A 57,671-nucleotide genomic window follows, 5' to 3' on the forward strand; every position below is an offset into this window, starting at 1 on the left:
AAAACCCGAGTAGTAGAACACTCACCTCTGCGACTTCAATTCCAGACGATGAATGGCATCATGTTGCTGCCATTTATGATGGATCTACTGTGAAGCTCTATATTGACGGCGTTGAAGATGCTTCAGCAAATTTAACAGCTCCATTAGATACTAATGACTCCTTTTTTATTGCTGCTGCTGGAAAAAATAGCCCATCGCAATACTTTAGAGGAAACATTGATGAAGTGCGTGTTTGGGATACAGAGTTAACGCCTACACAGCTCAGATTTATGATGAATCAAGAAATTGAGGATAACTCTAATTTTATTGCGGGTAAAACATTACCAACAACAATCACAAAAAATGACGTGGCTCTTATTCCATGGTCTCAATTAGCAGGATATTATCCAATGTCTGTGTATACCTATACCAATACTGAAGATGCTTCAGGTCATGGTAATCAAGGTGCGTTAAGAAATCTAAATACTTTAGATAGACAAACGGCTCCATTACCATACGTATCACAAGCCAATGGAAATTGGTCTAACAGTGCTACTTGGTTAAATGGTGCAGTCCAAGCATTACCTAATGAATTATCTATTGTAGATGGATCAACACCCATTGATTGGAACATCATTCGTGTAAGTCATAATATTACAATTGATACTGAAATTGCTTTAGGAAGAGACAGGCAAGTCTTAGGCCTCTATGTCGATGCTGGAGAATTAACAGTTGACGGTAATAACGCAGATGCATCTGCTGGAAACGGTTTAACAGTATCTCACTATTTAAAACTAGATGGTAAAATTGATCTTGAGGGGCAATCTCAACTAGTGCAAGGCCTTGGAAGTGATTTAGACCCGACATCATCAGGCACATTGGAAAAAGATCAACAAGGTACTGCAGATCTTCACACCTATAACTACTGGTCTTCACCCGTTGGCAAAACTAACACCACCACAAATAATAACGCATACTCTGTTACAGATGTTATGTATGATGGTGTAAATCCAATCAATTTTATTAATTCGGGATATGATGGATCTGATGGTTCAACAATCACTATCGCTGATTACTGGATTTGGAAATTCGCCAATCAACTCGATTACGATTATTCTGCGTGGCAACATATGAGAAGAAATGGCACACTACTAGTGGGTGAAGGATTTACCATGAAAGGCCCAGGATCTGGAACTATCGTAGATCAACAAAACTATGTTTTCCTTGGAAAACCTAATAATGGTGATATCAATTTAACCCTTAACGCTGGTAACGATTACCTGGTTGGTAACCCCTATCCTTCTGCAATTAATGCCAATACATTTATTACAGATAACGGACCAACCATTGCAGGCTCTGGTGCAGATCCATTAATTAGTGGAACCCTATATTTCTGGGAACATTGGGGCGGCGACAGTCATAACCTATCTGATTATCAAGGTGGTTATGCAACGTATAACTTCTCTGGTGGTGTTGCGGCTCCTTCGTTAGGAACCAACGACCCAAATGTAGGTACAGGTGGAACACCCACAAAAACTCCTGGTCTTTATATTCCCGTGAGTCAAGGTTTCTTTGTTGTAGGAGAAACTACAGGCAGCATTAATTTCAATAATGGACAACGTGCATACAAAAAGGAAAAATCTACAGGTGCAGATAGCTCTGTATTTATAAGAAGCTCTGATGGTACAGCTAATGCCTATGATGACAATGAAGCCATTGATGAACGTATGAAATTTAGAATTGGATTCAACTCCATAAACACCATTCACAGACAGCTATTATTAACCATTGATGAGGCGACTACAACCGGTTATGATTGGTCTTATGACGCGATGACCTATGATAATCAAATGGATGATTTATATTGGATAATCGGTAACCAGCAGTATACTATTCAAGCAAGTAATGTGGCAGAACCTGACACTGTATATCCAATCGGAATTAAAACAACAGATGATGGATTAAATACAATCACTCTTGATGACCTAGAAAATGTACCAAACAACATGGATGTTTTCATTCATGATCTAGAGAATGACACCTATAATAATCTTAGAGAAAATGATTTCCAATTCTTCTTAGCTGCAGGTGAGTATTCAAACAGGTTTGAATTGACATTTAGTGATGCTACTGAAGATACCCTTGGAGTTGGTGAATTACAACTTAATACATTGGATGTGTTTTATAATATAGAAACAGAAAGCTTAGCTGTATTCAACCCAAATTTTGTTGCTGTAAAGTCTATTCAATTATACAACCTTATGGGCCAACAAATAACAAACATTAAACACATTTCAAAACTGGACTATTCTGAATATGAAGTTAAGAACCTTAATACTGGAACTTATATTCTTAAGATAAATACTTTAAGCGGTTTACTATCTAAGAAAGTTTTAGTAAAGTAAAAATAGATCCCAAATCTACGATAATCTTAACTTAAAAAAAAGCCTCTATCCTTTAAGGAAAGAGGCTTTTTTGTTTTTAGACAAGTCTCAACTTATCCTTATCGTATTCTATATCACTTCGGAAATTTTATATCAACACATCTATCAACTCTTCTAATGTCACTTCTTGCTGATCTCCGGTTCCCATGTTTTTTAATGTGAATGTATTCGAAGCCATTTCAGATTCGCCTACTAAAATCACAAACGGAATATTACGCTTATTCGCATAATTAAATTGTTTGATTGTTTTCTTATTATCTGGGAATAACTCAGCGCTTACACCAACGTCTCTAAGCGATTTGATTGCTTTCATACTCGCCATCGCCTCTGCTTCTCCAAAATTAATGAAGAGTACTTTTACCGTATTGGTAATTGTTTCTGGGAACAAACCTAAATCTTCAAGCACCAATGCAATGCGGTCTAAACCAAAACTAACCCCAACACCACTCATATCTTTGAGTCCGAAGATTCCAGTCAAATCATCATAACGACCTCCTCCACCAATAGATCCCATATGAACTCCTTCTGGAGCAGCAACTTCAAAAATCGCACCTGTGTAATAATTGAGTCCGCGAGCAAGAGTTACATCCAATTGGAGTGTTGCCGTTTTCAAACCTAAAGCGGCAATTCCTGTATTTATAAATTCTAATTCTTCAATTCCCTTTTTTCCTTCTTCAGACGTATTAAGGATTGTCTTTAATTCTGCTATTTGATTACCAAAATCACCTTTTAAAGTAAATAATGGTTGAAGTTTTATTATTCCTTCTTCGGAAATACCCTTGCTTCGCATTTCGTCTTTTACCTTCTCCTCTCCTATTTTATCTAACTTATCTAGAGCTACAGTAAAGTCGATGAGCTTGTCTTGAGCTCCAATAACTTCTGCTATTCCAGACAAAATTTTACGGTTATTAATTTTTATGGTAACGCCTTCTAATTTTAAGGCACTAAAAACAGCATCATACAATTGTACAAATTCTACTTCTTGCCATAAAGAATGACTCCCAACAACATCTGCATCACACTGATAAAACTCTCTAAAACGACCTTTTTGTGGCCTATCTGCTCTCCAAACAGGTTGGATTTGATAACGCTTAAAAGGGAAATCAATCTCGTTTTGGTGTTGTACGACATACCTTGCAAACGGAACCGTTAAATCGTAACGAAGGGCTTTTTCTGAGATACTAGACGTCATTTTATTAGAGTCTTTTGAAGTATATAAATCCTCATTCACTTTACTCAAGTAATCACCAGAATTCAAAATCTTAAAAATCAAGCGATCGCCTTCTTCTCCATATTTACCCATCAAGGTGTCTGAGTTTTCAAAACTAGGTGTTTCAATAGGTTGAAATCCGAAAATTTCAAACTTCGACCGTATTGTATTAAAAATATAGTTTCGCTTTGCGACCTCTTGTGGATTAAAATCTCTAGTTCCTTTTGGGATGCTTGGTTTTTGTGCCATAATATTCTCCACCTAAGTGGAAATCTCTATTGAAGTAATTTTAATTCTTCCGAAGAAAAAAAACACTTAGGGTTAACTTATTACAATTCTCTGTTCTGTCATTTCCAGCGCGGTCGATACATCTCATCTATTTTTAAAATATTTCGACTTATAACGAAAGCTATCTTCAATCAAACTATATTTTGATCTCGATAATTCTCGAATTGACCGTATTGAGTTCTATAGACTATTTTACAATAACTCCAATTTCCGAAGAAAAAAGAATACACCATCAGATAATTGATCTCTAAGTCACAAAAATATTATAATTTTTAGTCGCATAAGGAAGTATTTTGAATTTTATAGTAACTTTATACGTGTTTTGTAGTCTTATTGTAAAACACAACCCACTTAAATAGCCCTATGTTTTCATTAGTTAGAGAAAATATCCGTATTGCTTTTGATTCTATTAGAAGTCAATTACTTCGTACCATACTCACCATTTTAATTATAGCCATTGGAATCACTGCACTCGTAGGGATTTTAAGTGCTGTCTCAGCCCTAGAGAGTACGATTTCTAGTGATTTCTCTTCTATGGGAGCAAATACCTTTAATGTACAGCGTAATGATTTTACATCGCAACGACGCTCTAATGATAACCAAAAGATTAATCCAGTTATCAACTACAGACAAGTAAAAGCGTTTGAGGAAGATTATAAGTTTCCGTTTACCAGCACATCTCTTTCATTTTTAGGGACGCGATCAGCAGAAGTCAAATATGAAAACGAAAAAACAGACCCTGAGGTTCAGGTTTTTGGGGTTAATGAAAATTTTATTCAAAATTCAGGACTAGAAGTCGCTTCTGGCCGCCCATTAAATTACTTTGATGTCCAAAATAGCAATAGCGTTTGTGTAATTGGTAGTGATCTTCAAAAAGCCTTATTAGCTGATGTGAATCCCATAAATAAAACGATTAGTATTAGAGGGTCTAAATTTAAAGTCATTGGCGTACTTAAAGAAAAAGGTGCAACGTTTGGTAACAATCAAGATTTAAGAGTATTAATGCCGCTTCAAAAAGCACGAACTATTTTTACAAACCCAAACATTAATTATAGTTTGAGCATAAAAACAGATAAAAAGGATATGCTCGAAGGCGCTCAAGATGAGGCCATCGTATTATTTAGAAATATTAGAGGTTTAAATCCTATCGAAGAGAGCAATTTTGGAATTGAGCGTAGTGATGACCTCATTAATAGAATTGGCTCCATTACAGGCGTGCTTTCAACCGCTGCCTGGATCATAAGTATTATTACCATTTTTGGTTCTACCATTGCACTATTAAACATGATGCTAGTTTCTGTTTCTGAGCGCACAAGAGAGATTGGTGTGCGCAAAGCCTTAGGTGCTAAAAGTGGAACGATTGCTTTTCAGTTTTTTATTGAAACGATTATTATTGGTCAATTAGGAGGACTATTAGGAATTGTACTTGGTCTTCTTTTGGGTTACGGATTCGCATCTGTTGTTGATTTCAACTTTGTTTTCCCGTGGAGTGCCGTAATTTGGGCAAGTGTGATTACGTTTGTTGTTGCTGTAATTTCTGGGTCTTATCCTGCGAGTAAAGCTGCGAAATTGGATCCTGTGGAATCTTTGAGGTATGAGTAGATTCTCTATTTAATATTTAAAATGCAAAAAACAATATTCGTTTTACTTTTATTTTTTTCAATCTTTAGTTGTCAAAACAAAGTTGATACTAAAATCAGCAAAAATGACTTTAATGGAAAAACGTTTAGTTTCATATTTGAAAAACAGGAAAACGAAGTAATCATCGACTTTAATGACTCCACTTATCAAACACTTATTGGTGATCGATGGAAATTTGATATACCTTGGAGAGTAAAGCATCATGAAAACTTAACTTTTCTAGTTCTTGAAAATCGAGTTTCAACTATTAAAAAAACAGATGCTACAAATTTCAGTCTTTTACATATTGGAGAGAATGACATACCTTTTAAAATGTCTGAACGAAGGTCTAAATGGAACAAAAAAGACATTTACGGTACTTGGATTGAAGAGGTCTACATTGGAAAAGATTCTACCGATTTCCCTCCGCTTCCACCGCCACCTCCAGGAATCTCTAAAATAAAAACTTGGCCTCCAAATTATACCATTTCAGAAGATAAAATTCTTTACAAACATTTTGGGGCAACAGAAACGGAAATTAAAATAACAAATAATGCAGAATTCATATCGGTAGACTTCATAGATTCAAATTTGTACAATTACAAAAAAATGCTATGGAATATAAAATTCTTATCAGATAGTATTATGATAATTGATAGAGATCTAATTGAAAGATATGATGCATCAAGATATACAATAGACGGATTTAGAGAAGGCAAAATAACGTTAATTAAAATAGATTAATTGACTCTCTCCAAACGCAGCCTTTGTTGGTGTTTTCCACCAACAAATTTTATATTTACAAGCTAAAGTTAGTGCAAAACACCAATATTAGCTTCTCTAAGAGTTTTTGACCAAATGACACTTTCCAAAGACCACATCAATAGCATAAATAAAGCTCTTAATCATATAGAGCGGCATTTAGAAAGCGAGTTATCCTTAGAGGATGTTTCAAAAGTCGCACACTACTCACCTTTTCATTTTCATCGTATTTTTAAGGAATTCACAAACGAGACCCTCAATCAATACATCGTTAGAAAGCGTCTAGAAAAAGCATCTGCTGTTTTACTTCGAAAAAAAGACATTACCGTTTCAGAATTATCCATATGATACGGATTTGCAAGTAACTCCTCATTCACAAGAGCTTTTAAGAAATTTTATGGTATGAGTCCGAGTGATTTCAAAAAAAAAAAAAAAAACAAGGAAAAGGAACATATAGCAAGATACGTCAAGCAAAAAGCAAGATTGGGCAACCCTCTGCCCATTTTGAAGCCTATGTTTGTGATAGTAACCAAAACTCAACACACATGCAATCACATATTGAAGTTACATCTATAGACGAAATTCATACCGTTGGGACCTCTTGCATAGGTATCCAAAATTTGTCATCAACGTTGGAAAACGTTCTAGAATGGTCTAGAACAAAAGGATTACTTTGTCAGCCAGATTTCAAGATGGCCACCCTATACTATGACAGTTTTAAAATTACTGCACCAGATAAAATAAGAATGCGAGGGTGTTTATTAGTTAGTGAACCTTTAAAAAGTGATGGAGAAATGTCTACAGTAACTATTAATAAAGGCCAACACATTATTGCACATCACGAGATTCCTATAGACCCGTTTGAACGGGTATGGACAGCGTTATTTATGTATGTGAATAATACTGGTTATAAAATGCGTAACGAGCCGCCTTTTGAAATCTATCATAATAATTTTAACACACATCCTGAAAAAAAGTGCCTCGTAGACTTATATATTCCTGTAGAATAAACTGCACATTCTATTATGAGAAAGTGAAGTTGTCACTCAAAATAAATAGCGACTAAAGAATTCACATATAATGCAAAGGTTCTTCGCAGTGCAAATCAACTCACTCTTTGTGATACTCAGAATGACCTCTTAAATTTGAAGATAATAATTACGACTTACTCACTAAATTTTCAAAATAATTATATAAATCACCTTTTGTAATTGCAGCACCTTCTTGAATCAATTTAAATTTATCGACACCTTTATCCTCTGAATAGTCTTTAGTTGCTGTGAACATTTCAACATCATCAGAAAGGAGATTGTTTTTAAACCAAGCATAACCTTCTTTAGTTGTAATATCTATATCTGAGTTTTTGATCTTAAGCGCTATTAATCGCATGTGCTTTTTAGCACAGTGGAACAAATGCATTTGTTGCGGTGAGATATGCTCTAAATAATTGACTTTAGACAACACACCTTGCCAAATTAAATCACTAAACACATCTAATTCTTGTTCAGCTACTTCAGGTTTATTCGCTTTTATACCTGTCCACTCGTCTACTGTAATCGTTTGGGTAGCTAAAAAATTGATGAATTCCTGTTGTAATTCCTCAAACTGTTCTTTTGTAAGTCTAGAATATTTCATTTTGTACCATTTATCTCCCCATGTTCCGACAATGCTCAGCGCAAACTAAGGAGAAACTATTTTATATTACTTTTCTGATAAAAAAATCAGAACACACTTTTTAAGATAATATATAATTAAAATTTATGAAAAAAGCCTCATTCCGAAAGGATTGAGGCTCTTTAAAAATTTACTTTATAAGATTATGCGTCTGCGATAACTTCAAAAGTTAAATCTACAGTTACAGATCTATGTAATCTAATTGCAGCTTCGTACTGTCCTAGACGTTTGATGTTACCACCAACGATAGAAATAAATTTCTTATCGACGTCATGACCTGCCTTTTTAAGAGCATGTGCTAAATCCATATTGGTAATAGAACCAAATAATTTGTCTCCAGCAGTCGCTCCTGTACCCGCTTTAGATGTTAATTTAATATCTAAACCTTTAATTGCTTCAGAAGTCTTTTCAGCCTCACCAATTATTGTTTTCTCTTTGTAAGCTCTTTGCTTCAATGTTTCTGCTAATACTTTCTTAGCAGATGACGTTGCCATTACTGCTTGACCATGAGGAATTAAAAAGTTTCTACCATAACCGTTCTTAACAGATACAATATCGTCTTTAAATCCTAAATTATCAACGTCTTGTTTTAATATAAGTTCCATAGTTATTGGTGTTTTATTTTAATAAATCAGCTACATAAGGCATCAACGCTAAGTGACGCGCTCTTTTCACAGCTACAGACACTTTTCTTTGATACTTTAAAGATGTTCCTGTTAAACGTCTTGGTAAAATTTTACCTTGCTCGTTTACAAAACCTAATAACCAATCTGCATCTTTATAATCAACATATTTGATACCAGATTTCTTGAAACGACAATATTTCTTCGTTTTGCTCGTGTCAATATTTAACGGAGTAAGATATCTAATCTCTCCATCTTTTTTTCCTTTTGCTTGTTGTTCTATTGAAGACATAATTACGCTTTTTGTTTATCTCTGATTCTTCTTTTCTCTGCCCAAGCAATCGCATACTTGTCTAAAGCTACCGTTAAATAGCGCATGAAACGCTCATCACGTCTAAACTCTACTTCTAATGGATTGATTACCTCTCCATCTACAGTGTACTCAAATAAGTGATAAAAACCACTTTTTTTGTTTTGAATTGGGTAAGCTAATTTTTTTAAGCCCCAATCTTCTTTGGCTACCATCTTCGCTCCTCTAGAAACAAGAAAATCTTCGTATTTCTGTACTGTCTCCTTTACCTGGTCATCAGATAAAACGGGATTTAAGATGAAAACAGTTTCATAATGATTCATAAAAATCTATTTTTTGTGTTAAAAATGAGTGCAAAAATAACGATTATTTCTAATCCCCACAACGTTTTGTCTATAAAGTTTCAAACGAAACACATGTCGTAAAATAATGTTAAAATTAACGCTTTACCGATGTTTTTTGGTTTTTAACCGAATTTTTCGTACTATTGTCGATATCTTAACCTAAAATATAATAATGTTATGACTTTAAACTGTGTAGTAGTTGATGATTCTGCGATTCAACGGTTATCCATTGTAAAGTTAATTGAGAATCACTCCTCACTTAACCTTATAGCAGAATACAGTAGCGCATTAGAGACCAAGAATGGACTCAATACTCATAAAGTAGATTTAATCTTCTTAGATATTGAAATGCCTGTTCTTAACGGTTTCGAACTGCTCGACGTGCTCAACAACAAACCCCAAATTATTTTCGTTACAGGTAAAACTGAATACGCATTTAAAGCTTTTAACTATGATGCAACTGACTATCTTCAAAAACCTATTAATAGGGAACGTTTCAATACGTCTGTAGAGAAAGCTCTTGAGCAACATAAACTAAAGCTAGATTTCAATGAAACTGATGGCGAACATATTTTCGTCAAAAGTAACTTGAAAAAACGAAAAGTGTACATAAAAGATATTAAATGGATTGAAGCTCTTGGTGATTACGTAAAATTAGTGACCGAAGAAAACAGTCTTGTCGTTTTATCTACTATGAAAGCTTTTGAACAAGAGTTACCAGAAGGTAAATTTTTAAGAATTCACAAATCGTATATCGTAAACCTTGATAAGGTCGATAGATTTAACAGTAAAAACGTAGAAGTTGGCGCTTATGAGATACCATTGAGTAGAAATAAGAAAACCCAACTTGTAGATGCGTTAAACAATATTTAAGCATGGAATAAAATTATATTTCAGTCTTATTTGCCCTAATGACTAACTAACATTTGATTTAAAAATCCCACCGCTCAGTGGGATTTTTTTTATTATTATGTCTTCGGAAATGGGATATCTTCGAAAACGGGATGTGTTAGAAAACGGGATGTGTTAGAAAACGGGATGTGTTAGAAAATACGTAAAAAAACAAAAAAGACAAGCTCTAAATTAATTATTGAAAAGCTTTAAATCCAACATCTGTATGGTCTACTCATCTATTTATAAGTCTTTAAGCTTAACAGTTCGTGTTGACCAGTAGAATTAGTTCAACCAACACTATTGACTTCGCTTTCAGATTTTTAACAATGTATTTCATTAATAATTATCCACATTCAAAATAACCCGAATAGGCCTAAAATCCTTAACACTCAAAAAACTAGTATTGATTTTCAAAATAGCATCTTTAGTTTTACCCAAAGACTGTTTCTGCGGAATTTTAACCAAGATATGTTTCAAATACTGATTTCTAATTCGTGCCACAGGCGGAAACTCTGGTCCTAGCACATGTTTACCAAAAACGGTGCGCAATGATTTTGCATACCAATCTGCACCAACATCTACCTTTTGAAAATCCTTATGCTTCAAGGTGATTTTTATCATCCTAAAAACTGGAGGGTATTTAAACGCTTGTCGCTCTCCCAGTTGCTCCTCAAACATTTCAAAATAACTATTTGTAGAGACTTGCTGCAATATTTTATGATACGGATTATACGTCTGTATCAATACTTTTCCGCGCTCTTTAGTACGTCCTGCTCTACCAGAGACTTGTGCCATTAATTGGTAACTACGTTCGTGTGCTCTAAAATCTGGAAAATTGAGCATATTATCTGCATTCATAATACCAACAAGCTTTACATTTCTAAAATCTAAACCTTTAGTTAACATTTGTGTACCTACTAAAATATCAATTTCTCCTTGCTCTAAAGCAGTTATAATTTTCTCGTAGCCATATTTTCCTCGTGTAGTATCTAAATCCATACGTCCCACTTTATGATCTGGAAATAGCAGCTTAGCCTCCTGCTCCACTTGCTCTGTCCCAAAACCTTTACTATCAAGTTCTACACTACCACAAGCGTCACAAGTTTTTGGCATTACAGCGTTATAACCACAATAGTGACATCGCAATTGGTTTCTATATTGATGAAACGTTAAACTCACATCACAGTTAGGACATTGCGGCGCGTGACCACAAGAATTGCATTCTATAATTGGCGAAAAGCCTCTTCTATTTTGAAATAAAATGATTTGAAACCCTTGCGCTAAGGTCTCTTTAATTTCTTCAATCAATCGATCACTAAAGTGACCTTGCATGCGTTTTCGTTTTTGCTTGTCTTTGATATCAATAAGCTCAATATCTGGCATCATCACATTATTGTAACGATGATTGAGTTCTACCAATCCATACTTGCCTTGCTGCGCATTAAAATAACTTTCTAAACTCGGTGTTGCAGACCCTAAAAGTGTTTTACTTTTAAAAATACTCGCCAACACAATAGCGGTATCTCGAGCATGATACCTTGGCGCTGGGTCAAACTGTTTGTATGATGATTCGTGTTCTTCATCAACGATAATTAATCCGAGATTTTTAAAAGGCAATAATACCGAAGATCGCGCTCCTAAAACAATTTGTGCCTTAGGTAAATTATGCAATACATTGTTCCAAACCTCAACACGTTCATGCGACGAATACTTACTGTGAAATACGGCGACTTGTTCTCCAAAATAATTTTGTAAACGTTCCACCAATTGTGTGGTCAAGGCTATTTCTGGAAGCAAATACAACACTTGCTTTTGAGCTTTTAGTTGCTCTTCAATAAGCTTGACATAAATTTCTGTTTTACCAGAGGACGTGACACCATGAAGCAATGTAATATTTTGTTTTTCAAAGGTTTCAGATATTTCACTTAAAGCCTTTTCTTGATATTCATTAAGTTGTTTTGAGTCTTCATTATCATCGCCACCATACTCAACACGATCCATTTGAATGTGATATTCTTCTAGTATTCCTTTATCAATCAAGGTTTTTATAATGGACGAAGAGGCATCACTTTCCTGAGACAAATCAGATACTTTTACAGGCTTTTTTGTTTGAGCAGAAACCGAAAACAAAGTCATGATAACGTCTCTTTGTTTTGGAGCTCTACTTAAGTCTTCCATTAAATTTTGTAGCCCTTGTTGCGAAGAAAACTGCGATGCTATTTTGACATATCTAACTAACTTTGGTTTATACTTTTCGTAGATTTCTTCTTGAACAGAAATTGCATTTTTCTCTAACAATCGTTTGATAACAGGTAAGACATTTTTCTTATCTAAAATAGACATCATATCTTGAATCTTTAAAGACGACTGTTGTTGTAATGCCTCATAAATGATAAATTCATCATCTTTTAAATCTTCATCTTTGATAACCTGATTTTCATTTTTACTAACGACAGTCTCGCTTTCCAATATAAAAGAACTCGGCAAAGCAGCTCGCATTACATCGCCCAGAGTACACAAGTAATACTTAGACATCCAATGCCAATGCTCTAACTGCTGAGTCGTCACAATTGGTGTATCGTCTAAAATTTGATGAATCTCTTTCGCTTCATAAACTAGAGGTGCATTATTATGAATCTCTAACACCAAAGCTGTGTAAATCTTAGACTTTCCGAAGGGAACAGACACACGAATGCCTGGTTGTAGAAAATCTGCCTCTGCCTTTGTTATCGCATAGGTGAAACTTTTCTCTAAAGGAATTGGCAGTATGACGTTTATAAAATAGCTCAGTTTATCAAAATGGTTTAATTACACAATGCAAAGTTGACAAAATGTTTTCAAATTTAGTAATATCTTCTTTGTTAACGAGTCTTAGATACGTTATAAATAAATTATAATTGGGTCGCAATTTATCAAAAAAGGTGTCTGTTCTAGTTTTGTCTCTAAAATAATTGTGCCCATCTATAGAGTTGATTCTTAATCATAATAATAATAATAACGTTGGCGTGAATTTATGAGATGCAAGAGTTTCTAGCGATGTAGATCACCTAAAATCATACTACAAACCTGCTCTTATCCAATATTGTGTGCGGTAGAAAAAGGCTATATAGCCACGTAATTGTAATCTATTTGGGTTGTCGTCGTCGAGTTTTATTCTACAGTCATACACTTTACCATCTTCAGGGTTTGTGACAGTTCCTCGTTTGTAAACATCACCCGACACTTCTAAATCCTTTATAATGACCAATCCTAAAACGGGTTGATCCTTATCCTCCCCAATGCAGAATTTACAGGGTAAGTCTCGTTTAGTTGTATCAAATATTTCAATAATTTTTCCGTGAACTTTTCCATCCTCTTGATAGATTTCAACGATAGATTTCTCTTCACCAGTCTCGTCATCTACAGTTTTCCATTTCCCAAAGACCGTTTGAGAACTTAAACCTTGAGAGATTAAAAGCACTATAAATATTATATATTTATTCATCATCATCATTTCTTTTTAAACGCCTAATTGTTGCATTTAGTTCATAACCTAACAATAATATATTAGCATTTAGCCATAAGTATAATAGTAAAATCAATAAAGCTCCAATAGAACCGTAGAGCTTATTGTACTGTGAGAAGTTTTCGATATAAATTCCGAAGAAATAAGAGGTTAAAATAATTAGCAAAGTGGTAAACAGAGCACCTATAGAAAAGAACTTTGAGGCTTTACCAGATTTTGTTCCGTAGTAATATAGAGTTGCCGTTGTAATATATACCATAAATATAAAAAAGAGGTATTTGGCAAATACGACCCAAAACAAATCATTTTCTTGACCCGTATAATCTAAGGTTTCAAACTGTTCGTACAGAGGCTGAATGACATACAATTGAAAATACCCAAAGAATGCAACAGTGACAATAACCAACATTGCAAGAATCAAAGCCACACCTAACGCATATAAGTATTGTTTAAAAATATTTCTAGTATGTTCTTGATGATATGAGTTTTCAAATCCTGAAAATACGGAGCTCACACCATTAGCCATTAACAAAATAGAGATAACGAAAACCGACGACAACAGGCCTCCGCGCTCTGTATTTTCTATGTTCTCAAAAATATTGGAAAAGAAAAAATCTGAGGTTTGTGGTGGTAAAACCGAAGTCAAAAACTGCTGAAACTCAATTTGAAACCCCTCTATCGGTATGTAAGGCATCAATATGAGCACAAATAGTAAAAAAGGAAATATAGCAGTAAAAAAACTAAAGGCAATAGCACTTGCTCTCGATGTCAATGCACCCTTAAAAATACCAATCGCATATAGTTCTAACAAATCATATAAGGACAACCCTACAAGTCCTGGAAGTCTAATTTTTCGCAGTAAGTCAACGATACGATTAAGTACAGGGATTTTACTCAATATATCTTTTAAGGATTTTGACATTAGACCGCTTTAAGGCTTAAATCCATATTATAAACAGAATGTGTTAATGCGCCAGATGAAATAAAGTCCACGCCACACTCTGCATATTTTCTAATCGTTTTTTCATTGATACCTCCTGACGATTCTGTTAAACATTTATGTCCAATTAATTTAACGGCTTCCCTTGTATCTTCATAATTAAAGTTATCGATTAGGATGCGATACACACCTTCTGTTTCTAAGATTTCTCTAATTTCATCTAGATTTCTGGCCTCTACAATAATCTTTAAATCACGATTGGTAGCTTTTAAATACTGCTTTGTTTTGTTGATGGCTTTTGTGAGTCCGCCAGCAAAATCAATGTGATTATCCTTTAGCATAATCATATCATATAATGCGAATCTATGGTTCTCTCCTCCTCCAATTTTTACAGCCCATTTTTCTAGAGCTCTTATTCCTGGCGTTGTTTTACGTGTATCTAAAATTTTTGTTCCTGTACCTTCTAATAAATCCACAAATTGTTTTGTTTTTGTAGCAATAGCACTCATACGTTGCATAGCGTTTAGAACTAAACGCTCTGCTTTTAAAATGGATTGCGATGCACCTTCAACATAAAAAACAATATCACCATATTTTACAGGACTACCATCTTCAATAAGCGTTTCTACCTTCATGTCCTTATCTACATAAGCAAATACCTGCTTTGCAAACTCTACACCAGCAATAACACCCTCGTCTTTTACGAGAAGCTTTCCTTTCCCTTGAGCAGAGGCTGGAATACATGCTAAAGAACTATGATCACCATCACCTGCGTCTTCTCTAACAGCATTTGATATAATGAGTTCTATTTCTTTATTGAATTGTTCTTGTGAGATCATAAAATTAGCTTTTTGCTAAAATAATAAATTGATTATCGATATTTGTAATTAAGTGTTAATTTCGCCTAAAATCATGTTCTAGGTTTATGAAGTATATTTTTTTAATCTTATTTACTTTCTCCGTAAACAGTCAAGAAGAGTCTAAATTGATAATCCATTTAGATCAAAATAACGAACAAATTTCTAAACAAGAATATTTAAATCTTAGTAAACTAAGAGCTACCCTTGTTTCAACATACAAAATAGATTCATTAACATATAAAATAATTACACTTAGAAATAAATTTGGACAATTGTCTTCTAAAGAATTTGATCAAATAAACCAACTAATTTCAAGTAGAAGCTCACATTCAGTAAACGAAAAACAATATATTATCATTAGTATTATTGATACTTTACATAATTATGAAAGCTATGTAAAAAACTATATTAAATCTCATCCCTATAATTTTCATCCATCAATAAGCAAAAAGAAAGTAATTTCTAAGTACAGCGGTAAAATGGTTACAAACTCAAGAATTTTAATGCTGAAAAAAGTAGATGTTGAGAAAAGCCAATCTAAAGACCTAGCAAAAAGGAGTAAATGTATAGAACGAATTAAAAAAAAATTTAATGCTAAAACTGTACATACAATAAACTCTAACTTTTCTGATTTAACTTTGAATGACGGACTAAACAGAATTGACGATAGCGGAATTCTAAAAAGAAAATTCATGCCATACATAACAGGTAATTGGGTCGTAATAATTAAATCAGATGGTGAATATTTAATAACTAAACATTACAATTCAAAACTTGAAAAAGAATTACTAAAAAATGAAGATTGGTCTTATTTCAAAGAACGTTTGTACCAAATAACAAAGAAAAATCTATTTTTTGAACAGCACGGTATTTTTTATTCACAAAGTTCCAATAATTGCTTTAAATGACAATCAAACTACTAGCCATAGGCAAAACAGATAATAAAGATTTACAAGCACTTATTGAAGACTATCAAAAGCGCTTAGGTTTTTATATCAAATTTGAATTTGAAATTATTCTAGATTTAAAAAAAGTGAAAAATCTTAGTGAAGAGCAACAGAAGCAGAAAGAAGGCGAACTCATTTTAAATAAGCTCAATGCGACTGATGTTTTAATTTTAATGGATGAAAACGGAAAACAATTGGACTCGGTTGGATTTTCAAACTACTTACAAAAACACATGAATTCTGGTATCAAGCGGCTTGTTTTTGTGATTGGTGGACCTTACGGGTTTTCGCCAGAAGTGTATCAAAAAGCAAATGGGAAACTGTCATTATCTAAAATGACATTTTCCCATCAAATGATTCGCTTATTTGTGATTGAGCAATTATATAGAGGTTTTACGATTTTGAGGAATGAACCTTATCATCATCGGTAAAAAAACTCTTTAGTAATCCGACTCCTGTGTCTACTAAAACGTTTTAAAAGTTTGCAGTTTTTAATCTCGGTCGCAGTTCTTAATTGTTTGTTAAAAAAAGTCTTCAGTGATTAATTTTCAATTCTTACTAAAAAGGCAACTATTTGACACGATAAAAATTAGACACTGTGACTCTAAACCAATCAATGTGTTTTATAAACTTCTTTACGTTTTTTAAGTTGTCTTTCTAAATCACTTATTGTTTCTCTTACGGCAACTTCATAATTACTTTCATCTGATGTTGCAAAAATTCGTGGCCCTGGCAAACTCAACTCAATATCACAAATTTCTCCTTTTGTATGACTATTATTATCCCTTTTAAATCTTACAGTTGCGCTAATTAAAAACTCATATCTATTAAAAAGTTTATCCAATTTTTCTTCGGTAAAAGTGCTTAGACTCTCACTTACATCGACATCTACGTATTGAAAATTTACAGTCATATTTATTCTGATATTTAAATTAATTACAATACTTCAATTTACGAAAATTCAAATATATTATTTCTAAAAAACTCATAAAGTATTGGTAATATTTTCTTCGGAATAAGAACTATTTACTTTTTACTAGTGTTAAAATTTCGGCATTGCCAGAGCGGCTCATGGTAAATGATAATGTATCTTTTGATAGCGTGTTGATTTCTACAGCTATTTCTAATTTTCCCTCGGAATTAGAGTATAAAATACCATCCACAATTTTGTAAGTGCCTTTGGTCTCTTGAGCACTAACTTTTGACGTATAGGTGTTATCTTTATTAAAACTGAAATAGGCATTATCTGCACATTTATCATTTAAAGAAGTCATCTCTATCCAACTCACACATTCCCATTCTCCTACAATATCTTCGGCATATTTTACATCTGCACAAGACACCATTAACAAAGTGAATAATATCATTAAGCTTAATTTTTTCATAGTTAATATTTATTAAATCCTATAGCCTCTGGCTCTACTATTCTCTGTTTACTAACACAATTACATATCTAGCAATAACTGTAAAATAATGAAAAGAAGCTGGATGATTAGCGTAAATAGTTGAATTTTAAGTTAAAAAATAACAGATTAAAAAATAAAGATAAACTATTTTTGATCAAAATTATCGCTATGAAACTCGTCTTTGCTACAAACAATCTCAACAAACTCAAAGAATTACAATCACTCATTCCTGAGCATATAGAACTCTTAAGCCTTAAAGATATTGGCTGCTTTGAAGACGTCCCAGAAACCCAACTTACTATTAAAGGTAATGCCATCCAAAAAGCAGAATACATTAAAAAACATTATGGTTTTGATTGCTTTGCAGATGACACAGGCTTAGAAGTTGAAATGCTCAATGGCGAACCAGGAGTTTTTAGCGCACGTTATGCCGGCGCACAACGAGATGCAAACGATAATATGGATTTATTACTCAACAATCTAAAAAACAAACCCAATAGAAATGCTCAATTTAAAACAGTGGTCGCACTTCATTTAAATAGCAAACTAGAAACATTTACTGGCATTTGTAAAGGTGACATCACAGCAACCAAACATGGAGATCAAGGTTTTGGCTATGACCCGATTTTTAAAGCTAAAGGTTATCATAAAACATTTGCTGAAATCTCTTTACAAGAAAAAAACACCATTGGTCATCGAGGCAAAGCAGTACGATTATTAGTTGATTTTTTGAATAATCTGTAACTCACCTTTGTCAAAAAAATAGTAGAACTTCCTCAAGCTATAGATATAGACAATTGAAACATTAGATATCCCAGCACATTACTTGTCATTTGAAAAATGAATAGAACAATCCAAGTCTTTATAATTCTTCTAGTTTTTATTTCTTGTAATGAAGACAATCCTCATTCACTTATTCCAGAGAATGGGAAATTAAAATTTATTTCTGCTGTTGACATTTCAGGGTATCCTGAAATATTGGATTCAAATCCAATTTTCTATGATGTGAATGGAAATCAAAATAATGGTCTAAACATTCTCAAAGAAAACGGAATAAATACCGTCAGATTGAAACTTTGGGTAAAACCGATTAATGAACACTCTGGATTTAATGAAGTAAAACAGTTTTCCCCAACCTTAAAAACTAATGGTTTTAAAACTTAGCTAACTCTTCATTATTCTGACACTTGGGCAGATCCCGCTCATCAAGAAAAGCCAATGCAATGAAAAGGGATTAGTTTTACTCAATTGAAAGACAGCGTGTATAATTACACTGAAAAAATCATGAACGAATTACAATCTGATTATATTCAGATTGGTAATGAAATAAATTCCAGATTTCTTCATCCGCATGGACATATTTCAAATAATTTTCAGCAATTTAAAGAATTACTGGATATGGGAATTACAGCAGTAAGAGCAAATCCAAATGATACCAAAGTAATTTTACACTTTACTGGTATTGAACAATCTAATTGATTTTTTAACCAAGTAAGTGTTTTAGATTATGACATTATTAGCTTATCGTATTATCCAAAATGGTATGGGGAATCTTTAAATAACCTCAAAACTAAAATGACATATTTAAGTGCAATCTATAATAAAAAAATCCTGATTGCCGAAACAGCCTACCCATTTACACTCGAACGGAATGATTGGATAAATAATATTATAGGTTAAGATGAACAGCTTATTTTGCCCTAATATCCAGGATCAATTGAAGGTCAAAGACAATTCGTCAATCAAATTAAAGTACTAACCAAAGAAGTCGAGAATGGAATAGGGTTTTGTTATTGGGGAGCCGAATTAATTGCCTGGAAAGGAAACCAAGCCATAGATGGTTCCCCTTGGGAAAATCAAGCAATATTTGATTTTGATAATAAAGCTTTACCAGTATTGAGGGAATTTATAATTGAATAAAAACTAAAGACAACATCCTTTATCTTTTATTGTTCGTTCCAACCCACTTGCCGAAATACTTACGGTTTTACAATTCGGTTTGTTTTTGCTAAATTAGATATGTAACCAAACATAACACATGGCGCGAACGATAAAAAATTTGTCACTAATCTGGATTTTTATTTATCACTTCGACACTTTAGGTCTAAGCTCATTTCTCTTAATATTCGAGTTTACAATTCTTAAAATAGCCATAAGCCGGATCATTTAAGGCACTTTTTATTAACCAGCTGTTGTATCTTTTCCGTTTAGAGCTCCTTCTTGTGCATTCACGTGGATTCCAAAACCACTGCGAAGAAAGCAAAAACTATCTTTTTTTATAAGATATAAACTAAGTTAAAATTGTGATACATTTCTAAAACACTGAGAACTCTTCACCATTTCTTTAATAAATAAATAAAAGCAGCCCCTGAATAAACCCCTGCAAATTTCCGAAGAAAAAACCAGTATTGATTATCCAAATAAAAGACTATCTTTGCAACTTGAAAAATCCACGTGTTGGATTTTTATAAATTCCTCAGAGTGAGGATGTGTTACTTAGAAGTTTAAGTGTTTAGTATGTCGATTCGCTTCTTTTGTAACACCCAAAGGACATAATCGAATACAAAACAAACAGAATGAGCACATTCCAAGAACTCGGTCTTAATGAAGACCTTTTACATGCTATTACCGATTTAGGATTTGAAACACCTAGTGATGTACAAGCAAAAGCAATTCCAATTTTATTAGAAAAAGATACAGATCTTGTTGCCTTAGCACAAACAGGAACTGGAAAAACAGCAGCATTTGGTTTCCCGATGCTAGAAAAAATCAATGTTGACAGTCGTACAACACAAGGTTTGATTTTATCGCCTACACGTGAGCTCTGTTTACAGATCACCAATGAAATTAAACTGTACGGAAAGTATTGTAAAGGTTTAAATGTTGTAGCTATTTATGGTGGTGCTAGTATCCAAGATCAAGCAAGAGCTGTAAAACGTGGTGCACAAATTATTGTAGCTACTCCTGGTCGTATGAAAGATATGATTAGCAGAAACATGGTTGACATATCTAAAATTGAATATGCCGTTTTAGATGAAGCCGATGAGATGCTAAACATGGGATTCTATGAAGATATTACAGACATCTTATCACATACACCTAAAGACAAAAATACATGGTTATTTTCTGCAACGATGCCAAAAGAGGTTTCTCGAATTGCAAAAGATTTCATGAATGATCCAATAGAAATTACAGTTGGAAATAAAAATGAAAGTACAAGTCAAGTCTCTCACGAATACTATTTAGTTAACGCAAGAGACCGCTACCAAGCTTTAAAACGTTTGTGTGACGCCAATCCAGATATATTTTCTGTGATATTTTGTCGTACAAAACGTGATACTCAAAAAGTTGCCGAAACCTTAATCGAAGATGGTTATAGTGCAGGTGCTTTACATGGAGATTTAAGTCAGAACCAACGTGATTTGGTGATGAAATCGTTTAGAAACAAACAAATACAAATGTTGGTTGCTACAGATGTAGCTGCTCGTGGTATTGATGTAGATGATATTACACACGTCATTAATTACCAGTTACCTGACGAACCAGAAATTTATACACACCGTTCCGGACGTACAGGTCGTGCTGGTAAAACCGGTATCTCTATGGTCATTGTTTCTAAAAGTGAAGTGCGTAAGATTAAAGGTATTGAGCGTATCATAAAGAAAGAATTTGAAAAAAAGGAAATTCCTGACGGAATTGATATCTGCGAAGTACAACTAATGTCTCTCGCAAATAAGATTCATAATACTGAAGTGAATACCGAAATTGACAAATACTTAACGAGTATTAATGAGTTATTTGTAGATACAGATAAAGATGAATTGATTAAAAAATTCTTCTCTGTTGAATTTACGCGTTTCTATAATTATTACCAAAAATCTAAAAAACTCAATGCTCCAAGTTCTTCAAGAGATTCTGAAGGAGGAGATTCTGGTGGACGAGGTTACGGAGGAAGTGCAAATGAATCACGCTACTTCATCAACGTTGGACAAAAAGATGGTTACGATTGGATGAAACTTAAAGACTTCTTAAAAGATGTTTTAGAGTTAGGTCGTGATGATGTCTTTAAAGTAGATGTCAAAGAGAGTTTTTCTTTCTTTAATACTGAAAAAGAAAGTCAAGAGAAAGTGTTAGCCTTTTTCACCGATTATAAGCATGACGGACGCTTTGTAAATGTAGAAGTTAGCGAAGACAAAGGCGGTGGCGGAAGAAGTCGCGGTGGACGTCGTGATAGCGGTGGCGGACGCTCTGGAGGATCTGGTGGTGGAAACAGAAGACGTAACGATGACAAGCGCTCATCTGGAAGACGCAGTGATTCTGGTTCTGGAAACAGAAGCGACAGACGTTCTAGTGAAGGGGGATCTGGCAGAAGCGATAGACGACCTTCTGGAGGCGAGTCGAGACCTTCCAGGCGTACTGAAAGTGCATCAAGTGCTGATAGGCCAAGACGTTCTAGACGTAGAGACTAAAAAACTGTTTTAAAGCAGTAAATTCTCAATAAAAATAAATTCCAAAACCTAAAGTATTTCTGAAGGTTTTGGAATTTTGATTTTAAACTAATAAGAGGAGCATTTACGGTGCTTCGTTTATGGCTTTTAATTGAAAATTAAGAATCGCTTTTAACTTACTTACGAACACCATTGTAGGCTCACTAATTACGATGAATTAAGCAAGATTTACTAAAAACTTCGCGCTCCAGACAGAATACGTTAATATTTAGTCAAATTTACGACGAGTAGCACAGCCGTATGCAATTTGTTTACTATTTTTAACATAATGAAACACATAATCACACTTTTATTATTTATTTCTGTGACTCCTTTTGGTTTTGCTCAAGAGGTTGAAACTGCTGTAAAAGGAACTATCATCGATTTAACTACAGACAAGCCTATTGATCGTGTGAATATTGTTAACCTTAATCAAGTTATTGGAACATCTTCGGATGAGGAAGGTGATTTTGAAATTCAGGCGAAACTTAATGACACCTTACATTTATCTTATTTAGGTTATAAATCTATTAAAGTAAGAGTCACAAATGACTGGCTTAAATTTGGTGAGACCAAAATTGGAATGACTGAGTTGGCCTTAGCTTTAGAAGAGGTTGTTGTGAATCAATTAAAATTGACGGGTTACTTAGAAATAGACGTGATGCAGGTGCCTATCAAATCTAACTACCGTTATAGTATTTCTGGATTGTCTAATAAAGGTTACGAAGCTGGTAATAGACAACCTAACGCAGTAAATAAAGTCTTAGGTGCCATTTTTAATCCTGCAGATTTTTTGCATAATATCTTCGGAAAAAAGCCGAACGAATTACGTAAGCTTAAAAAAATGAAGAAAGATGATGAGATTAGAAACCTTCTTGCCTCTCGTTTTGACAGAGAAATGTTAACGGTTTTATTACAAGTAGATAAATTTGATTTAGATGAAATTGTGAATCAATGTAATTACTCTAAAGACTTCATAAACTCTGCTAATGATCTTCAAATGCTGGATGCTATTAGCGAATGCTATGAAGAGTATAAAATTTTAAACAGAAACAAATCTGGTAGATTTTAAATCTGTTCTCGAGACATACTTATTTTCACAATAAATTATTGTTCTTCATAAAAGCGTTCAATCACTTGGTCATAGCTCTTTATCGTTTTCTTACACCAATCTATTCGTTTTTCAAGTTGCTCTTCTTCAGAAAGTTGCCAAGCTACATCACTCGCTTTTAATTTAGTAGTTACGTCATGAAGAATAATTGCCGCAGATACCGAAATATTTAAACTCTCGGTAAAGCCAACCATTGGTATTTTTAAGAAGCAATCTGCTTCGTCTATAACCTCTTGAGAGAGTCCCTCTGTCTCTCTTCCAAAGAAAAAACATGATTTTTTAGTAACATCAAATTCTGACAAAACACTATCCTTCTCATGTGGTGTCGTAGCTACAATTTGATAGCCATTAGCTTTCAAACCTTTAATCGTGTCGTTTACAGAATTATACCGCTTAAGGTCTACCCATTTTTGAGCTCCCATCGCAATTTCACGATCAATATCTTTAGAATTTTGTTCTTCAATTATATGTAACTCTTGAATTCCAAAAACATCACAACTGCGCATAACAGCACTTGTGTTGTGTAATTGGTAAACGTCTTCTGTAGCAACCGTAAAATGCTTAGTTCGTTGAGACAGTATTTTAACAAACTTTTCTTTGCGACGATCAGTTAAAAAAGTTTCAAGATGTAGTAAAAGTTTAATATCAATCATTAAAAACTAGTATATTTATGAAAAAAAATGCTATGACACCAAGAAATCTATTATTTCTTTTTTTATTCTTTAGCATAAGTCATCTTAAGATGTACGCCCAAGAAGTTGTCAATAAAACGCTGAAAGATACAATATCCTTCACTGAAAAAAACTCTCAAAAAATAATAGAATTCGCAAAATTAATTGAGGCTTCTATTCATAATAGCGATACAAATACCTTTATTTCTAAACTTAATAGAACCGAATTCTTTAATCGTGTTCTCATTGATTATCCCACAATAGATCGTGAAGATGATTTTATTAAAGGATATTTAACCGGAATAAACATCGCATTAAAATCATTTCCAAATGAAATCATAGCGACTGTAGAAAATGGTGCGTACTATGATTTCATCAACTATCGTTACGATGATGAAACGCAAACTTATTATGTCCTTTTCCGATTCTATTCTTCGGAATCTGGAATGAATTATCATGATTATAAGATTCTTAATACCAATGGAAATCTACAATTCTCAGATATATATATTTATTTAACTGGTGAGCATTTCACCAGCACTATGGGTAGACTTATACAATATACGCTTCCTGAAAATTCACTTATAGAAAACAAAAAAACATCAAATAATAGTGAATCTCAAGATCTTTTTAAAGCCATTTTATATAATAAAAATGGTGACTACGAGAAGGCTTATACAATTATAGATGGCTTGAAATCTGAACTTTCAAAAGAAAAATTTATTCTCATATTTAAAGTGTTAATTGCAGGCCAACTGGATGAAGATAAGTACTTAAAATCTCTAGATGACTTGATTTATGCATTTCCAAATGACCAAACAATCGCACTAAATAAGATAGATTATCATCTCTATAAAGAAGAATATTTTGAGGCTATACAAGTTATAAATCAACTTCAAAATGAAACTGAAGATGACTTTTTAAACTTTATGAAAGCTGGAATTGCATTTGAAGATAAAAATTACGATTTAGCACTCAACTTATATACCTATACCATTAATAATTATCCTAACTTCTTTGAAGGTCAGGTTGGTTACCTAAGTACCTTGATTGTAATGAAGAATTACATTGATACTACCCATTATCTTGATACAATGATTGCAGAAGGTTATGATAAACAAGGACTCTCAAATTATATTGAAGAAGAGGATGAAAATGGTGTGAATATTTTAAAAGAATATTCTAAGTCTAAAAACTTTTTAGACTGGAAAAAAAATAAATAAATGAAAAACCTTGTTGTATTAACAGGCGCAGGGATAAGTGCCGAAAGCGGAATTAATACCTTTAGAGATGCTGACGGACTTTGGGAAGGTCATGACGTAATGGAAGTAGCCACTCCTCAAGGTTTTGCTCAAAACCCTGAACTTGTTTTAGATTTTTATAATCAACGTCGGAAACAATTACATGAGGTAAAACCTAATAAGGCCCATTTTGATTTAGCCACACTAGAAGCCGAGTATAAAGTCACAATAATCACACAAAATGTTGATGATTTACATGAACGTGCTGGCAGTAGTACCGTCATACACTTACATGGTGAATTACTTAAAGTAAGGAGCACAAAGAACCATAACGATATTAAATCATGGACTGGTGATCTAAAATTAGGTAATATGTGTAAAAAAGGCCATCAACTAAGACCACATATTGTCTGGTTTGGTGAAGATGTGCCCATGATAGAAAAATCAATGAACATTTGCGAAACCGCAGATATCTTATTGATTATTGGAACCTCAATGCAAGTATATCCTGCAGCTGGATTAATGAATTATATATCGCGAAAGACTCCGGTTTACTTCATAGATCCTAAACCTACCATCAGGAGTACTAACCAAATTACAGTAATCACAAATACCGCTACCAAAGGCATGACATCCTTTATAGAATTATTAAAATAAATTGAATAATTACTTGTGCTAAAAATAGTGTTAAGCTAATCATCACTTGAGAGTTTAAAAAAATTATTTACTGGTTTTCCAAAGACATCAGATAGTTTAAGTGCTAAAACGGTGGACGGCACATATCTATTAGCTTCAATAGAATTTATAGTTTGTCGAGATACTCCAATTTTTTTAGCCAAATCACCTTGCGTTAAACTCAAAATAGCCCGTTCTACTTTAATCGTATTCTCCATTATCGCATACGCTTTAAAGTATGAAAACATAGCAATTGTATCATAAGCATGAACAGTAAGACTTGAAAATCTCCAATATCATGAAATTCTTCACCTCCAGAATCCACCGCATTAGACACTCCATAATCAACAAACGGCATAATTAAAGCATATACAACACCTGCAACAAATGCATAAGTATAAGATTGCATCCTTAATTTTACAACCATCTCATCTTCATCTTTATCTTTTGCTGTAGACATCAACAACATACCAATTAAAAGACCCCTTTGCAATATCACCTTTAAGACTTCTTGATCTCCTTCTAAAGCAAATGCTCTAATAAACATCATGACGATCGCAGCTCCTAAAACAGCGATACCTATTGAATAAAAGTAATGTGGCAATCTAAAATTAATAAGTTTCTCTAACCCTTTTCTTTCGCATTCTATAAAATTTTGTTTTTTCATAATTGACAAATTTACTTTATATTAAGTAAAATAATTTTTACTAAAAGACAAATATACTTTACATTTTTAAATAATACAAATTTTTTTAAAAAAAGTTTTATAAAGACTCGATTACACTATTCGTGTTAAAATATGTCTGATCAGATTTTTTTTTACTTTGCCCCTATGTTGTGATTCAAGAAGTAGTTTATACCAATCGTTTGGAATTCTATCCCAATCATAAAGTTATGAATTGGAAGGTCTATAGACTTTAACTACGTGCACTAACAATAAAGATTTGTCTTTATATAGTTGTCTAAAGATTATTTCAAGCAACAGGAATAATGTCCCCCATTGTCAAAAGGTTGTTAAGAACTATTTCTAGATAAAGTACTAGTTCGGTAAGACTTAATTAAGAATATCTAATAGTGCAGGTTCTAGATGATGATATTCAAAATCAAAGCCGGTCTCTTCGATTTTTGAGGCGCTCACCCTTTGACTCTCAAATAGTAAAATATGCATTTCCCCTAAAACGAGTTTCATTGCAAATTTTGGAATATTTGGCAAAATAAGTGGTTTATGGAGTGTTTTTGCGACTGTTTTAGTAAGTTCTAAGTTAGAAACTGGATTTGGGGCAACACCATTGTATGTGCCTTCCAAATTATTTGTAACTGCAAAAACAAACAATCGGGCTAAATCCTTTATATGAATCCAAGACTGCCACTGCTCTCCACTTCCAAAGGCTGCCCCTAACCCCAAACGAATAGGTTTCGCTATCTCTGGCAAGGCACCTCCTTTAGTTGAAAGCACGAGACCTATTCTAATTTTAGCCAGCTGTATACCTGCAGATGCAAATTGATCAACTATTGCTTCCCATTGCTCTACGACCTGCCCTAAAAAAGAAGCTGAAACGCTTGGCTCATCCTCTTCATAGTAATTAGTCACTGAATTTGGATAAATACCAATCGCACTAGCAGAAACGATTTGTTTAATAGGAAAGTTATTTAATTTAATCGTGTCCAATAATAACTGAGCAGTTTCTGTTCTACTCGTAATTATTTCCTTTTTATAACTATCTGTCCAGCGTTTAGAAATTGAGGCTCCTACGAGATTAATGATAGTGTCGACACCCTCAAAACAGAATATATCTATTTCTTTTGTATCTGGATTCCAGTAGAAACCTTTATAATTATCAGTAGTGGTGAGTTTATTTTTAGACGTTGTGAGATAGTGAACATTCATATTTTGATCATGGCAAATTTTTACAATTTCTTGACCAATTAATCCAGTTGCACCTGTAATTAAAACTGTTTTCATAGTTGTGTAAATTTACGAAATGCTACTATCAAGACTCAAAATTTTAATAAGGGTTTAACGTTTAACAGCTCTTAACATGTGTCGTTTTCCTGGAGGGCCATCAAGGCGTTCTACTTCAAAACCTAAAGCAATAAGAATACGACGAACACTACCAATAGCAGCATAAGTTGTTAATACTCCGTTTTGCTTTAATGCTTTATACATAATCTTAAAAATATCTTCGGTCCAAAGTTCTGGCTGAACACGTGCTCCAAAAGCATCGAAATAAATAACATCAAACATGTTTTCTACGGAAATATCTTTAAAAAACTGTTGTTGCTTTTTGAGTTTAAATACTTCTGAAATTTGATGTTCTTCCTCCCAAGAGCAGCTATGGAGTTGTTTGAGCTTTTCGGAAGGCACCTCTAACTCTGAAGTATAATTGAGCTGTTCTAATTCCTCCGAAGAAATAGGAAAAGCTTCTACGCCGACATAATTGACGGATTGCGATAATTCTTCAGCCTTTAATTGAGTGAGTAAGGCATTTAAACCTGTACCAAAGCCAATTTCTAAAATTGAAATTTCAGATTGTAGTTGTTTCAATTTTTCCGTATAAAAAAAAAGCAAACCATGTTTTATATACACATGATTTGCTTCTTGTATTGCGCCATGAACAGAATGATATTGCTCATTCCACTCTTTTATTTGAATGGTTTTTGAGCCATCTGCTGTGGTAATTATACTGCGCTGCAAATTATTTTACGTTGAGTAAAACACCATCTGCTAAAAATGAATATGTTTTTTTAGTTTCTGTTATTTTGGCGATTTCTTCTGGTGTTGCTCCACCATCTTCTGCATAATGACGTTGTTCATCTACTGGCACTTCGTTTACATAGGCTTTACCGTTAATAATAACCTCTTTTCCAGAAATATCTTTTGGCATGAAAAAACCATAGTCTTTAAATTTAACCATGACTTGTTCTCCATCTGGCAAGTCTAATTTCATCCAGCATCCTTTAGATTGACACACCTCTTCAACTTTAGCAATCATTTTTGCATCTATTGAGTCTCCTAGTGTCATACTAGCATAATGTACTGCCATACGTTTAGCGGTAATTGCATCTGACAATGTGATTTTCTTACCAAAAGATTCGTAGGCAATATCTTGAAATTGCGATACAGTTTCGGTTTCTAATGTCGCTATCTCGTTGCCAACATTCTTGTCTTCTTTACACGAGACTAGTACTACAACTGCTAATGCAATGGTTAAAATATGTTTCATTTTGCTAATTTGTTTTCAATATATGGATATCAAAGTTACGCATTTTTTTGGAAAACATTATGTTTTATAACCCACGTTAAATATGTATTTTTGCAGAACAAAACAATACACCAAAATGTCAAATAATTATACTAGTAACTTACACATAGAGAAAGCTAAAACATCAAAAATTAATACTGTTGACTTTGACAATTTAACCTTTGGAAGAACATTTACAGATCACATGTTTATTTGTGATTTTGTTGATGGGAAATGGCAACAGCCAAAGATTATGCCATATCAGGCTATGACAATGGATCCCTCTGCTCGTGTGTTTCATTATGGGCAAGCGGTCTTTGAAGGTATGAAAGCTTATAAGGATGATAAAGGTGATGTCTTTTTATTTAGACCTGATCAAAACTTCAAGCGTATTAATAAATCATGTGCGAGATTGGCAATGCCAGAGTTTCCTGAGAACTACTTTTTTGATGGATTAACAACTTTAGTTAACCTTGATAGAGATTGGGTTAAGCCAGGAATGGGCAACTCTTTATATTTAAGACCGTTTGCTATTGCTATAGATTCTGCTATTGCAGCAGCACCTTCAGATAGCTACAGGTTTATGATTATTTGTTCTCCTGCAAAAGCATACTATAAAGGAACCGTTAAGGTCCTTATTGCAGAAGAGTTTAGTCGTTCTGCAAACGGCGGTGTGGGTTTTGCTAAAGCTGCGGGTAATTATGCAGCACAGTTTTACCCAACGAGTTTAGCACAAAAAAAGGGATACCAACAAGTCATTTGGACCGATGCAGACACACATACCTTCTTAGAGGAGGCAGGAACTATGAATGTCTTTTTTAGAATAAATGATACGTTAATTACCGCACCAATAAGTGACCGTATATTAGATGGCGTAACTCGTAAGAGTTTAATCCAACTAGCAGAAGACAATAATATTCCAATTGAAGTAAGACAGATTAAAGTTTCCGAAATTGTAGAGGCTTCAAAAAACGGAACATTACAAGAAATATTTGGAGCAGGAACTGCGGCTGTAATTAGCCCAATTGAAGGATTTGAATATAAAGACACCTATTATGAACTTCCTCAAATTGAAGATCACTCCTACTCTAGCATCTTAAAAAATAAGATGATGAGTATCCAACATAACCTCTCTGAGGATAAAAACGGATGGAGATACGAAGTGAAATAAAAAACAAAAAAAGAGCCAAATGGCTCTTTTTTTTATGACTTTAAAATTGCCTCGATATGCGGTTTAAAATAGTTTGGTCCCTTTAAAACTTTACCGTCTTCTCTATAAATGGGTTCACCATCGTCACCGAGCTTACTCATGTTGCTGCGTTGAATTTCGTCAAACACTTCTTCTATTTTATGTTGTAAACCGTGCTCTATAATTGTTCCGCAAAGAATATAAAGCATATCACCTAGCGCATCAGCCACTTCAACGAGATCGTTATCCTTTGCTGCTTCTAGATATTCTTCGTTTTCTTCACGCATTAATTTATAACGCAACATATTTTTATCTGCACCTAAATCTGCTTTAGGAGTTTCGCGATAACCAATTTTAAATGCGGTATGAAATGCTTTTACAGCTTCTATTTTATTCTTCATGAAAATTATTTTTCATTTCCGTAAAAACGGAAATCTTGTTATTGTTATCTGATCTAAAATGGTATAATTGTCCTAAATAATTCATAAACAACAATTTATCTATAATTATAAAAACTTTCACATTCAAAATCAAACTTTGTCCTTAAGGTTTAATTATTTTTACATAAAAATAGCAATATGTTTAGTTCTGGTCAATTGATTTTCGCAATTTTATTTGCATTGGTTTTTGCTGTAGTCATGTTCTTTGCTTACAAAAAAGATCTTAATTTACACAAAAAGTACTACAAAGGTAGTGTTTGGGTATTGATTGCTTTTATTGGTTTCATACTTATGATTGCTGCTATTAAGTTTGTATTTGTTTAACAAAGCAACAATTAAATCCTTTTTACGTATTTAGAATTCACTTTAAAATAGTTTTCTTTTTTGTCATTTAACGAACGATTACTATTTCAAACAATGATGACATTACTGGCTCATAACACTAAATTTAGTAGCAATAAAAAAAGGATGTAATTTTCATTACATCCTTTTTTTGTTGCTACTAAATTTAACTATTTTAATTTTCCGAAGGAAGAAAACCATAGTCCTTACTGTATCTCATCATTTGCCCTTCAAATGAATTAGGTTGCTGTACTTTAACTCCAGTAATTTCCCCGTTATCATCTTTCTCTGCAACGAGAACTGGGTTTACAAACCCACTATATGGAGCGCCTGTAAATTGGGCATTACGTTCTAAAACTTCAGCATGGATCGCTTGATCTACTTTTACACCGTAACCTTCAACCAAATCTTCTACTGCTTTATAGTCACCTTCTGATTTGATACGTTGCGTTTCTCTTAGTAATTGACCAAATAACGCATGTAGTTTTTCATAATCATTAATATTGAAATACGTTTTACCGTCTCTGGTCACTTTTTCAATGACATTGTCTGCCTGTCCGTTTTTATAAGCCCAAGCCGAAACCCATTGTCTATTAACCATATGTGCTTCTTCTACATCATCTCCTAAATTCAATCTAATTAACTGTGTCATTAATCCGTTTCTAATATAACCATCATAAGCCGCTTTACCAACAGATTTCCAATCATCAACTAATCCTAGTTCTTGTATTTTAGGGTTATACAAATAGTACAATCCCACTAAATCTGCACGACCTTCCTCTAAAGTAGACGCGTACTTTTTAAGTGTTTCCTTAGTTTCTCCAACTCCAGGATTTAATTGTCCAGACGCATGACCAATGACTTCATGAAGTGCTGTATGTAATTTATCTGCTACTTGACCATATTGTTCTTCTAACTCATATTCTTCTTCGTCATTTACAAATTCTTTTAAACGACCTGTACTTCCTGCATTGTTATAAGCGTGAATAATATTCCCTAAAGAGACAGACTTGCTCCCTACAGAAGCACGAATCCAGTTTGCATTTGGTAAGTTAACACCAATAGGAGTACTTGGTGAAGCATCTCCCGCTTCTCCCGCGACATTGACAACCTTATAAGTCACCCCAACGACACTATCTTTTTTATGTTCATCCATTAAAGGTGAATTATCTTCAAACCACTGCGCGTTTTCAGACAAAACTGACATCTTTGCAGACATATCAAAATCTTTAATTTGCACAATCGTTTCATAAGAACCTCTGTAACCCGCTGGATCGTTATAAACTTCAATAAAGCTATTAATATAATCGATATTTCCGTCTGTTGCAGCCGTCCAAGCAACGTTATAATCGTCCCAAGTTTGAAGATCACCAGTTTTATAGTATTGAATTAATAAGCCAAGCGCATCGCCTTGTGTTTTATTTTCTGCAACATCCTGAGCTAATTCTAACCATTTAACAATTTCATCAATAGCGCTTCCGTATAATCCGCCAGACTTATAAACACGCTCTTTAAGAACACCCTCTTCTTTAATCAATTGCGAGTTTAAACCAAATGATAACGGTTTATCTGGATTTGGAGACACTTTATTTGTATAGAAATTTTCTACATCAGCAGTAGTCACATCTGGACCGTAAAAATTGATAGCAGATAATAACACATTATCAACATCTTTAGTGAGATTCACTTTCTTAGCATCTTTATCATTGAACATAACATCAAAAGCCTCACCTTCTAAAGTTGTGTTTGTAGCAACTAATAATTGACTTAAATATTCCGCAGAAAATTCAGGTTGTAGTTTGGCATTTGAATAATGATGATGAATGCCGTTAGAAAACCAAACACGTTTTAAATAGGTTTCAAAGGCATTCCAATCTTCTGTATTTTTATCACCACTATAATTAGCGTATACATTCTCTAAAGCCTTTCTAATTTTTAAATTATATCTATAATTTTGATCCCACATAATATCACGCCCAGACAAACCAGCTTGTGTTAGATAATACGCTAGTTTTTGCTCTTTGAGCGTCAAATCCTCCCATCCTGGAATTTGGTATCGCAACACTTTAATATCCGCAAATTGCTCGACATTGAAGTCAAAGTTTTCAGTTTTTTCTACTTTTTCAGCCTCTGCCATTTCTCCTTTTTTACTCTCATCACACGAGAACACAAAGGCAGTAATAATAGCCAAAACTAATATCTGTTTTAATTTCATTTTAAAAGATTTAATTGTTGTCTCACAAATGTAAACATTTATGCCTAGTTATTTAACATGACTTAAATTTGATTATCTTTGATTACCATATTAATATAACATCGAAATTTGCAATGAAAGCACTTAAATATATCCTCTTTCTATTAGTCATTCTATTTATTGGTTTCGCTATATATATTGCTGTTCAGCCTAATGATTTCACCTTTAAAAGAAGTAAAATCATGAAAGCTCCAACACCTGTTGTTTATAACGTAGTTAATGACTTTAAAGAGTGGCCAAGATTTTCCCCTTGGATCGAACAAGATACTGAGGCTGTTCTAACCTATAATGATAAAACTTCTGGTGTAGATGCAGGCTATAGTTGGGACGGTGAGACATTAGGTATTGGCAGCATGAAAACTACTGATGTGCTCAATAATAACTCAATAGTTCAACAGATTGAATTTATAGAACCGTTTGAATCCAATTCAAATATAAATTGGACGTTTGAGCCTTTAGAAGAGGGTACAAAAGTAACTTGGAGTATGAATGGAAAACAAGACTTCATGACGAAATTATATACTGTATTTATGGGTTCTATCGAAGAAACTACAGGACCAGATTTTGAAAGAGGTCTTTATAAACTAGATAGCATTGTCCAAGCAGACATGAAAAAATACAGTATTACTATAGAAGGTGTAACACAACATGGAGGGGGGTTTTATTTGTACAATACAGCCTCTAGCAGAATAGAAGATTTAGAACAGAAAAAACAAGAAATGATGCCTATGGTTGGTGGTTATGCCCTATCAAATAATATTACAATGGCAGGAAAACCATTTATACTTTATCATAAATGGGATACAGATAATAATACGGTTATGTTTTCATGCTGCGTTCCAACAACCTCTAAAATAGAAACATCTGATCCCAATATTTTAACAGGACAATTAGAGCCTTTTAAAGCGGTTAAAACAGTTCTTAAAGGAGATTATATAAATTCTAAACAAGCTTGGAACAAAGCCATGGCTTACATAAAAGACAATGGCTTAAAGGAACCTTTAACAGGGCCAGTTTTAGAATCTTATGTAACAGACTCTAAATCGACTCCGAATCCAGCAAATTGGATTACCGAAATTTATTTAGCCGTAGAATAGATAACAAATGAAACAATTAGTACTCGTATTTGTTGGTGGTGGTTTTGGAAGCATGCTTAGGTTTGCTCTTGGAAAATTTTTAAATAATTCTCAAAACGGAATTCCCTACGGAACATTTGCAGCAAACATCATAGGAAGCCTTTTGATTGGACTAATTTTGGGCTTTGCAGCGAAAAATGACACGCTATCATCTAACCAAACACTATTATTGGCCACTGGGTTTTGTGGTGGATTTACAACGTTTTCCACTTTTGCATATGAAAATCATGTACTTTTAAAATCGGGCGACTTTACGTCATTTGCGATTTATACGATAGCTAGTTTTGTGTTGGGGTTTCTTGCGGTCTTCTCTGGAATATATCTTACTAAATAAAAGAAGTATACAGTAGCAGTCTCAGTATGCAGTTGAAATAATCTTTATTCATAAGGTAAGTTTTAACATTAGGGTAAAGGTATTGTAACTTAAATGGTTTATTAAAAACTGATACTGAGAATAAAAACTAACCAGACACAAATTTCACCAATGATCACTGATTACCAATCAAAAGAAACCATGCTCAAAATTCAGCTACTAAAAACTTATTTAAGAAAAACCTTGACTCCAGCCCTAACCTCTAAATCCAAATAATTTACTCTGGGAACAATTGGGCAAGAATACTTTTCATTATAAGCACAATACGGATTATAAGCTGTATTAAAGTCTATATCTAGTTCATTGTCTGAAGGAATTCTCAAATCAATATAACGTCCACCTCCATAACTATCGCCACCATTAGAGTTATCCAAAAATGGTAAAAACAAATAATCTTTAAAAGCGTCGTCTTTCATCAATTCTTTACCTTGATATACATTTAATTGAAAAGTTTGACCTTTTAATTCAAAAGACAGGACTCCATAAACTCGTTCATCAGATACACGACTTGTTGTGGTTTGCATTTTAAACCAATTAGAGTCTGGTGTTCTTTTCAATTTAGCTTTTACAACGAATATTGAATCAAACTTAAAAAAGTCTAAACCTTTAAAATCCTTTCTATCTTTATTTTTTAGTGGTGATTTTGTAGCATCTTTATACTCTGAATTAATCTCTCTTTGAAAATCAGTTTCACCAGCAATTGGTGTTTTCTTTTGCGCACAACTTATAGTAGATACAAATAAAAATAACAGGACTAAATATTTCATTTTTGATAGTTTTCGATTTCAAAAATACAACTTAAGGATATTTTTTATAGATTTACTCCGCTAAATGATTACAAAAAAATGAAAAACTGCGTCATTTCATATAAACAAAGACAGACCTTTTATTTTAAAAGTCGGACTTGCTATGTGTTATGGTGATATAATTATTTAACCAACCAATCATAAGAAGTCCGACGTAAACGTCGGACTTTTTGCATTTATACAATTACCAAAATGAAAACGCTATACTTAAACTATATAAACACTTTTAGAGGTCTCTCTAAAGAAGTTTGGTGGTTGGCTCTCATCACTTTAATAAATAGAGCAGGTACAATGGTGATTCCATTCTTGTCTTTATATCTCACTGAAAATTTAAAATTTACAGCCAGTAATGTGGGCTGGATAATGTCTGCTTTTGGTTTAGGCTCTGTCATTGGAACCTGGGTTGGAGGCAAATTAACAGATAAAATTGGCTTTTATAAAGTCATGGTTAGGAGTTTGCTCTTAACTGGTCTTCTTTTTATAGCACTGCAATTTCTAAATACTTTTACGTCTATATGTATCGGGATATTTTTGGTAATGGCAGTCGCAGATACTTTTAGACCAGCAATGTTTGTGGCAATGAGCGCTTATAGCAAGCCAGAGAATAAAACACGTTCTGTAACACTTATTCGTTTAGCCATTAACTTAGGCTTTTCGGCTGGACCTGCTGTTGGAGGATTAATAATCACAACCATAGGGTATGGTGGCCTATTTTGGATCGATGGTATTACATGTATTCTTGCAACAATTCTATTAATAAAAGTTTTAAACCCAAGAGTTTCTAAACCATTAGATACGTTTAGAGTAGGAAATCCGAAGTCTGTCTACAAGGATAAATCTTTCTGGATATTTTTTGTTGCGATGCTTCTCTTCGGAATTATATTTCTACAGTATTTCTCTACTATGCCATTATATTATAAAGAGGTGTATGCATTGACCGAATTTGAAATTGGACTACTATTGGGTTTAAATGGTCTTATCATTTTTTTATTAGAAATGCCTTTAATAAAATGGTTAGAAAACAGTACATATACAAAAACTGGATTGATGCTATTTGGAGCCATACTTGTAGGTATTAGTTTTATTATTCTAACCTTAACAAATTGGTTAGGCATCTTAATAATTGGTATGCTATTTATGACTATTGGAGAGATGATAACATTTCCGTTTTCAAACTCTTATGCTCTAGAAAGATCTAAACGAGGAAATCAAGGTGAATATATGGCAATGTACGTTATGGCATTCTCTGTGGCTCATGTTTTTGGACATAATGCAGGAATGCAACTCATTAGTTACCTCGGCTTTAATTCGACCTGGTATATCATTTCAATTTTAGCAATAGCTTGTGTTATGCTATTGATTTTCCTGAAATATTATATGAAAAAAAATAATGAATTACAATGAATTATCATCCGTCCTTTAGGTATAAAAAAACACTATAGTTTCATAAATACCTAGGGCTAAATCGATTATAGTGACTCCTCCTTGATCTCTGCGATTTAAATGTTCTGACGGCAATGTAACCGTCTCAACCCATTAGGTAAATACCTTACCAAAAAGTGATAGCGTTTCTATTTATTTTGAAGATAATAACCTTGAAACGCTTTTACAAAACCTTTAAAAGAAGGAATTACAATGTATATCATTCTATTTTCCGCAGGAAAAGAAAGACTAAATCTACCTTGGCAAATTTAGTCATCTACTCTTATTTCAAAACCGTAAACTCAATTTTAGAATCGTTAAAAACCGAATGTGTTTGGGTTTTAAAATCGCTTTCTTTTGCTTTATAAATATTAGGCACAAATGTTTGCGGGTTCAAATCAATAAGTGGAAACCACGTACTCTGAACTTGCACTTGTAATTTGTGACCTTTTTTAAATGTATGATGTACATCTTGCAACTTGATATTGACATCTGTTGGTTGGTTTGGTACAAATGGCTCTGGGTTTTCAAAACTATTTCTAAAACGACCGCGCATCACTTCACTCCTCACCATCAAATGATAATTACTCATTGATAAATGGTCCTGCATACCTTCTTTTTGCTCCTCAGCATCTGCTGGATGAACATCTACTATTTTGACAATCCAATCTGCATCTGTCCCTGTAGTTGACACATTAAGCTGCGCTAAAATATCACCAGCTAGGGTTATATCTTCCTCAAGAATATCGGTCTCAAATATAAGAACATCAGGACGTCGTGCTGCAAAACGCTGATCGTCTGTCATGTATTTTCGTGGTGTGAAAACTGTTTTAATATCTTCGGAATAAGGGACAGGACGTTTTAAATCACTTATAAATGTCTCACTAGTATTCCCTTTTTTTGAATCTGATAGCTCTTGGTTGGCATTAAGATACATGGCTTGTTTTTCTGCTTGCTTTGGAGGCCAGCTGTCAAAGCTACTCCATTCCTTTTTACCAGAATCAAATACATATGCTTCTGGTAACCCTGAGTTCTTGTCGCCTTTTCCTTTTAAAAAATGATTAAAAAACTTCGTTTCAACATCACGTTGAAATTTTAGAGATATAGAATCTCCGAAGAAATAATTTCCAACATAATTTTTAACGTCACTCCTAGCCCAACGACCATGATCCCAAGGCCCAAAAACCATAGTATTATAATTATCAGGATTATATTTTTCTATCGTTTTATAAGTTTCAAATGGTCCATATAAATCTTCGGCATCAAATAACCCTCCCACAATCATTGTCGCTACACTGGGCTTAATATCTTTTAGGTTTTGAATTAAACCTTTAGATTTCCATATCGTATCGTAGTTTGGATGCTCTACAATTTCTTTCCAAAACACATCATCTATTCTATCAGACTTGGATACAGATGTGTCGTCTGGTGTGTCATATTGGAAATACTTGTTCAAATTACTTAAAGGTCCAGCATCAAGAAAAAATTGATATTGATCTTGTGTTTTCATTTCTGGAAACTTATACCAAGCAGAATCTGTAGGTTTATCTTTTGTCGTACCAAATAAAGATACTGCTCTAAAATAACTTAATAAAAAAGCACCATTATGATGAAAATCGTCAAAAAAGAAATCTCCAATACACGCTTGAGGCGATGCTGCTTTTAAAGCTGGGTGTGCGTCTATAGTAGAATATGTAGCATAAAAACCAGGATATGAAATCCCCCAAGTACCAACATTCCCATTATTATTTTCTACGTTATTTACCAGCCAGTCAATCGTATCATAAGTGTCTGATGCCTCATCAATCTGAGAGTCCTCTGTTTTATTTGGGATATATGCACGCATATTATCATAGACACCTTCACTCATCCAACGACCTCGTACATCTTGATACACAACAATATTCCCTTCTTTCATTAAATGAACATTAGGACCAATTTTCGTCTTAAACTCGTTGTCACCATAAGGTTGAGAACTATATGGTGTTCTCATCATTAAAATAGGATAGGTCTGACTTTCATCTTTTGGTGAATAAATGGTCGTGTGAAGTTTTATACCATCACGCATTTCAATAGTCACCTCTTGTTTGTTATAATTATCTTTAACGTAAGTATCTTCTACTTCGGTTTTCACAATTTCAGTAGCGTCTTTGTTGGCCTTATTACAAGACGTTAGAACAAATACAAATAGGAGCAAGAATTTAAAAAGAGTCTTCATTTACATTTAAAATTTTGATTGACTAAATTTACAAAAACTTATAGCTATTTTACTAATATGAGACCTACACAAATTCTTTTTATTTTTATTTTTTTAATTTATAGCTGTAATACCCCAAAAGATATTTCCGAAGAAAAAATAATTACCACAGTAGAAAAGCAGTTTCCAAAATTAGAAAGTAACCGATATAACGTAAGTTTTTTAATTATGGATGGTATTTTTAATACAGAATTAACCGCTCCTTTTGACATTTTTTAACATACTTTTTTCGAGATAGTATAAAACCAATGAATGTATTTACTATCGCAAATACAGATGATCCTATTATGACTTTTGAAGGGATACGTATTCTTCCAGACTATAATTACACCCTAGACAAACTTCCAAAAATTGATATTTTAGTTGTGCCAAGTGCTGAACATTATTTGGAGACAGATTTAGATGATAAAGCTATGACTGCTTTTGTTAAGCGTGTTGCCAAAAACGCATAATTTATAACATCTCACTGTGATGGCGCTCTCGTTTTGGCTAAAGCTGGACTGCCTGACGATACAGTATCAACCACATTCCCTAGTGATATTGATACCATGCGTGGACGTTTTCCAGATCTCGATATTAGAAAAGAGGTATTATTTGTACATGCTGGAAAATATATCACATCGGCTGGAGGTGCTACATCATTTGAAGCTGCATTATATCTCTGTAAATTTCTCTACGGAAAAGAGATTGCTCAAAGTTTGGCTAGCGGATTGGTTATTGATTGGGACCTAGAAGAAGTTCCTCATATTATAATAGAAGAATAAACTTATTTCAAAGGTTTCACCTCATTATGCTTAATGACATGCGACAATACAATTTGTGTCTTCGTTTCTCCATAAACGATCAACTGATCAATAAATAATTCTAAATGCTTTTGGTTTTTTAAAACCACTTCCATTACAATGTTTTCATTACCTGTGATGCGATAGCAATTTATAACCTCATCATAGGTCTTTACTTTTTCGAGAAAAGGTTTCAGCATTCCCATAAATGCTCTAACTGTGATAAGTGCCTTTAATTGATAGCCCACTTCAAAAGGAGACACCAACGTATTATAACTTTGAATGACACTAGCATCTTCCATTTTCTTAATCCGTTCTGAAACTGCTGGAGAACTGATACCAACTTGACGACCAATTTCTGCATTAGATTGTCTTGCATTTAACTGTAAGCATTTTAAAATTTTCCAATTGAGATTATCTATAAACATTTAAAGTGATTTTTGAATCTACGTTAATAATTAAATCAAATATACATATTTGCCTTAAAACCTAAAGCATACTCTCGAAACTTGTCAGTAACTTTGATACAATTGCTAGAAAAAAAAATGAATTACAATATCCCATCTCATCTTTCTGAACTGCCCATATATCAAAAGGCTATAGATATTCTTGTATTATCGAGAAATATCTCTACATATATTAGCCAAGATTTATCATACTTAAGACATGATGGCTCTGAGGATTCTGATATTTATTTTTCGGGAGATATTATTCAACAATCCGAATCTTTGGCTCCTGAAATTGAAAAGGCTCAAGCTGAACTTTGTTCTTATAAAAAACACAAACATTTAGATGCTCTTGAACGATTGACACATCGTTTACATTTAAACTGTAATCGTTTACAGCATTGTAATAGTAATGGAAAAGACTATTTACCTATTCTTCAAAACGAATTAAAGAAATTTAAGCGCTTACAACGCAGTTGGATGATGACTTTGTAAATTATTTATCACTTGTAACTTTCACTACGGCGTTGTGCGTGATTATAAAATTGCAAGAATTAGCAATAAAACATAATCTATGGGCTTCTTTGTGAAGACTTACCGCTTTATCAATCATTTCGCTTTTTGAAATTGTTACTACTGGATTCAACACAACAGAAGTAAATGCCCCACTTCCATCTGCTTTCAATTCTAAAACACCAACAGCTTCATCTTTATAATCTATAAGCTCGATTCCGTTTTGAGCGCACACATAGAAGTAAGACATCATATGGCATGATGCTAGTGCAGACAATAACAAATCTTCTGGATTATATTTAGTTTCATCACCTTTAAAGGCTTTAGCTGCGGAAACCGTCAATGGTGATTTATCATCTATAAACACCTGATGTGTTTTTCCATTAATCGAAACATCTAAAGCATTTTTAGATGACCATTTGGCTTGTACTTTGAATTGTGTTTTGAACATATTTTATTAAAAACATATCCCAAACAGCGTTTGGGATATGTGCTTTATCTTATTTTAAGATCCCAATCCAAATTCGGGATAAGGGCCTCAATCAATTTTATAAACATAAAATTGGTTTGCTGCTTACATATTCCTGCGATACTGACCTCCGACTTCAAATAACGAATTCGTAATCTCACCCAACGAACATACTTTACAAACATCCATCAAGGCTTCAAAAATATTCTCATTACTAATCGCTCTATGCTGTAAATCTTTCAGTAATTGTTTTGTGTCATGTGCTTTATGAAGATTCTCTAAGGTCTTGATTTGAAATTGTTTTTCTTCTTCGGTAGCACGAATCACTTCTGCAGGTAAAACTGTTGGTGAGCCTGTACTACTTAAAAAGGTATTCACACCAATAATTGGGAACTCCCCATTATGTTTTAAAGTCTCATAATACAAACTCTCTTCTTGAATTTTACTACGTTGGTACATAGTTTCCATAGCACCTAAAACACCACCACGCTCTGTAATACGGTCAAATTCTAATAAGACTGCTTCCTCTACTAAATCGGTTAATTCTTCAATAATAAAAGAGCCTTGAATTGGATTTTCATTTTTATTCAAACCCAATTCTTTGTTGATAATCAACTGTATTGCCATTGCACGACGAACCGACTCTTCGGTTGGTGTCGTAATCGCTTCATCATAGGCATTTGTATGCAAAGAGTTACAGTTATCATAAATGGCATACAAGGCTTGAAGTGTTGTGCGAATATCATTAAAATCAATCTCTTGCGCATGTAAACTACGACCAGAGGTTTGAATATGGTATTTCAACATTTGTGCTCGTGAGTTTGCACCATATTTATTCTTTAATGCTTTAGACCAAATTTTTCTTGCTACACGTCCAATCACAGCATATTCTGGATCGATTCCGTTTGAGAAAAAGAAGGATAGGTTTGGACCAAATTTATTGATATCCATCCCTCTTGATAAGTAGTACTCTACATATGTAAATCCATTAGATAATGTAAACGCTAATTGCGAAATTGGATTTGCTCCAGCCTCTGCAATATGATATCCAGAAATAGATACCGAATAGAAGTTACGTACATTATTTTCGATGAAATATTCTTGCACATCACCCATTAAGCGCAGCGCAAATTCCGTTGAGAAAATACAGGTGTTTTGTGCTTGATCTTCTTTTAAAATATCTGCTTGAACCGTTCCTCTAACTTGAGCAATTGTTTTGGCTTTGATGTCTGTATAAACATCAATTGGTAAAACTTGGTCACCAGTAACACCGAGTAGCATTAACCCTAATCCGTTATTCCCTTCAGGTAATTGCCCATTATATTGCGGGCGCTCTGTCCCTTTATAAATAGCAACTATTTTAGCTTCAACTTCTTTTTCTAAGCCATTTTCTTTAATATATATTTCACATTGCTGATCAATTGCAGCGTTCATAAAGAACCCTAACAACATTGGAGCTGGACCATTAATGGTCATACTCACAGAGGTCATAACATCTGCTAAATCAAAACCAGAATACACTTTTTTAGCATCATCCAAACAACATATAGAAACACCTGCATTACCAATCTTACCGTAGATATCTGGTCTGTGATCTGGATCATTTCCGTAGAGTGTCACACTATCAAAAGCTGTAGACAAACGCTTAGCTGGCAATCCCATACTCACATAATGAAAACGACGGTTGGTACGTTCTGGACCACCTTCTCCTGCAAACATTCTTGCTGGATCTTCACCTGTTCTTTTGAACGGATACAATCCTGAAGTAAATGGAAATTCACCTGGAACATTTTCTTGCAACGTCCAACGTAAAATATCTCCCCAAGCTTCATACTTAGGCAACGCTACTTTTGGAATCTGTGAATGAGATAGTGACTCTGTATGCGTTTCAATCTTTATTTCCTTGTCTCTCACCTTAAAGGTGTAGATTGGGTTTTTATATTTATTTACTTTCTCATCCCAACCCGTAATGACTTCCCAATTGTAAGGATCTAGGTTCAATTTTACGCGGTCAAATTCTGCAATAAGGAGTTTTGCGAAATCGGTATTATCAGCATTAGCTTGTTTTAAGATTTCATCATTAATACCTGATTTATCTAATTCTGGAGCATTCCCAACAACAGATTGAATCGTTTTATAAATCCCAAAGAGTCTTTGAGCGACTTCAACTTGTTCCTTTGCTGTTTTATCATAAGCGCGATTACTCTCAGCAATTTCAGATAAGTAACGTATTCTTGCAGGAGGAATCACAAATATCTTCTCGCTCATCTCGTTAGAAATTTGAAACGTCGAGTTTAGGTCTGTATCTGTTTTTTCAACCAACTTATCCATAATGGCTTTGTAAAGCGTATTCATTCCTGGATCATTAAATTGCGAAGCGATTGTACCATAAACTGGTAAATCGTCTTGATGTACATCCCAAAGATTATTATTACGCATATACTGCTTTTTCACATCACGTAAAGCATCTAAAGATCCTCGTTTATCAAATTTATTGATGGCTACCAAGTCTGCAAAATCAAGCATATCGATTTTTTCGAGTTGGGTTGCTGCTCCAAATTCTGGAGTCATCACATACAAGGATACGTTTGAGTGTTCTATAATTTCGGTATCTGATTGTCCGATTCCTGAGGTCTCTAATATAATGAGGTCAAATTCTGCAGCTTTCAAAACCTCAACCGCTTCATTAACATATTTAGACAGTGCTAAATTAGACTGGCGTGTTGCCAAACTACGCATATATACTCTTGGAGAATTAATAGCATTCATACGAATACGATCTCCTAAAAGCGCACCACCTGTTTTACGTTTTGAAGGATCAACAGAAACAATACCTATTGTTTTTTTAGGGAAATCAACTAAAAAGCGACGTACGAGCTCATCAACTAAACTAGATTTACCGGAACCTCCAGTTCCTGTGATTCCTAAAACCGGTGTTTTAGAGTCTTTATTTTTTATATGTATTTTGTCTAAAGTTGCTTTGGCTACCTCTGGGAAATTTTCTGCAGACGAAATGACGCGTGCAATAGCTCTTGAATTTTTCTTCGGAAGCATATCCATCTCACCATTTAATGAGTCTCCAATGGCAAAATCAGCTTTTTCGACCAAATCATTAATCATTCCTTGGAGCCCCATTTCTCTTCCGTCGTCTGGCGAGTAGATTCTTTCAATGCCATAATCCATGAGTTCTTTGATTTCCGAAGGTAAAATAACACCACCTCCTCCTCCAAAGATTTTAATATGACCTGCGCCTCTTTCTTCTAAAAGGTCATGCATATATTTAAAATACTCATTATGCCCGCCTTGGTACGACGTTAAGCAAATCGCATTAACATCTTCTTGGATTGCAGTATTTACAACTTCATCAACGCTTCTATCATGACCTAAATGAATCACCTCAACACCCGTAGATTGTATAATGCGACGCATAATATTTATGGATGCATCGTGACCGTCAAATAATGCTGCTGCGGTTACTATTCTAACTTTATACTTTGGCTTATATGCTGCGACTTGCTTCATTCGTAAAATTATGAGGTTTTATGGATACAAATTTACGGAATTTTCAAAATATGTGACTCATGAATTCGAATTCTTTAAGAGATAGTTTCATCTTAAAATTGTAGAGCAGCATAAACCTTTCATCATTGAAAAGAATTAAAAAATACAATTAAAGTTTCTCATAATATCTAGGATCGTAAATAACTACAAAACACCTTTAAATCTGAGATTAAAAAGTAAAATATCTATCTTTACCACATGCCAAAAATTATAACATTATGATACGTAAACTTTTCATTTTTGCCCTTTTATTTAATTTAACAGCTTGTGTCGAGTTACAAGAAGTTGTCAATAATTTACCACAAGGAGGTGGAAGTGTTTTGAGTAATACAGACATTGCTTCAGGATTACGTCAAGCATTAGATCTAGGTATTGATAAACAAGTTACCAAATTGACTCAAAAAGATGGCTTCTTTACAAATGAATTAGTTAAGATTGTATTACCCGAAGAGTTACGAAAAGTAGATAAAGGCCTAAGAGACATAGGGCTGGGAAAACTAGCAGATGAAGGCTTAAAAATACTCAACAGAGCTGCGGAAGAGGCTGTTAAAGAGGCAAAGCCGATTTTTGTTAACGCCGTTAAAGGTATGACGTTTGATGATGCTAAAAACATCTTATTAGGTAATGACAAAGCAGCGACAAATTATTTAACTAGCAAAACACAAACGGATTTATACAATAAATTTCAACCCGTAATTAATAGTTCTTTCGAAAAAGTTGGCGCTGATAAAATTTGGGCAAACCTAATTAACACATATAATGCAATACCATTTACTAATAATGTAAATACGAATCTTACAGATTATGTTACGGGAGAAGCTTTAAAAGGTGTGTATACTATGATTGCTATTGAAGAAAAAAAGATAAGAACTAACGTGTCTTCTCGAAGTACAGATCTTCTAAAAAAAGTATTTGCTTTGCAAGATTAGTAATGTATCGCACAAGTATTAAACTACTTTTAATATACTCCTAATATTAAGGTAACATCAAATAAAGAAATAAGATACACCTTTGCACCAGTTAGCAAAGAATAAATTATCTCATAATTTATTTGAATTAGAACAGTTAGTTTAAAAGTCGACCTTGTCTCAGGTTGACTTTTTTTTATCAATATTTTAAAGTTTAGTTGCTCAATTACAATATTTTAAATACTTTTAAGAGTAAAAAGTATCACGGTCATGAAATCAACTAGTAACATTCTCGATCATCAAAGTAAATTACTCTCTCGTTATAAACGCCTCATTGAACAAGCCTATAACTTTCGTCAAACCGATTCTGCGCTTAGTGATATCTCAGAGTTCAAGGCTATTAAACTACTTCATAAACTAAATAAACTCAAATATCTCAACAGCAATTTAAGCAAGTCACAACAAAATTAATTTCATATTTATGTAAAGTTGGCCAAACAAGATTCAACAATAAAACAATTTTTAGTTTAAAACATTCACAGGATAGAGATGTTCGCTTTCCTGAAGAATCTTCTAATATTGAGCACACAGATATAGGGTTGAGTGACATTTTATGTTATGAAGCTAAAAAACAAAAACTACAGATCTTAAATTTAAAACATACTAATCGGAAAGATCTTGATGTAGTGTTTTAAAATAAGCAAAAGCATAATCTAACCTCGATCCATACCAAGAGAAGAATTCACCATCTACTAGTACAATTTTAGTACGTAAAAATCGAGATCTTAACTCCTTAATGTCGGCACTTTTAAATGGGTACGGTTCACTCGATAGCAGTATCACATCGAGATCTTCTTTAATAGTATTTAAATCCACTTCTGGATAACGTTCCAAATTCCCAAAATAATTATCAAAACTATTTAGTCTAAGCATGGCATCAATAAACGTTGTATTTGCTGCAACCATCCACGGATTCTTCCAAATAAAATAAGCCACTTTAAGTTTTTCTTGATCTTTTATATAGTGACGAAAGTCTTTATATTTATTCTCTAAACTAGAGACAAGGGCTTCTGATTTTTTTTCTACCGAAAATAATTTTCCATACAAATCAATAAGTTTTAACGCGTCATCTAAGTTATAAATATCACTAATATGAACTGAAGCGATTTTCTCTAACTCTAGGATCATCTCCTTAGTATTTTCTTCTTTATTGCAGAGAATTATATCTGGATTTAAATTTTTTATTTTATCAAAATGAACTTGTTTTGTACCACCAACAACGGTTTTATTTTTCCGAAGAGAAGCAGGATGAATACAAAATTTTGTCACACCCACAATTAAAGATTCCAAACCTAAATCAACAAGTAATTCAGTTTGCGAAGGTACTAAGGACACAATACGTGTTGGTGTATTCTCAAACTCTAGAGTTCGTTTAAGTTGATCTTGGTATTTCATAATGATATCGTTACTTCCTTTCTATTCATAACTACCATTACGAATTAAGTATCGTTTCCATCTGCTCTTGAAGTTCTTTGGCTTTTTGAAATGCAGCCTCAGCAAAATCCTCACTTTGAGACGCATAAATAATACCTCTCGAAGAGTTTATTAATAAACCAACGTTATCATTCATACCATATTTACAAACGTCTTGTAGATTACCGCCTTGTGCACCTACTCCAGGAACCAACAAAAAACTATCAGGAACGATAGTTCTAATATCTGCTAGATACTCTGCTTTAGTAGCACCAACGACATACATTAGATTTATAGAATTCTTCCAAGATTTAGACGTCTCTAGAACGTGTTTATAAAGTTCTTTGCCTTCAACTATTTTAGTTTGAAAATCAAAAGCTCCTTCATTTGATGTCAACGCTAGCATTATGGTGTACTTATTCTCAAATGCCAAGAACGGCTCTACAGAGTCTTTACCCATATAAGGCGCGACCGTCACACTATCAAAAGCTAAATCCTCAAAAAAAGCTTTCGCATACATGGTACTTGTATTTCCAATATCTCCGCGTTTAGCATCTGCAATGGTAAAAATATCAGGATAATTTTCATTAAGATAGTTAATGGTTTTCTCTAATGCTTTCCATCCTTTGAGTCCGTAGGCCTCGTAAAAAGCAGTGTTAGGCTTATAGGCAACACAAAGCTGATGTGTAGCATCAATAATAGCTTTATTAAACGCAAAAACGGGATCTTCTTCGCTTAATAAATGCTTTGGAATTTTATTTAAATCAACATCTAACCCTATACATAGAAAGGAGTTCTTTTTTTTGATTTGCTGTGTAAGTTGTTGTGTTGTCATATTAAAAAAGCCTCCGGTTTAAGAGGCTCTAAATGTTATATATGTTCGTCACTAGCTTTCAACTTTTCAGTATTTTCTGCTAGCATGAGTTCATCGAGTATTTTTTGAATATCACCATTCATGATATTCTGCAAATCATAAAGTGTCAATCCAATTCTATGATCTGTAACTCGCCCTTGTGAATAATTATAGGTTCTAATCTTAGCACTTCTATCTCCAGAACTTACCATAGAACCACGTTTCTCAGCGTCAGCAGCATTCTTTTTTGCCAATTCCATTTCATACAAACGAGAACGTAGTACTTTAAACGCTTTCTCTTTATTTTTATGTTGTGACTTTTGGTCTTGACATTGTGCTACTAATCCAGTAGGTTCATGCGTTAATCGAACTGCCGAATACGTCGTATTTACCGACTGTCCTCCTGGACCAGACGAACAGAAGAAGTCAATACGCACATCCTTTGGATTGATTTCTACGTCAAATTCTTCAGCTTCAGGAAACACCATACATGTCGCAGCACTGGTATGCACGCGTCCTTGAGTTTCTGTTTGCGGCACGCGTTGAACACGATGCACACCTGCTTCAAATTTTAAAATTCCATAAACATCATCACCAGTAACTTCAAATTGGATCTCTTTAAAGCCACCATTCGTTCCTTCACTATAATCTACAGTATCAACTTTCCAGCCTCTACTTTCACAATATTTTGTATACATTCTATACAAATCACCTGCAAAAATACTGGCTTCATCTCCACCAGTTCCTGCGCGTAATTCGACTACTGCATTTTTAGAATCTTCAGGATCTTTAGGGATTAGCATAACTCTAATGGCATCATCCAATTTTGGAATCCCCTCTTTAGCTTCGTCGTATTGCATTTTTGCCATTTCGATCATTTCTGGATCACTACTAATAGAAATGATTTCTTCAGCTTCCTTCAAGTTATCTGTAAGCTCTATATATTCTTCACGCTTATCCATTAACATGCGTAAGTCCTTATATTCTTTATTTAGGGCAACATAACGCTTTTGATTTGTTATAATGTCTGGCTGAATGATCAAATCACTCACCTCGTCAAAACGCTGTTTTACTATTTGTAATTTCTCTAACATCTTCTTTTAAAAATTGTGATTCAAAAATACGATAATTTATGGATTTTTAATAGTGAATAATTTGTTACTATCATGAAAAATAATCTCTATAAATTTAACGTTATGCTCGTATGCAAAAGCAAGTCTTATCTATTCTCAACTATTATAAATCTATGGCGTTTTGGTCATTTATTGTCACTTTTGCTGTAACAATTATAAACCCTGAGCTCATATTAGCATTATCAATAAAGTTGTTTATGATATTTGTGTTATGGTTTATGATTAGTGATAGAAAGGTTAGACAGCGGTTGCGTTTTTATAGAATTAGCGGTGTCTCTAATATTAAATTTTTTACAGTGATTTTCTTAATTGACTCCGCTATTACTAGCACCTTTTTAGTGCTGATAAAAGGATTTATTTAAAGTAAAAATCTACAATAACACCAACACCTAGCATTTGTTTCCATTGTACTTTTGGACCTCGTTCTTCAAATTCATCTTCTGTATTTGTTGCTACCCGTATTTTAATATTGTCATCATATCTCAAATACTAACCTAAAGTAGCCTTGACATATTGATTGACCTTAAAATCAAAAATAATTTCAAAATCTACATCTATATTTCCAAAATGATCGAGATAATCTGTGTACAAACTTAATTGATGTTGCAAATTAATATTCTCAAAAACGATAGTTTCATAAGCATTAGCAAATAAAATTCCCATTTCTCTTCGAACCCGCTCACCACTTTTAATCATATTTCCATTGTCATCAAAAACCGCAGGTTTTACTCCAAAAGCTCGAGCATTTGAAAGATCCTCATCTAATACAAATGTGGCTTTAAAAGTTAAAGGAGAAAAATAAAGAGAAAATTTATCAAGGTTTTTACCATACTCTACTCCTCCTCCAAAAAAAGCATAACCAGGAGCCATTAATCTCGAAATCTGATTATCACGATTTGGATAGTTATAACCGTCTGTAAGTTGTATTTTAAAATTAAAGCGTCCAGAAAAATACCAATTCGTGATTGTATCTTGTCTAAATCTAAAGGTTGAAATAAGCTCTAACTCATCTTCAGTTTTTCGAAACCTTTGACTTTGCTGCTTATTGATCCCATAACGTAATCGAGCAGAAGGTCTCCATTGATAATAAAGGCCACTATAATTTAAAACAGAGACCACATTAATTAATGCCGAAATTGAATTACTACCACCAGCATTTCAATTCACAAAAGTAACCTCACTTATGCCAAGCCCAACTTTATTAGTTTGAATCCATTTGCACAAGGGATTATCTGTTGCTACAGAATTGGTTTGCGCATTTAAAAATTGAATTGAAATAACAATCAGGATTAATGATGCTCTTTTCATCTTAAAAAAAGGTTTTAGCATAAAATTGATTGTGAATTAATATTCAAATACTCCATAAACACTTTTAATCGTAAGTTTTTTCTCTTCGGAAGGATTTACGCGACCAATAATCTTGGCATCTACATGAAATGATTTAGAAATCTTAATAACTGCATCAGCAATTTCAGGAGTCACATAGAGTTCCATACGATGACCACAGTTAAACACCTGATACATCTCTTTCCAATCTGTGTTAGATTGCTCTTGGATTAATTTAAAAAGAGGAGGCACATCAAACATATTATCTTTCACAATATGTAAATTGTCAATAAAATGAAGAATCTTAGTTTGTGCTCCACCAGAACAATGTATCATGCCATGTAAATTTTCCGAAGAAAACTTAGAGAGTATCGCTTTTATAATTGGCGCATAAGTTCTTGTTGGTGACAATACAAGTTTACCTGCATCAATAGGTGAGTTTTCAACTGCGTCTGTTAATTTGGTTTGCCCAGAGTACACTAAATCTTTTGGAACAGCGGCATCAAAACTTTCTGGATATTTTTCAGCTAAATAATTATGGAACACATCGTGGCGAGCAGAAGTCAAACCGTTACTTCCCATACCACCATTATACTCCGTTTCATAAGTTGCTTGACCAAAACTCTCTAGCCCAACAATAACATCACCCGGTTTTATATTGGCATTATCAATAACATCGCTTCGTTTCATACGAGCTGTTACTGTAGAGTCCACTATAATAGTGCGCACTAAATCACCAACATCTGCGGTTTCACCTCCAGTGGAATGAATAGTCACGCCAAACGTTTTTAAATCTTTTATGAGTTCTTCTGTCCCGTTTATAATTGCCGAAAGAACGTCTCCCGTAATTACGTTTTTGTTGCGACCTATAGTCGAAGATAACATGATGTTATCTGTTGCTCCTACACATAGTAAATCATCGATATTCATGATGAGTGCATCTTGAGCAATACCTTTCCAGACAGAAATATCACCAGTTTCTTTCCAATACATATAAGCCAATGCACTTTTTGTTCCTGCCCCATCCGCATGCATAATCAAGCAATAGTCATCATCATTAGTTAAATAATCTGGAACAATCTTACAAAACGCTTTAGGAAACAAGCCTTTATCTATATTCTTAATGGCATTATGCACGTCTTCTTTTGAAGCAGAAACTCCTCGTTGTGCGTAGCGTTTGCTAATATCTTGGCTCATAGGTTTATGTTGAGCAACAAAAATAAGAATTGTTAACTACAATTTAGGTCTATTTTTATCATCAGTTAAGGAATTTGTTTCAATCACTGTAGCATTACCTTTAGCACGTTTTGCTTTGACATCTGCTCCTCCAAAATAAAAATTAACTCCAAATGCAATTCTAAAGTACGTATCATCTCCATCTCCAGCCTCTAAACCATCGAGTGTATCACTTCCTACATAATTATAATCTGTATATAATTTCACTGCAAACTGATTTGATACGACACACTCTAAACCTGCTCCACCTTGTAATTTGTTAGCCGTTTCTTTAAAGTGATTAGAAGCATTATAACCTGCTCCCATAAAAATAAATGGTGAGAATCTCTGATGAGGACTAAGTAATAACTCTATGTTTATATCAAATGACATAAACCCTTCATTATACTGATCAATATAAGCCAAATTAAATTTATGATATCCAAAATCTAAGGCCAAGTGAGGTGTTAAATATCTTTTATATCCGAAATGACTATAAATTTCAAATTGAGGATCTACTAAATCTCCATTTATAACAGATGTTCCCAAGGCAACATCAAAAGCATTAGTACCTCTTAAATTATAAAATTCTGTTTTAAGTTCTGGAGTCTCAATTTGTTCTTGGCAGAATGACTGTTGAACAATGAAACAAACTACTAATACTAATAAACTAGGACGTGTTTGTTGTGCTATCATCAAATTTTGTTTTGATTACATATGCCAATAACAAAATGTGTTTAGGTTCAAACAATTTGGGACTTTTAATGCTCAAATAAGCATTAAAGGCTGGTAATATAAAAATTAATTAGCAATGAGTTATCTTTTTAATAAATTTAATTTTAGATAAAAAAAAAAGACAAATAAATTATTTAAAATTTATTTGTCTTTTTTGACATTGAATACAATGTCAAACTTTTTTTTGTTAGCTAACAAAATCTTTTAAGATTCTGAGTGAAATCTCGCCTCAGTTTTAACGATATTTTCTTGAGATAAATCATCTTCAATATCGTTTGAATCGTCTTGAGAGAACAACAATGTAGCAAACATAAGTGCCGCAACACTTAATAGTAACTTTTTCATTATTACAAAAATTGATTAATAGCATAACAAATGTAACCAATAAGAGTAGCGTCTATGAACCTTTAACTATATTTTCGATTAGTTGATATAATAATTCGTTGAAATACATTTTAACCCCTACAATATAGGTAACTATGCCTATTTACACGTACTTAACTAAGATTTTAGCAACATTTAATTGACTAGTTAAACTAATGTATTCCACGAGATTGCCTCTAGTACGTAAATAGCAATTCCCTATATTTAGTCAAAGGCCATAACTCATCATCAACCAACAACTCTAATTTATCACAATGGTATCGTATATCTTCAAAAAGTGGTTTTACTTGATTACAATATAGATGTGCTTTTTTCTCTGAATTTTCAATAGCATTAGCTTTTTTGCGTTCGTCAGTCATTTTAGTGACGTTAGAATTAATACCCTCTATATGACTAGAGATTTGCTCAATAAGATTAAGTTGTTCTTTAGCTAATTTTTTAAATGATGCTCCATAGATTTCTTTAAGCCCTTTAACATTTTCTATTAAGATGTTTTGATATTTAACTGCCGTAGGTACGACATGATTTCTAGCAATGTCCGCTAAAACACGTCCTTCAATTTGAATTCTCAAAGTATACTCCTCTACTTCTATTTCATATCGCGCTTCAGATTCTATTTTATTCATGACTCCTAATTCTTCAAAAAGACCAATCGCTTTTTTAGACACTTTAGCTTTTAAAGCCTCGGGAGTTGTCTTATTATTACTTAAACCTCGCTTTTTAGCCTCTTTCTCCCATTCCTCTCCATATCCATTGCCTTCAAAAAGAATATTCTTAGATGCTTTTATATATTCTCTTAAGACATTAAAGATAGCGTCATCCTTCTTCATTGTTTTTTCACTAATTAGGCCCTCTACTTCCTCTCTAAAATCTATAAGTTGCTTAGCTACAATTGAATTTAAAACAGTCATTGGGTTAGCACAATTTGCTGTAGAACCTACCGCTCTAAACTCGAATTTATTGCCAGTAAAGGCAAATGGTGATGTCCGATTTCTATCTGTATTATCCAATAATACGTCTGGGATTTTACCAACTACATTAAGTTTTAAGTCGGTTTTCTCTTGCGGAGACAATTTACCATCGGTGACGTTTTCTAGTTCATTGAGGACTTTAGTTAATTGCGCTCCAATAAACACAGAAATTATTGCAGGAGGCGCTTCATTTGCTCCCAAGCGATGATCATTACTTGCAGATGCTATTGAAGCTCTTAATAATTCTTCGTTATCATAAACTGCTTTGATGGTATTGATGAAAAAGGTCAAAAATTGTAAATTACTCATCGGTGTTTTTCCTGGACTCAACAAGTTAATACCTGTGTTCGTACTCAGACTCCAATTATTATGCTTTCCAGACCCATTGACACCAGCAAATGGTTTTTCATGAAATAATACTTTGAAATTATGTCGTCCTGCAATTTTATCCATCACATCCATAAGTAATGAATTGTGATCTACTGCCAAATTAGCTTCTTCATAAATAGGAGCAAGTTCAAATTGATTTGGCGCCACCTCATTATGTCTTGTTTTTACCGGAATCCCCAACAACATCGACTCTGTTTCTAAATCGCGCATAAATGCCATAGCTCGATTTGGAATCGTACCAAAATAATGATCATCCAACTGTTGTCCTTTAGCCGCAGAGTGGCCTAAAAGTGTACGACCTGTTAGTACTATATCTGGCCTAGACATTGCCAAACCACTATCTATTAAAAAGTATTCCTGTTCCCAACCAAGAGACGCATTCACTTTTTTTACATTTTTATCAAAATACTTACAAACAGCAACTGCGGCAGAATCTACAGCTTGAAGCGCTCGTAATAAAGGTGTTTTATAATCTAAAGCTTCTCCAGTATAAGCTACAAATACTGTTGGTATACATAAAGTTGTGCCGTAGATAAAAGCAGGAGATGTTGGATCCCAAGCCGTATAACCACGTGCTTCAAAGGTGTTTCTAATTCCGCCATTTGGAAAACTAGACGCATCAGGCTCTTGTTGTACGAGTTGTCCGCCTTCAAATTTCTCAATAGCCAAACCATTTCCTATAGTTTCAAAAAAAGCATCATGCTTTTCTGCGGTCGCACCAGTCAAGGGCTGAAACCAATGGGTGTAATGTGTTGCGTTTTTTGAAATTGCCCATTCTTTCATTCCCGTAGAAATATGATCGGCAATAGATCTATCAATCTTTGCCCCCTTACTAATAGCATCCATTACACTTTGGAAAGCTTCTTTAGTTAAGTATTGGCGCATCGTAGTTTCATTGAAGACATTGGCCCCAAAAATCTCCGAACGTCTAACTTTTTCTTCAATATGAATAGGTTTGTGACGGTGAACCTGTTTAAGTGCATGAAATCTGAGCGTTGCCATAATAATTATCGTTTTGTCATTTTAATAGGGCAAATCTAATCAATATTTAATTTTCAAACACATTAACCCCTAAAAAAATAGGGTATCATCAATTGTTAATAACATTTTATCTAAAATCACCCATTTATTTTTGACATAAACTTAAAAAATTTAATATTTGCACTTTAAATTTTAAAAACTTAAAACAGCATGAGCAAATCAAAGCTAGAATACATTTGGTTGGATGGTTATAAACCAACTCAAAACATGAGAAGTAAAACTAAAGTTGAAAATGATTTTAGTGGAAAATTAGAAGATTGTCCAATTTGGTCTTTTGACGGTAGCTCTACAAAACAAGCCTCGGGAGGGGCTTCTGATTGCTTGTTAAAACCCGTAGCTATTTATCCAGATCCAGCAAGAGAGAACGGTTTCTTAGTAATGACTGAAGTTTTAAATGCAGATGGAACAGCTCACGCTTCCAATGGAAGGGCAAGTATTGATGATGACGATAATGATTTCTGGTTTGGATTTGAGCAAGAATACTTCATCATGGATACCGATACTCAATTACCATTAGGCTTTCCTATTGGCGGTTATCCTGGTCCACAAGGAATGTACTACTGCTCTGTTGGTGGGAGACATACCCATGGTAGAAATTTTGTTGAAGAGCATGCCGATTTATGTATTGCAGCAGGATTAAACTTTGAAGGAATCAACCAAGAAGTTGCTTCTGGACAATGGGAATATCAATTGTTCGCAAAAGGTGCAAAAACTGCGGGAGATGAAATTTGGATTTCACGTTATTTATTAGATCGTTTGACTGAGCAGTACGGTTACTATATTGAGTACCATCCTAAACCTGTTAAAGGGGATTGGAATGGTTCAGGTATGCACGCAAACTTCTCAAATACTGTGTTAAGAACTTGTGGTTCTCAAGAAACTTATGAAAAAATATGTGAAGCCTTTAGACCTGTTGTTAAAGAACATATCGCCGTTTACGGTGAGTTTAATGATGAGCGTTTAACGGGTTTACACGAAACGGCTTCTATACACGACTTTAGTTATGGTATCTCAGATAGAGGTGCCTCTATTAGAATTCCTATTATTACTGTAGAGAAAGGATGGAAAGGATGGTTGGAAGATCGTCGCCCAGCATCTAACGCTGATCCATACAAAATTGCAGGTCGTATTATTAAGACTGTTAAATCTGCTAATATAAGTTAGATTACGAAATATCTTTTTGTTCATAAAAACGTCTTCTTAAAATTAAGGAGACGTTTTTTTATAGTTAAGATTTAAATGCTAAGAAGATAAATACGCCATAAGCAACGATTAATAAAAGGCCTTTATATCTTGATATTTGAAATTTCTTCGGTATAATAATCAATGGAATTAACACTGCCGAAAAAGCCAACATCCAAAAGATGTCTTTATCTAAAATTGAGGTGTCTGTAACCGGTATCGTTTTTATCATTGACGTTAATCCCAAAACCGAAGCTATATTAAAAATGTTAGAGCCAATTAAATTACCTAAGGATAAGGCTTTTTCCTTCTTTACCGCTGCAATTACAGAAGCTGCCAATTCTGGAACACTCGTACCAATAGCAATTACAGTTGCCGCAATAACAGCATCACTAACCCCTAATCTAAAAGCAAGATCTTTTGCGCCATCAACCAACCACACAGATCCAAAATAAAGAGCTGCAGCACCAATAAGCAACCACAGTACAATTTTAAAATTAGAAACTACTGCTAAACTATCGTCGACATCTTCAACAACAGCATCCTTTTTTGCTGATCTAATTAACACCACTAAAAAGATGATTAATCCAACAAACAAGACACCTCCTTCAATGCCTGTTAGCTGATTGTCATTCCATAAAAAATAATAGAGCGCAATAGAAAACAACATCATAACTGGCCAATTGAACTTATAAAAAGATGCATCTACTGAAATAGAACTCACCACTGCAGTAATCCCTAAAACCAATCCAATATTAGCAATATTAGAACCAATAATATTATTTAAAGCAATAGCTGGAGAACCTGTCAATGCTGCATTTAAACTCACCAATAACT

Annotated in this window: 57 protein-coding genes and 3 pseudogenes (1 of these 60 running past the window's edge); 25 read left to right on the forward strand and 35 right to left on the reverse strand. The window is 33.8% G+C overall.

Annotation, left to right across the window (positions count from 1 at the left end; translation table 11 throughout):
- Positions 1 to 2,384 (forward strand): LamG-like jellyroll fold domain-containing protein (locus tag ACJAZK_RS06560; RefSeq protein ID WP_415223204.1); only part of this gene is annotated, 2,384 nt, incomplete at its 5' end.
- A gap of 127 nt (positions 2,385 to 2,511) precedes the next feature.
- On the opposite strand, the gene hisS is transcribed toward ACJAZK_RS06560, so the two are convergent.
- A complete protein-coding gene (gene hisS / locus ACJAZK_RS06565) occupies positions 2,512 to 3,882 on the reverse strand; it encodes a histidine--tRNA ligase (RefSeq protein ID WP_415223205.1) in 1,371 nt (456 codons plus the stop codon).
- Between the two features lie 402 nt (positions 3,883 to 4,284).
- Here hisS and ACJAZK_RS06570 point away from each other — a divergent pair, with 402 nt between their 5' ends.
- The 4 genes from ACJAZK_RS06570 to ACJAZK_RS06585 all read left to right on the forward strand — a co-directional run bounded on the left by ACJAZK_RS06570 (position 4,285) and on the right by ACJAZK_RS06585 (position 7,313).
- A complete protein-coding gene (locus tag ACJAZK_RS06570) occupies positions 4,285 to 5,523 on the forward strand; it encodes an ABC transporter permease (protein ID WP_028873636.1) in 1,239 nt (412 codons plus the stop codon).
- 21 nt (positions 5,524 to 5,544) lie between these two features.
- Positions 5,545 to 6,285 carry a hypothetical protein gene (locus ACJAZK_RS06575; protein WP_415223206.1) on the forward strand — a complete coding sequence of 247 codons (741 nt, stop codon included), beginning with the start codon at positions 5,545 to 5,547 and terminating at the stop codon, positions 6,283 to 6,285.
- 114 nt (positions 6,286 to 6,399) lie between these two features.
- Positions 6,400 to 6,651, forward strand: a complete 252-nt coding sequence (locus ACJAZK_RS06580) for an AraC family transcriptional regulator (protein ID WP_415223207.1) — start codon at positions 6,400 to 6,402, stop codon at positions 6,649 to 6,651.
- A 197-nt stretch (positions 6,652 to 6,848) separates the two neighbouring features.
- Positions 6,849 to 7,313 (forward strand): AraC family transcriptional regulator, encoded by a 465-nt coding sequence (locus ACJAZK_RS06585; RefSeq protein ID WP_415223208.1) that lies wholly within the window; start codon positions 6,849 to 6,851, stop codon positions 7,311 to 7,313.
- 148 nt (positions 7,314 to 7,461) lie between these two features.
- Here ACJAZK_RS06585 and ACJAZK_RS06590 read toward each other — a convergent pair whose 3' ends face one another.
- The 4 genes from ACJAZK_RS06590 to rpsF all read right to left on the reverse strand — a co-directional run bounded on the left by ACJAZK_RS06590 (position 7,462) and on the right by rpsF (position 9,233).
- Positions 7,462 to 7,938, reverse strand: coding sequence for a DUF6495 family protein (locus ACJAZK_RS06590; protein WP_028873638.1), 477 nt, complete (start codon positions 7,936 to 7,938; stop codon positions 7,462 to 7,464).
- Positions 7,939 to 8,120: 182 nt separating this feature from the next.
- Positions 8,121 to 8,582, reverse strand: a complete 462-nt coding sequence (gene rplI, locus ACJAZK_RS06595) for a 50S ribosomal protein L9 (protein ID WP_415223209.1) — start codon at positions 8,580 to 8,582, stop codon at positions 8,121 to 8,123.
- 13 nt (positions 8,583 to 8,595) lie between these two features.
- Complete coding sequence (gene rpsR / locus ACJAZK_RS06600; protein WP_028873640.1) at positions 8,596 to 8,892, reverse strand: 30S ribosomal protein S18; 297 nt, start codon at positions 8,890 to 8,892, stop codon at positions 8,596 to 8,598.
- 2 nt (positions 8,893 to 8,894) lie between these two features.
- Positions 8,895 to 9,233, reverse strand: coding sequence for a 30S ribosomal protein S6 (gene rpsF / locus ACJAZK_RS06605; protein ID WP_028873641.1), 339 nt, complete (start codon positions 9,231 to 9,233; stop codon positions 8,895 to 8,897).
- Positions 9,234 to 9,431: 198 nt separating this feature from the next.
- Between rpsF and ACJAZK_RS06610 the strand changes: the two genes are divergently transcribed.
- Positions 9,432 to 10,127, forward strand: a complete 696-nt coding sequence (locus ACJAZK_RS06610; RefSeq protein ID WP_028873642.1) for a LytR/AlgR family response regulator transcription factor — start codon at positions 9,432 to 9,434, stop codon at positions 10,125 to 10,127.
- 357 nt (positions 10,128 to 10,484) lie between these two features.
- Here the strand turns inward: ACJAZK_RS06610 and priA are convergent, their stop codons facing one another.
- The 4 genes from priA to nadC form a co-directional block, all read right to left on the reverse strand.
- Positions 10,485 to 12,938 carry a primosomal protein N' gene (gene priA, locus ACJAZK_RS06615; protein WP_415223258.1) on the reverse strand — a complete coding sequence of 818 codons (2,454 nt, stop codon included), beginning with the start codon at positions 12,936 to 12,938 and terminating at the stop codon, positions 10,485 to 10,487.
- A gap of 268 nt (positions 12,939 to 13,206) precedes the next feature.
- Entirely contained in the window at positions 13,207 to 13,632 is a 426-nt protein-coding gene (locus tag ACJAZK_RS06620; protein WP_415223210.1) for a DUF2147 domain-containing protein, read from the reverse strand.
- Positions 13,625 to 14,575 (reverse strand): YihY/virulence factor BrkB family protein, encoded by a 951-nt coding sequence (locus ACJAZK_RS06625; protein WP_415223211.1) that lies wholly within the window; start codon positions 14,573 to 14,575, stop codon positions 13,625 to 13,627. The genes ACJAZK_RS06620 and ACJAZK_RS06625 overlap by 8 nt, the downstream gene beginning before the upstream one ends.
- A complete protein-coding gene (nadC, locus tag ACJAZK_RS06630; RefSeq protein WP_415223212.1) occupies positions 14,575 to 15,432 on the reverse strand; it encodes a carboxylating nicotinate-nucleotide diphosphorylase in 858 nt (285 codons plus the stop codon). The genes ACJAZK_RS06625 and nadC overlap by 1 nt, the downstream gene beginning before the upstream one ends.
- Positions 15,433 to 15,518: 86 nt before the next feature.
- On the opposite strand from nadC, the gene ACJAZK_RS06635 reads away from it, so the two are divergent.
- Positions 15,519 to 16,361 carry a hypothetical protein gene (locus ACJAZK_RS06635; protein WP_415223213.1) on the forward strand — a complete coding sequence of 281 codons (843 nt, stop codon included), beginning with the start codon at positions 15,519 to 15,521 and terminating at the stop codon, positions 16,359 to 16,361.
- Complete coding sequence (rlmH, locus tag ACJAZK_RS06640) at positions 16,358 to 16,831, forward strand: 23S rRNA (pseudouridine(1915)-N(3))-methyltransferase RlmH (RefSeq protein ID WP_415223214.1); 474 nt, start codon at positions 16,358 to 16,360, stop codon at positions 16,829 to 16,831. Before ACJAZK_RS06635 ends, rlmH begins: the two co-directional genes overlap by 4 nt.
- A 182-nt stretch (positions 16,832 to 17,013) precedes the next feature.
- Here the strand turns inward: rlmH and hpf are convergent, their stop codons facing one another.
- Both hpf and ACJAZK_RS06650 read right to left on the reverse strand, forming a co-directional pair.
- Entirely contained in the window at positions 17,014 to 17,313 is a 300-nt protein-coding gene (hpf, locus tag ACJAZK_RS06645; RefSeq protein ID WP_415223215.1) for a ribosome hibernation-promoting factor, HPF/YfiA family, read from the reverse strand.
- Positions 17,314 to 17,422: 109 nt separating this feature from the next.
- A complete protein-coding gene (locus ACJAZK_RS06650; protein ID WP_415223216.1) occupies positions 17,423 to 17,785 on the reverse strand; it encodes a lipocalin family protein in 363 nt (120 codons plus the stop codon).
- Positions 17,786 to 17,974: 189 nt separating this feature from the next.
- Here ACJAZK_RS06650 and ACJAZK_RS06655 point away from each other — a divergent pair, with 189 nt between their 5' ends.
- The 4 genes and pseudogenes from ACJAZK_RS06655 (at position 17,975) to ACJAZK_RS06670 (ending at position 23,365) form a co-directional block, all read left to right on the forward strand.
- Positions 17,975 to 18,550, forward strand: a complete 576-nt coding sequence (locus ACJAZK_RS06655; protein ID WP_415223217.1) for a non-canonical purine NTP diphosphatase — start codon at positions 17,975 to 17,977, stop codon at positions 18,548 to 18,550.
- 96 nt (positions 18,551 to 18,646) lie between these two features.
- Positions 18,647 to 19,726, forward strand: a pseudogene (locus tag ACJAZK_RS06660) (arabinogalactan endo-beta-1,4-galactanase).
- A gap of 656 nt (positions 19,727 to 20,382) precedes the next feature.
- Complete coding sequence (locus ACJAZK_RS06665) at positions 20,383 to 22,275, forward strand: DEAD/DEAH box helicase (protein ID WP_415223218.1); 1,893 nt, start codon at positions 20,383 to 20,385, stop codon at positions 22,273 to 22,275.
- Positions 22,276 to 22,582: 307 nt separating this feature from the next.
- On the forward strand, positions 22,583 to 23,365 hold the full coding sequence (locus ACJAZK_RS06670) for a carboxypeptidase-like regulatory domain-containing protein (RefSeq protein ID WP_415223219.1): 783 nt from the start codon (positions 22,583 to 22,585) through the stop codon (positions 23,363 to 23,365).
- Positions 23,366 to 23,400: 35 nt separating this feature from the next.
- Here ACJAZK_RS06670 and ACJAZK_RS06675 read toward each other — a convergent pair whose 3' ends face one another.
- Positions 23,401 to 24,057 carry a TrmH family RNA methyltransferase gene (locus ACJAZK_RS06675; RefSeq protein WP_415223220.1) on the reverse strand — a complete coding sequence of 219 codons (657 nt, stop codon included), beginning with the start codon at positions 24,055 to 24,057 and terminating at the stop codon, positions 23,401 to 23,403.
- 17 nt (positions 24,058 to 24,074) lie between these two features.
- Here ACJAZK_RS06675 and ACJAZK_RS06680 point away from each other — a divergent pair, with 17 nt between their 5' ends.
- Positions 24,075 to 25,298 (forward strand): tetratricopeptide repeat protein, encoded by a 1,224-nt coding sequence (locus ACJAZK_RS06680; protein WP_415223221.1) that lies wholly within the window; start codon positions 24,075 to 24,077, stop codon positions 25,296 to 25,298.
- Positions 25,299 to 25,973: an SIR2 family NAD-dependent protein deacylase gene (locus tag ACJAZK_RS06685; RefSeq protein WP_415223222.1), complete on the forward strand. Its 675-nt coding sequence runs from the start codon at positions 25,299 to 25,301 to the stop codon at positions 25,971 to 25,973.
- Positions 25,974 to 26,008: 35 nt separating this feature from the next.
- Here ACJAZK_RS06685 and ACJAZK_RS06690 read toward each other — a convergent pair whose 3' ends face one another.
- From ACJAZK_RS06690 to ACJAZK_RS06710, 5 genes are all read right to left on the reverse strand, one after another.
- On the reverse strand, positions 26,009 to 26,209 hold the full coding sequence (locus tag ACJAZK_RS06690; protein WP_028873657.1) for a helix-turn-helix transcriptional regulator: 201 nt from the start codon (positions 26,207 to 26,209) through the stop codon (positions 26,009 to 26,011).
- Complete coding sequence (locus ACJAZK_RS06695) at positions 26,209 to 26,658, reverse strand: hypothetical protein (RefSeq protein ID WP_415223223.1); 450 nt, start codon at positions 26,656 to 26,658, stop codon at positions 26,209 to 26,211. The genes ACJAZK_RS06690 and ACJAZK_RS06695 overlap by 1 nt, the downstream gene beginning before the upstream one ends.
- A 387-nt stretch (positions 26,659 to 27,045) precedes the next feature.
- The gene (locus ACJAZK_RS06700) at positions 27,046 to 27,954 is read right to left on the reverse strand and encodes a TIGR01777 family oxidoreductase (protein WP_415223224.1); all 909 of its coding nucleotides are present in this window, start codon (positions 27,952 to 27,954) and stop codon (positions 27,046 to 27,048) included.
- 54 nt (positions 27,955 to 28,008) lie between these two features.
- On the reverse strand, positions 28,009 to 28,686 hold the full coding sequence (mnmD, locus tag ACJAZK_RS06705) for a tRNA (5-methylaminomethyl-2-thiouridine)(34)-methyltransferase MnmD (protein WP_415223225.1): 678 nt from the start codon (positions 28,684 to 28,686) through the stop codon (positions 28,009 to 28,011).
- 1 nt (position 28,687) lies between these two features.
- Positions 28,688 to 29,215 carry a DUF4920 domain-containing protein gene (locus tag ACJAZK_RS06710; protein WP_415223226.1) on the reverse strand — a complete coding sequence of 176 codons (528 nt, stop codon included), beginning with the start codon at positions 29,213 to 29,215 and terminating at the stop codon, positions 28,688 to 28,690.
- A gap of 115 nt (positions 29,216 to 29,330) precedes the next feature.
- Here ACJAZK_RS06710 and ACJAZK_RS06715 point away from each other — a divergent pair, with 115 nt between their 5' ends.
- Positions 29,331 to 30,404, forward strand: coding sequence for a branched-chain amino acid aminotransferase (locus tag ACJAZK_RS06715; protein ID WP_415223227.1), 1,074 nt, complete (start codon positions 29,331 to 29,333; stop codon positions 30,402 to 30,404).
- Between the two features lie 32 nt (positions 30,405 to 30,436).
- Here the strand turns inward: ACJAZK_RS06715 and ACJAZK_RS06720 are convergent, their stop codons facing one another.
- The gene (locus tag ACJAZK_RS06720) at positions 30,437 to 30,823 is read right to left on the reverse strand and encodes a hypothetical protein (protein ID WP_415223228.1); all 387 of its coding nucleotides are present in this window, start codon (positions 30,821 to 30,823) and stop codon (positions 30,437 to 30,439) included.
- A gap of 177 nt (positions 30,824 to 31,000) precedes the next feature.
- On the opposite strand from ACJAZK_RS06720, the gene ACJAZK_RS06725 reads away from it, so the two are divergent.
- Entirely contained in the window at positions 31,001 to 31,186 is a 186-nt protein-coding gene (locus ACJAZK_RS06725) for a hypothetical protein (protein ID WP_415223229.1), read from the forward strand.
- Between the two features lie 193 nt (positions 31,187 to 31,379).
- Here ACJAZK_RS06725 and ACJAZK_RS06730 read toward each other — a convergent pair whose 3' ends face one another.
- The gene (locus ACJAZK_RS06730; protein ID WP_415223230.1) at positions 31,380 to 33,419 is read right to left on the reverse strand and encodes a dipeptidyl-peptidase 3 family protein; all 2,040 of its coding nucleotides are present in this window, start codon (positions 33,417 to 33,419) and stop codon (positions 31,380 to 31,382) included.
- Positions 33,420 to 33,532: 113 nt separating this feature from the next.
- Here ACJAZK_RS06730 and ACJAZK_RS06735 point away from each other — a divergent pair, with 113 nt between their 5' ends.
- Together ACJAZK_RS06735 and crcB are read left to right on the forward strand one after the other, a co-directional pair.
- Entirely contained in the window at positions 33,533 to 34,555 is a 1,023-nt protein-coding gene (locus ACJAZK_RS06735) for an SRPBCC family protein (protein ID WP_415223231.1), read from the forward strand.
- 7 nt (positions 34,556 to 34,562) lie between these two features.
- Positions 34,563 to 34,928 carry a fluoride efflux transporter CrcB gene (gene crcB / locus ACJAZK_RS06740; RefSeq protein ID WP_415223232.1) on the forward strand — a complete coding sequence of 122 codons (366 nt, stop codon included), beginning with the start codon at positions 34,563 to 34,565 and terminating at the stop codon, positions 34,926 to 34,928.
- A 206-nt stretch (positions 34,929 to 35,134) separates the two neighbouring features.
- Here crcB and ACJAZK_RS06745 read toward each other — a convergent pair whose 3' ends face one another.
- A complete protein-coding gene (locus ACJAZK_RS06745) occupies positions 35,135 to 35,734 on the reverse strand; it encodes a DUF1684 domain-containing protein (RefSeq protein WP_415223233.1) in 600 nt (199 codons plus the stop codon).
- 231 nt (positions 35,735 to 35,965) lie between these two features.
- On the opposite strand from ACJAZK_RS06745, the gene ACJAZK_RS06750 reads away from it, so the two are divergent.
- Positions 35,966 to 37,177, forward strand: coding sequence for an MFS transporter (locus ACJAZK_RS06750; RefSeq protein ID WP_415223234.1), 1,212 nt, complete (start codon positions 35,966 to 35,968; stop codon positions 37,175 to 37,177).
- 301 nt (positions 37,178 to 37,478) lie between these two features.
- On the opposite strand, the gene ACJAZK_RS06755 is transcribed toward ACJAZK_RS06750, so the two are convergent.
- Positions 37,479 to 39,413, reverse strand: coding sequence for a CocE/NonD family hydrolase (locus ACJAZK_RS06755; protein WP_415223235.1), 1,935 nt, complete (start codon positions 39,411 to 39,413; stop codon positions 37,479 to 37,481).
- A gap of 57 nt (positions 39,414 to 39,470) precedes the next feature.
- Between ACJAZK_RS06755 and ACJAZK_RS06760 the strand changes: the two are divergent.
- Positions 39,471 to 40,216, forward strand: a pseudogene (locus tag ACJAZK_RS06760) (DJ-1/PfpI family protein).
- Between the two features lie 2 nt (positions 40,217 to 40,218).
- Here ACJAZK_RS06760 and ACJAZK_RS06765 read toward each other — a convergent pair.
- Positions 40,219 to 40,662: an Lrp/AsnC family transcriptional regulator gene (locus ACJAZK_RS06765; protein WP_415223236.1), complete on the reverse strand. Its 444-nt coding sequence runs from the start codon at positions 40,660 to 40,662 to the stop codon at positions 40,219 to 40,221.
- Positions 40,663 to 40,779: 117 nt separating this feature from the next.
- On the opposite strand from ACJAZK_RS06765, the gene ACJAZK_RS06770 reads away from it, so the two are divergent.
- A complete protein-coding gene (locus tag ACJAZK_RS06770; protein WP_415223237.1) occupies positions 40,780 to 41,175 on the forward strand; it encodes a hypothetical protein in 396 nt (131 codons plus the stop codon).
- Position 41,176: 1 nt separating this feature from the next.
- On the opposite strand, the gene ACJAZK_RS06775 is transcribed toward ACJAZK_RS06770, so the two are convergent.
- A complete protein-coding gene (locus ACJAZK_RS06775; protein ID WP_415223238.1) occupies positions 41,177 to 41,644 on the reverse strand; it encodes an OsmC family protein in 468 nt (155 codons plus the stop codon).
- Positions 41,645 to 41,767: 123 nt separating this feature from the next.
- Entirely contained in the window at positions 41,768 to 45,184 is a 3,417-nt protein-coding gene (locus tag ACJAZK_RS06780) for a methylmalonyl-CoA mutase family protein (RefSeq protein ID WP_415223239.1), read from the reverse strand.
- Between the two features lie 257 nt (positions 45,185 to 45,441).
- Between ACJAZK_RS06780 and ACJAZK_RS06785 the strand changes: the two genes are divergently transcribed.
- Entirely contained in the window at positions 45,442 to 46,152 is a 711-nt protein-coding gene (locus ACJAZK_RS06785; RefSeq protein WP_415223240.1) for a DUF4197 domain-containing protein, read from the forward strand.
- 249 nt (positions 46,153 to 46,401) lie between these two features.
- On the forward strand, positions 46,402 to 46,602 hold the full coding sequence (locus ACJAZK_RS06790) for a Lacal_2735 family protein (protein ID WP_415223241.1): 201 nt from the start codon (positions 46,402 to 46,404) through the stop codon (positions 46,600 to 46,602).
- Positions 46,603 to 46,794: 192 nt separating this feature from the next.
- Here ACJAZK_RS06790 and ACJAZK_RS06795 read toward each other — a convergent pair whose 3' ends face one another.
- From ACJAZK_RS06795 to prfA, 3 genes are read right to left on the reverse strand one after another with little or no spacing between them, the layout of a single operon-like run.
- A complete protein-coding gene (locus tag ACJAZK_RS06795) occupies positions 46,795 to 47,586 on the reverse strand; it encodes an ABC transporter substrate-binding protein (protein ID WP_415223242.1) in 792 nt (263 codons plus the stop codon).
- Positions 47,587 to 47,623: 37 nt separating this feature from the next.
- A complete protein-coding gene (pyrF, locus tag ACJAZK_RS06800) occupies positions 47,624 to 48,439 on the reverse strand; it encodes an orotidine-5'-phosphate decarboxylase (RefSeq protein WP_415223243.1) in 816 nt (271 codons plus the stop codon).
- Between the two features lie 35 nt (positions 48,440 to 48,474).
- Positions 48,475 to 49,551: a peptide chain release factor 1 gene (gene prfA, locus ACJAZK_RS06805; protein ID WP_415223244.1), complete on the reverse strand. Its 1,077-nt coding sequence runs from the start codon at positions 49,549 to 49,551 to the stop codon at positions 48,475 to 48,477.
- A 110-nt stretch (positions 49,552 to 49,661) separates the two neighbouring features.
- Between prfA and ACJAZK_RS06810 the strand changes: the two genes are divergently transcribed.
- On the forward strand, positions 49,662 to 49,952 hold the full coding sequence (locus ACJAZK_RS06810; RefSeq protein ID WP_415223245.1) for a hypothetical protein: 291 nt from the start codon (positions 49,662 to 49,664) through the stop codon (positions 49,950 to 49,952).
- Here the strand turns inward: ACJAZK_RS06810 and ACJAZK_RS06815 are convergent.
- The 7 genes and pseudogenes from ACJAZK_RS06815 to ACJAZK_RS06845 all read right to left on the reverse strand — a co-directional run bounded on the left by ACJAZK_RS06815 (position 49,945) and on the right by ACJAZK_RS06845 (position 55,613).
- The gene (locus ACJAZK_RS06815) at positions 49,945 to 50,076 is read right to left on the reverse strand and encodes a hypothetical protein (RefSeq protein ID WP_415223246.1); all 132 of its coding nucleotides are present in this window, start codon (positions 50,074 to 50,076) and stop codon (positions 49,945 to 49,947) included. The genes ACJAZK_RS06810 and ACJAZK_RS06815 overlap by 8 nt on opposite strands.
- Before the next feature lie 3 nt (positions 50,077 to 50,079).
- Positions 50,080 to 50,733 (reverse strand): annotated as a pseudogene (locus ACJAZK_RS06820) (DUF3078 domain-containing protein); the annotation flags it as partial.
- 15 nt (positions 50,734 to 50,748) lie between these two features.
- Positions 50,749 to 50,898 carry a hypothetical protein gene (locus ACJAZK_RS06825; RefSeq protein WP_415223247.1) on the reverse strand — a complete coding sequence of 50 codons (150 nt, stop codon included), beginning with the start codon at positions 50,896 to 50,898 and terminating at the stop codon, positions 50,749 to 50,751.
- 36 nt (positions 50,899 to 50,934) lie between these two features.
- Positions 50,935 to 52,113 (reverse strand): AIR synthase related protein, encoded by a 1,179-nt coding sequence (locus ACJAZK_RS06830; protein ID WP_415223248.1) that lies wholly within the window; start codon positions 52,111 to 52,113, stop codon positions 50,935 to 50,937.
- Between the two features lie 36 nt (positions 52,114 to 52,149).
- On the reverse strand, positions 52,150 to 52,827 hold the full coding sequence (locus ACJAZK_RS06835) for a Curli production assembly/transport component CsgG (RefSeq protein ID WP_415223249.1): 678 nt from the start codon (positions 52,825 to 52,827) through the stop codon (positions 52,150 to 52,152).
- Positions 52,828 to 53,070: 243 nt separating this feature from the next.
- The gene (locus ACJAZK_RS06840; protein ID WP_415223250.1) at positions 53,071 to 53,211 is read right to left on the reverse strand and encodes a hypothetical protein; all 141 of its coding nucleotides are present in this window, start codon (positions 53,209 to 53,211) and stop codon (positions 53,071 to 53,073) included.
- Between the two features lie 215 nt (positions 53,212 to 53,426).
- Complete coding sequence (locus ACJAZK_RS06845) at positions 53,427 to 55,613, reverse strand: glutamine synthetase III (protein WP_415223251.1); 2,187 nt, start codon at positions 55,611 to 55,613, stop codon at positions 53,427 to 53,429.
- A 189-nt stretch (positions 55,614 to 55,802) separates the two neighbouring features.
- Between ACJAZK_RS06845 and ACJAZK_RS06850 the strand changes: the two genes are divergently transcribed.
- Entirely contained in the window at positions 55,803 to 56,816 is a 1,014-nt protein-coding gene (locus ACJAZK_RS06850) for a glutamine synthetase beta-grasp domain-containing protein (RefSeq protein WP_415223252.1), read from the forward strand.
- 64 nt (positions 56,817 to 56,880) lie between these two features.
- Here ACJAZK_RS06850 and ACJAZK_RS06855 read toward each other — a convergent pair whose 3' ends face one another.
- Positions 56,881 to 57,671, reverse strand: partial view of a calcium/sodium antiporter gene (locus ACJAZK_RS06855; RefSeq protein ID WP_415223253.1) — the 3' portion only. Its footprint extends 151 nt past the window's final position; the window shows 791 of its 942 coding nt (coding positions 152–942); its start codon lies beyond the right edge, outside the window; the stop codon is at positions 56,881 to 56,883.

Origin of the sequence: Psychroserpens sp. (assembly GCF_047633235.1) — a bacterium.
Classification (GTDB): Bacteria; Bacteroidota; Bacteroidia; order Flavobacteriales; family Flavobacteriaceae; genus Psychroserpens.

Bases quoted from the DNA above. Each gene is read 5' to 3' on its own strand.
- hisS (WP_415223205.1), bottom strand. From the start codon at position 3,882: ATGGCACAAAAACCAAGCATCCCAAAAGGAACTAGAGATTTTAATCCA.
- ACJAZK_RS06570 (WP_028873636.1), top strand. From the start codon at position 4,285: ATGTTTTCATTAGTTAGAGAAAATATCCGTATTGCTTTTGATTCTATT.
- ACJAZK_RS06575 (WP_415223206.1), top strand. From the start codon at position 5,545: ATGCAAAAAACAATATTCGTTTTACTTTTATTTTTTTCAATCTTTAGT.
- ACJAZK_RS06580 (WP_415223207.1), top strand. From the start codon at position 6,400: ATGACACTTTCCAAAGACCACATCAATAGCATAAATAAAGCTCTTAAT.
- ACJAZK_RS06585 (WP_415223208.1), top strand. From the start codon at position 6,849: ATGCAATCACATATTGAAGTTACATCTATAGACGAAATTCATACCGTT.
- ACJAZK_RS06590 (WP_028873638.1), bottom strand. From the start codon at position 7,938: ATGAAATATTCTAGACTTACAAAAGAACAGTTTGAGGAATTACAACAG.
- rplI (WP_415223209.1), bottom strand. From the start codon at position 8,582: ATGGAACTTATATTAAAACAAGACGTTGATAATTTAGGATTTAAAGAC.
- rpsR (WP_028873640.1), bottom strand. From the start codon at position 8,892: ATGTCTTCAATAGAACAACAAGCAAAAGGAAAAAAAGATGGAGAGATT.
- rpsF (WP_028873641.1), bottom strand. From the start codon at position 9,233: ATGAATCATTATGAAACTGTTTTCATCTTAAATCCCGTTTTATCTGAT.
- ACJAZK_RS06610 (WP_028873642.1), top strand. From the start codon at position 9,432: ATGACTTTAAACTGTGTAGTAGTTGATGATTCTGCGATTCAACGGTTA.
- ACJAZK_RS06620 (WP_415223210.1), bottom strand. From the start codon at position 13,632: ATGAATAAATATATAATATTTATAGTGCTTTTAATCTCTCAAGGTTTA.
- ACJAZK_RS06625 (WP_415223211.1), bottom strand. From the start codon at position 14,575: ATGTCAAAATCCTTAAAAGATATATTGAGTAAAATCCCTGTACTTAAT.
- nadC (WP_415223212.1), bottom strand. From the start codon at position 15,432: ATGATCTCACAAGAACAATTCAATAAAGAAATAGAACTCATTATATCA.
- ACJAZK_RS06635 (WP_415223213.1), top strand. From the start codon at position 15,519: ATGAAGTATATTTTTTTAATCTTATTTACTTTCTCCGTAAACAGTCAA.
- rlmH (WP_415223214.1), top strand. From the start codon at position 16,358: ATGACAATCAAACTACTAGCCATAGGCAAAACAGATAATAAAGATTTA.
- hpf (WP_415223215.1), bottom strand. From the start codon at position 17,313: ATGACTGTAAATTTTCAATACGTAGATGTCGATGTAAGTGAGAGTCTA.
- ACJAZK_RS06650 (WP_415223216.1), bottom strand. From the start codon at position 17,785: ATGAAAAAATTAAGCTTAATGATATTATTCACTTTGTTAATGGTGTCT.
- ACJAZK_RS06655 (WP_415223217.1), top strand. From the start codon at position 17,975: ATGAAACTCGTCTTTGCTACAAACAATCTCAACAAACTCAAAGAATTA.
- ACJAZK_RS06665 (WP_415223218.1), top strand. From the start codon at position 20,383: ATGAGCACATTCCAAGAACTCGGTCTTAATGAAGACCTTTTACATGCT.
- ACJAZK_RS06670 (WP_415223219.1), top strand. From the start codon at position 22,583: ATGAAACACATAATCACACTTTTATTATTTATTTCTGTGACTCCTTTT.
- ACJAZK_RS06675 (WP_415223220.1), bottom strand. From the start codon at position 24,057: ATGATTGATATTAAACTTTTACTACATCTTGAAACTTTTTTAACTGAT.
- ACJAZK_RS06680 (WP_415223221.1), top strand. From the start codon at position 24,075: ATGAAAAAAAATGCTATGACACCAAGAAATCTATTATTTCTTTTTTTA.
- ACJAZK_RS06685 (WP_415223222.1), top strand. From the start codon at position 25,299: ATGAAAAACCTTGTTGTATTAACAGGCGCAGGGATAAGTGCCGAAAGC.
- ACJAZK_RS06690 (WP_028873657.1), bottom strand. From the start codon at position 26,209: ATGGAGAATACGATTAAAGTAGAACGGGCTATTTTGAGTTTAACGCAA.
- ACJAZK_RS06695 (WP_415223223.1), bottom strand. From the start codon at position 26,658: ATGAAAAAACAAAATTTTATAGAATGCGAAAGAAAAGGGTTAGAGAAA.
- ACJAZK_RS06700 (WP_415223224.1), bottom strand. From the start codon at position 27,954: ATGAAAACAGTTTTAATTACAGGTGCAACTGGATTAATTGGTCAAGAA.
- ACJAZK_RS06710 (WP_415223226.1), bottom strand. From the start codon at position 29,215: ATGAAACATATTTTAACCATTGCATTAGCAGTTGTAGTACTAGTCTCG.
- ACJAZK_RS06715 (WP_415223227.1), top strand. From the start codon at position 29,331: ATGTCAAATAATTATACTAGTAACTTACACATAGAGAAAGCTAAAACA.
- ACJAZK_RS06720 (WP_415223228.1), bottom strand. From the start codon at position 30,823: ATGAAGAATAAAATAGAAGCTGTAAAAGCATTTCATACCGCATTTAAA.
- ACJAZK_RS06725 (WP_415223229.1), top strand. From the start codon at position 31,001: ATGTTTAGTTCTGGTCAATTGATTTTCGCAATTTTATTTGCATTGGTT.
- ACJAZK_RS06730 (WP_415223230.1), bottom strand. From the start codon at position 33,419: ATGAAATTAAAACAGATATTAGTTTTGGCTATTATTACTGCCTTTGTG.
- ACJAZK_RS06735 (WP_415223231.1), top strand. From the start codon at position 33,533: ATGAAAGCACTTAAATATATCCTCTTTCTATTAGTCATTCTATTTATT.
- crcB (WP_415223232.1), top strand. From the start codon at position 34,563: ATGAAACAATTAGTACTCGTATTTGTTGGTGGTGGTTTTGGAAGCATG.
- ACJAZK_RS06745 (WP_415223233.1), bottom strand. From the start codon at position 35,734: ATGAAATATTTAGTCCTGTTATTTTTATTTGTATCTACTATAAGTTGT.
- ACJAZK_RS06750 (WP_415223234.1), top strand. From the start codon at position 35,966: ATGAAAACGCTATACTTAAACTATATAAACACTTTTAGAGGTCTCTCT.
- ACJAZK_RS06755 (WP_415223235.1), bottom strand. From the start codon at position 39,413: ATGAAGACTCTTTTTAAATTCTTGCTCCTATTTGTATTTGTTCTAACG.
- ACJAZK_RS06765 (WP_415223236.1), bottom strand. From the start codon at position 40,662: ATGTTTATAGATAATCTCAATTGGAAAATTTTAAAATGCTTACAGTTA.
- ACJAZK_RS06770 (WP_415223237.1), top strand. From the start codon at position 40,780: ATGAATTACAATATCCCATCTCATCTTTCTGAACTGCCCATATATCAA.
- ACJAZK_RS06775 (WP_415223238.1), bottom strand. From the start codon at position 41,644: ATGTTCAAAACACAATTCAAAGTACAAGCCAAATGGTCATCTAAAAAT.
- ACJAZK_RS06780 (WP_415223239.1), bottom strand. From the start codon at position 45,184: ATGAAGCAAGTCGCAGCATATAAGCCAAAGTATAAAGTTAGAATAGTA.
- ACJAZK_RS06785 (WP_415223240.1), top strand. From the start codon at position 45,442: ATGATACGTAAACTTTTCATTTTTGCCCTTTTATTTAATTTAACAGCT.
- ACJAZK_RS06790 (WP_415223241.1), top strand. From the start codon at position 46,402: ATGAAATCAACTAGTAACATTCTCGATCATCAAAGTAAATTACTCTCT.
- ACJAZK_RS06795 (WP_415223242.1), bottom strand. From the start codon at position 47,586: ATGAAATACCAAGATCAACTTAAACGAACTCTAGAGTTTGAGAATACA.
- pyrF (WP_415223243.1), bottom strand. From the start codon at position 48,439: ATGACAACACAACAACTTACACAGCAAATCAAAAAAAAGAACTCCTTT.
- prfA (WP_415223244.1), bottom strand. From the start codon at position 49,551: ATGTTAGAGAAATTACAAATAGTAAAACAGCGTTTTGACGAGGTGAGT.
- ACJAZK_RS06810 (WP_415223245.1), top strand. From the start codon at position 49,662: ATGCAAAAGCAAGTCTTATCTATTCTCAACTATTATAAATCTATGGCG.
- ACJAZK_RS06825 (WP_415223247.1), bottom strand. From the start codon at position 50,898: ATGAAAAGAGCATCATTAATCCTGATTGTTATTTCAATTCAATTTTTA.
- ACJAZK_RS06830 (WP_415223248.1), bottom strand. From the start codon at position 52,113: ATGAGCCAAGATATTAGCAAACGCTACGCACAACGAGGAGTTTCTGCT.
- ACJAZK_RS06835 (WP_415223249.1), bottom strand. From the start codon at position 52,827: ATGATAGCACAACAAACACGTCCTAGTTTATTAGTATTAGTAGTTTGT.
- ACJAZK_RS06840 (WP_415223250.1), bottom strand. From the start codon at position 53,211: ATGAAAAAGTTACTATTAAGTGTTGCGGCACTTATGTTTGCTACATTG.
- ACJAZK_RS06845 (WP_415223251.1), bottom strand. From the start codon at position 55,613: ATGGCAACGCTCAGATTTCATGCACTTAAACAGGTTCACCGTCACAAA.
- ACJAZK_RS06850 (WP_415223252.1), top strand. From the start codon at position 55,803: ATGAGCAAATCAAAGCTAGAATACATTTGGTTGGATGGTTATAAACCA.